The following is a 56,966-nucleotide window of genomic DNA, read 5'->3' on the forward strand; positions in this document are numbered from 1 at the left end:
GAGATCACCGTCGAAACGAGCGACGGCGAGCGGATTCGCTGTGAGGACAACGTCTCGCTGTTGCCCCTGGCGGACGGCCGCTACCGGGGCGTCGCCGGCGTCGTTCGCGACATCACCGAGCGCAAGGCCCGCGAACGCGAACTCGAGCGCTACGAGACGATCCTCGAGACGCTGCCGGACGAGGTGTACTCGCTGGACGCCGCGGGTGTCATTACCGAGATCATCCCCCCGATCAACGACGACGTGTCGACGACGGGCCACCGACCCGAGGAACTGGTCGGCGAGCACGTCTCGGTCATCATGGACGCGGACGATATCGACACCGCCGAGTCGGAAATCCGGGCGCTGTTGCACGATGACGACCGCGAGCATGCGTCGTTCGAAATGGAGACGATCGCGAAAGACGGCGAGCGCCACCCCAACGAGAATCACATCGCGGCCCTGCCGCCGGACGAGGACGGCCGCTTCCGGGGCACCGTCGGCGTCCTGCGCAACATCGCCGACCGGAAAGCCCGCGAGCGCGAACTCAAAGCGCAGAACGAACGCCTCGACCGGTTCGCCGGCATCGTCTCCCACGACCTCCGGAACCCGCTGAACGTCGCGCAGGGCCACCTCGAGCGGGTCCGCGAGGCCGGCGACTGCGACGACGGCGATCTCGAAGCCATCGCGTGGGCCCACGATCGGATGGCGGTCCTGATCGAGAACCTCCTGACGATCGCACGCGAGCGCGATCCCGACCCGGACACCGAACCGGTCGATCTCGCGGCACTCACCGCGGACTGCTGGCGACACGTCGAAACGGACGACGCCACCGTCGCGATCGAAACGGACGCCGTCGTTCGGGCCGACCGCGCCCGCCTCGCCCAACTCCTCGAGAACCTCGTCAGCAACGCCGTCGAGCACGGCTCGACGGACGCCGCCGACCACGACACCGCCGCGATCACGCTCACCGTCGGCGACCTCGACGGGGCGGCCGACGGGTTCTTCGTCGCCGACGACGGCCCCGGCATCCCGGCCGCCGAGCGCGACAAGATATTCGAAAGCGGCTACTCGAGCGACGGAGCCGGGACCGGACTCGGGCTCGCGATCGTCGAGCGGATCGCCGACGCCCACGGCTGGACGGTGACGGTTACCGAGGGCGACGACGGCGGGGCGCGGTTCGAACTGACCGGCGTCGAGCTGGTCGACCGGCCGGGACCCGGCGACGAGGAGTAATCCTTTTGCGGGACCCCTACACACGTCCGGGTATGAGCAGCAACTGGCCGGTCGATCCCGACGGCGAGGAGGGCAGCGAGGGGATGCGCAAGTTCGACATGCGGATCATCGCGGACAAAGTCGACGAGGAGGAGGACTTCCCGATGGACCGCGACGAGTTCGTCGCGGAGTACGGCGACTACCCGATCCGGATCAACTACGAGACGGTCGTCCCGATGAGCGATATCTTCGAGTACGTCGAACCCGCGGAGTTCGAGACGCTGCTCGACATGCACAAGGCCGTCGGCGCTGCCATGCGTGCGGGTGACTTCTGGACGTACCACCCGAAGGGCAGCGACCCCGAGAAGAAACACGCCTGAGCGCTCCATCACGAATCTGGATTACGTATCGCTTATACGACGCCGTTCGAAATGAACGTCCACAGTGACTAACACGCAGGTAACGCTCGTTCAGATCGACAACTACGGACCCTGGACCGTGACGCCGGAACCGCGTCGGGAGGCCGACCTCCAGACCATGCAATCCCGGCTGTTCGCCGAAATCTCGCAGTTCGTCGGCAACCGCGGCGGCTACGCCTTCTTCACGCGCTTCGACAACATGATCGCGGTGACGAACGGCTGCTCGCTCGAGGACCACGCGCTGTTACAGGAGTCGATCGGCAACCGGTATCCCGTCACGCTCAGTCTCGGCGTCGCGACGGGGACCAGCCCCGTCCAGGCGCTGGCCGACGCCACGGCCCGCCTGCAGGACGCCGGCAGCGCACAGGACGAGACCCGCCGCGAGTGTCTCGAAGGGCGAGGCATCGAAGACGGCTACCGGGCCGACGACGACGTCCAGATCGCCCACTTCGACGTGGTCAACGCGACCGGCAACTACACGGACGAACTCAACGCCTTCGACACCTTCATCGAGATCGAGCAGGGGTACGCCGAACTCATGCGCCACATGCGCTACACCCACGACAGTCTCTCCTTTTTCGTCGGCGGCGACAACGTCATCGTCGTCTGTCCCGATCTCGAGGCCGCCGACTACGAGGAGGCCACTGCCCACGTCGAGGACGCCGTCGATGTCGAGATGCAGGTCGGCGTCGGTCGCGGGGCGAGCGCCCACGAGGCCGGCTTCGCGGCGAAACACGCCCTCGAGACCTGTCGGGCCGACGGCACTCGTGTCGAACTCGAGTGGGAGATGGCCTGAAAACGGTGAATTAGGGAACTTCGCTGCCGGCTTGCTTAAGTGTGACGGGAGTAGCTTTTAGCCCGTTCGTGGGCATCGTTCAGCTATGGAATCGGAACTGTCCGTCAGGGATGTCCTGACGTCCGACTACGTCGGCGTCAGCGAGTCCGACACCGTTCGTGAGGTCGTTCGACTCATGCGCGAGGAACGGACGAGTTGTGCGCTCGTCGTCCGGGGCGCGGAGCCGGTCGGCATCGTGACCGAGTGGGACGTGCTCGGACTCGTCGCCGACGACCGCGATCCGTCGACGACGACCGTCGGCGACGCGATGACGACGCCGGTCATCACGGTCGGTCCCGATCGATCGCTCACCGACGTTGCGACCACGATGGCCCGCCAGAACATCCGCAACGTCGTCGTCGAAGCCGCCGACGGCATCGTCGGTCTGGTCACCCAGCGCGACGTCATCGCCGCCGCTGGCTCGTTCCAGGCGACGATGACGCCCTCCCGCTCGAGCGAGCCGCCGGTCGATCGCGACCGCGACGCCGCCGACCCCGCAGCGGCCCGGACGACCGAAGGGGACGATACCCAACTGCTCCCCAACGGTGGCGACGAGTACACCACGCAGGGCATCTGCGAGGCCTGCGGCTCGCTCGCCGACGCACTCTGGGATGCCAACGGCCAACTCGTCTGTACGGACTGTCGGACGGTGTGATCGGCCGTCGGTCCCGTCTCGGCAGGCGTCGTGTCAGCGGCTCCCGATCCGTATCTCTCCGATAGAAAGACCTTTCGGGTGTCGCGGTGGACAGGTCGATAATGATCGCGACCCTCGACGACCTGGACGTCGAAGGGACTACCGTCGGTGTTCGCGTCGACGTCAATAGTCCGATCGACGACGATGACACGCTCGCGGACGATGCCCGACTGCGCGCACACGTCGATACCCTGTCGGAACTGCTCGAACGCGGCGGTCAGGTCGCCGTCCTCGCCCATCAAGGTCGGCCCGGCGGCGACGACTTCGTCTCGCTTGCCTCCCACGCCGACCGCCTCTCGACACTGCTCGACCAGCCCGTCGACTACGTCGATGCGACCTTCTCCGAGGCCGCCCGCGAGGCCGTCAGGGACCTCTCGAACGGCGGGTGCGTCGTCCTCGAGAACACGCGCTTCTACAGCGAGGAGTACATGGAGTTCGACCCCGAACGAGCCGCCCGAACCCACCTCGTCGAGGGGCTCGAGCCCGTCCTTGACGCCTACGTCAACGACGCCTTCGCCGCGGCCCACCGCTCACAGCCCTCCCTCGTCGGGCTCCCGTCCGTCCTCCCCAGCTACGCCGGCCGCGTGATGGAATCCGAACTCGACGTGTTGGGCTCGATCGAGGAGACCGACACCCCCCGCGTCTACGTCCTCGGCGGCGCGAAGGTCTCCGACTCGATCGACGTCGCCTGGTCCGTCCTCGAGAAGGGGCTGGCCGATCACGTCCTCACCGCGGGCGTCGTCGGCAACGTCTTTCTCATCGCCGACGGCGTCGATCTCGGCGACGCCAGTTCCGATTTCATCTACGACCAGGGCTACTGGGACGAGATCGATCGCGCCGCCGATCTGCTCGACGCGTACGGCGACCGGATCGCACTCCCGCGGGACGTCGCCGTCGCCCGGGACGACGACCGCCACGAACTCGGCGTCAACGCCTTGCCCCCCGGCGACGGCGAGGCTGCAATGGACATCGGCAACTCGACGCTTGACTACTACCGGCGGATACTCTCGGATGCGGAGACCGTCATCCTCAACGGCCCCGCCGGCGTCTTCGAGGACGAGCGCTTCCAGACGGGCACCCAGGAACTCTACGGTGTCGCGACCGATATCCCGACGAGCATCGTCGGCGGCGGCGATACGGCCGCTGCCCTGCGAACGCTCGGTGTCGAGGGCTTTTCCCACGTCAGTACCGGCGGCGGTGCTGCGTTGCGGATGCTCACCGCCGAATCGCTTCCCGCCGTGACGGCACTCGAGAATGCACCCCAACGACCCGCAGCCGACGATTGAGCTCGCGTCTCGCGACGACATCGCCCCCCTCACGGACCGCTGGGTCCGCCTCGCGCGCGATCAGCGCCAGTACGGGTCGGCGATCCGCGCCGACGCGAACCGCGAGCCCATGCGGGAGACGCTCGGGGCCTATCAGGTCAGCGACGGCCTGTTCGTCGCCCGTCTCGAGGGCTCAATCGTCGGATTCGCCACGGTCTCGGTCGAACGCGGCTCCCTCGAACTCGACGAGACCCGAGGCATGCTGTCGAATATCTACGTCGACCCCCCCTATCGGGATCGCGGCATCGGCACGGCGCTGCTCGAGGCCGCCGAGGCGTCGCTGGCCGACCGCGGCGTCGACACGATGCTGCTCGAGGTGATGGCAGCCAACGAGTCCGCCCGGCGGTTTTACCGTCACAAGGGGTACGACGCACGCCGGGTGACCATGAGCCGGTCGCTCGAGAACCGGGCGGAAAACGATACACATTCAAAGGAGGACGGCTAACCAACGGCCTGCGCCAGGGGAGCATGGGCGGTTCATGCACTCGACTTGTAATCGAGACTTCGTGGGTTCAAATCCCACCCCTGGCTTGAATCCTTAGGTTCAAAGCTTCTACCTGCAGGTATCTGCAACTCCCAACGTTCTGGAGAGAGCAGTAATTCAGCATGAGCACCGCGGCCGATGGGTCCGGCCCTTCTGCGGAGCACTCGGCGAGACCGAGGACGGCGAGTCCGTCATCGCCCAGTCGAAACACGGTGAGCGAACGGTCTGTGCCAGCTGGACCGCGGATGACGAGGGGAGTTGCGTTGTCCGACGACACGTCACAGGTTTGGGAACGCAACTGATTCACCGAACCGAATCCCTCTCGGAGCCGATCCTGACAGCCCGTCTCCCCGGCCGTAGCTGAGCGAGGAAGCGCCGGTAGCTGCAAAAAGGAGTGAATGCCCCGGGTTCGTGGCCGAATTAGACCTTCTCAACCCCGTGTTCAGACTCCCAGCCGGCTCCCTTGCCGAAATCGAGTTCGACGAACTGCTCGCCCGACGACTCGTAGATGCTGAGCACTTCCGTTTCCCACCCACGGCACGCGTGGGGCCCGGTCCGACTCCAGTCTCCGTTCGGCGGATCCTCCATCAGCTGATAGCAGTCGTCACAGTCACTACAGGGACTGTACTTGACCGTATCGCCGACGGAGAGATGGGTCGCCGAAGCGCTTCCGGCTGCCATCGCGACGCCACCGACGCTGGCGAGTCCGATACCGGTTTTTCGAAGGACGCTACGTCGATCAATACCTGAACCATTACCTGACATATCTACATCTGATACACATCGACAATAGTAATAAATCTTTACTAGAATTAGCTTTACCTTATATATATTCTCAACTTATTAAAGGTAGTAAAGTCCACGGTATAGGACCATCTCTCTCGAGTCGCCCCCTCGAAGTGGTGACGCGCCGGCGCGGAGCCACCGGATTGAAACGACCGGTCATCGAACGGTCACATACTGACAGCGCCGATGACAGACTCCGACCAGCCGCCACCACCGGACCGCTTGCCCGCTCTGCTCGACGACGAAGACCACAACAAGGTGCTTGCGGGCCTCGAGCGGATCGACGCGGCAGACGCTGAGGCTCGCAAGCGAGCGTTGCGGGCGGTTCGGACGGATGCCGAAGAGCGTCCAGGCGCGTTCGACGGACTCGCTGCCCCGCTCGCGACGTTCCTTATCGATGATGACCGCGCGGTCAGATTGACCTGCGCCAAACTGTTCGTCGCCCTCGCAGCGTCGGACCCGAGTGTCGCCCTGGCTGCTATCGATCCGCTTGCGGAGCGACTGGCGGACGACGAGGAGTTTTACTATGTCCGAGCACGGTGTGCCGAAGCACTCGGCTACGTCGCGCTCGAGTTCCCCGCGGCGGTCAGCGACCCGGAGATACTGGCGGACCTTCGCATCGGACTGTCGTTCGACGACCCGGCAGTGAAAACGAAACTCGCGAAGGCGCTGGCGTGCGTGGCGCTCGGAGACTCGAGTCGGCTCCGCCATCGGGTCCCGTCGCTGGCCAAGCAGCTCGATGACGACACTGAACTCGTCCGGTATCATCTCTGTACGGCGCTTGTCGCGGTCGGGTGTGAGCATCCTGAGCGGATGTCCGAAGCGGCGAGTGATCTGCGAGAGCGATTGGACGACGAAAGCCCCTACGTCAGGGGCCGAGCAGCGGAAGGCCTCGCGTTGAGCAGACGGTCGGACGCATCGAGTGAGCCGAGCCTCGACCTCGGCAGGGTCGTCTCCGAGGATGACGATCCGCCGGCGTTCCTCACCGACCGTGTGCGGTTCCTCCGAGCGTCGCTGGCGGACGACGAGGAGTCCGAGGGGACACGAACCGGTCTCGGGACTGTCGAGTCGATCCGGGATGGGCTGGACGACGTCGTCGAGGCGATCACGTCGCCCGACGGTGCCGAATGTCAGCACTGCGGGCTCGATTTGCCCGAGGGCGGTCCGCCGATGTGTCCGCGCTGTGGCGCGCCACACTGACTGATTTCGGCTGGCCGACTATTCGGAATCGTTTTGTGGTTTTAGGCTAGCCTAAACACATGGAGAACGACGCCACTGAGCACGAGGCACCGACGCGACGTGAGTACGTGAAGTACGGCGGCACAGTCGTTGGCGGAGGGTTGCTTGCGGGGTGTGCGGGTCTGTCCGACTCCGATTCGACGCCGGAGGGTGGGAGTTATTCCGTGACGATGGCACCCATGGGTGAGGTTACGTTCGACGAAATCCCACAGGACATCTTCACGATACTGGGCCATCACGCGGACATGTTGCTAGCACTCGGGCGGGGCGATGACATCAACGCGATGCACGCCCCTGAATATCACCAGTCGCTGTACCGGAAATTCCTGCAGCGCCTCGACGGGGTTTCGGTCGACTGGGAGGGACTGTACTCCTCGTGGCCGCCGACGGAGGAGAAGCTGTACGAACTGGACAGCGACGTTCATATCGCCGACCCTGCGAAGATCGCGACGGCCAGTGGATGGGATGACAGCGACATCAGCAAGATCGATGAAAACGTCGGACCGTGGTTCGGGAACACCCTCAGCGGGACCCATCGGGAACCGCCGGCGGGCTGGGCCGACGACTACGAATACTACACGTTGTGGGATATTTTCGGCAAGCTCGCGCAGGTGTTTCAGGAGACCGACCGGTACGAAGCGCTCGCCTCGGTCCACGAGTCGATGCTGGCGACTATCGAATCGAACCTTCCGCCGGAGAGCGACCGGCCGAGCGCGGCGCTGGTCACGTTCTCGTCGGACGAAAAGAAGGCGTGGGGCTACAAAATGAACTACCCAGGCTACTACGCCGCACACACTCGGCCGATGGGCGTCACCGACGCGCTGGCCGACGCCACTGGGGACGGGTACGGCGAGGACGGCCGGAACGTCACGCTCGACTCCGAACTCCTCCTCGAAGCGGACCCGGACGTGTTGCTCGTCCTCGGTCCGATGACGGCGTACTACGACCTCGACGAGATCCGGACGAATCTGGAGGACGACGCCGCCACAAGCGATCTCACGGCCGTGGACGAAGGCACCGTCTACGCACAGGGGGCGCGTCGACAGGGACCGATCCTCAACCTCTTCCAGACGGAAATGACCGCAAAGCAGTTGTATCCCGACCAGTTCGGCGAGTGGCCCGGCTACGTCGACGGCGAACCGTACCCGGAGATCCCCGAGGACGAACGGTTGTTCGATCGTCAGCGAGTCGCGAACATCATCACCGGTGACATCTGAGCGACGATCGTCGACTGTCCGAGGTCACCCCACGCCGGTCGGGAGACCGATCGTCGACCCAGCGATAGTACACCTGACACGGTTCGCGCGCTGAGCGCACAGCGGTCGTGCGATCAGCGCTGCAGTGACGTCCAGTGGCTCCGATAGCTCAAACGACTGTTTGACCGTGCCCAAATCATATATCACGTGTCCGAGAGTGTTCGATATGGATCGGCGGACACTCCTCGTGGCGGGCGGGGTCTCCTTTACCACCCTTGCGGGTGGCTGTCTCAGCGACTCGAGCACCCCGAATCGGAGCACCGACGACCCCGACAACGGAACTGAGAGACCGCACTCGTCGTCTCCGGATGCCGGGATTTCGGTGACCGATATCGTCGTGCGAAAGGCCGTCACGTACGAATCTATGATGGGGTCGGGTGGTGTCTATGCCGAAGACGGGACACAGTATCTCGTCGCCTCGGTGCAGGCCGATGAAGATCTCCAGGCATCGGACTTCACGTTCGAGACGGCTGGGGAGTCCTGGGCACCGGGACTTCCCGAGGGGAGGGGCGGGACGAACTTCGCGGTTGCGGGCCACGGGGGCGGATCGGTCGGTCGACACAGCGGTGGCGAAGGCTCGTATCTCGCGTTCACGGTCCCGGCACCGCTCTCGGCATCGAACCCACGTATTCGATACGCGGACGCCGACACCACGTGGCCGCTTACCGCAGCAGGCCGGGAGCGGTTAGCTGCGCCCGCTCCCAGTTTCGAACTGCTGTCGCTGACCGTCGCGGAGACGGTGTCCCGGGGAGAGCCGCTTCCGGTGTCGCTGACCGTGACGAACACCTCGGAAACCGACGGCCGGTTTCTCGCAGCCCTGTATTGGCCGACGAAACGCATCGCGGACGACGACGAAGCGACAATCCTCGAGCGCGAGGTGTCCGCCGCCGACGACGCGACGTTCTCCCTCGACCTCGATACGGAGTACACGACCGAGACACCGGACTCGGTGCCGCTGTCGATTCGGGGGTATGTTACCGCCGACCGGGAGGTCGCGGTTCGCGAGCGGTCCGCACAGAACTAAGCTCGTCGGCTGTACCTGTCGTCCAACCGACCGTCAACTCGCGTCCATCGAGACCGCGGCGCGCTCGAGGTCGCGTCAACGCGTCGGACGGGAGCCGGGTATCGGCTCGCCGCGTGGGCCCCTGATACGCATGTGCGGCGATTGGCCGAGGCCGAGCCACCGCCCCGTCGGGCGCTGTCTCACTGAGTGGCCGCCGACCCGGCCGGTATCGGGGTGACGAACTGCGTCCGATCTCGTTAGGGAACGGACTGTTCGAAACAGCTACATGACTCCGGGACGTATCCGACGGTAGGACGTTCGTCCCGCCCCCGGCGGAATAAAAGGCACCCCGTAGCGGTTGCCGCCGAAAGCGACTGGCAATACGCACACGACCGAGCCCGGGACGGCCGAGGACACGGCTGTCGTGGGTGATGTCCGAGCCAAAGCCGGTCGCTGACAGGTGGTTTCCGCCGGTGTGTCACGAGACGAAGCCCCCTGGGGGCTACGCGCGATCTCGAGGCCTGGCGACGAAGCCCTGCGCTTAAGCCGGTCGAAGAGGTCGCGCGGATGCGTTCGAACGCGGACCCCCGTCTGCTCAAGGGTGCCGGTATCGACTTCTCCGTCCGAACGGGCCGATTCCCGGACGCCGATCGCTCGCACGAGCAGCACCGAGACCGATTCACTCGCGAGCGTGCGTGTCGGTCCTCGCTCTCCGAAGCGACGCCGACACGCGATGTCGCTGGAGACTCCACTCCGCCGGCCGGACGGCCAGCCACAGCTACCGGCCGTCGGTCGCCCGGTTTGTCCAGCCACAGTTGAGACACGGACTGAGCCGGAGCGGTTCGCCACACCGCTGACAGTGGCCGTTCGGATACTGTCTCCCGGTCTCATCCCCGTTAGTCATTCGAACACTCCATGCGCTGCTATCGGAGCTGATACATATAAAATATCGGTCCAGAACGCCTCATTTAGGCGTTCGGCTGGGTCGGTATTTCGACAGCGGCCGGTCGATGATTCACCGATCGGACGGATGGTGACAGCGCGACGGACTCGAGGTCGGGGACGAGAGGTCGTCGGCAGCAGCCGGAACGAGTAAGACTGCTCCCGAATGCGCGAGAAGCCGCCGGCTCGAGGCTGAGTAGATGGTCGCCGACAAGCGAGGCGAACGCGGATCGGCCGAGCCCTTCACCAGAACCCGAGCAGGTTCCCCGTGACGACGACGGCGAACAGCAGCAACGCGAGCGCCACGAGCACGACCGACTCGGGCGAACCGGACGAGTGGAAAACGCGCGTGAGTCGTCTCGGTCCCATCCTCTCCCCGCTGACGATCAATCGCTCACCCTCCTTGCTTGCCATGCGATATCATGGGTTGTCTTTCACTAAAAGTTGTTTGTAGCGCGCCTGTCATTCCGGACTGAGCACCGGACGAGGTGACTATCAGGACACACCAAATCGCACTGTCAGCGGAGTCGAACGAGGGATTCGTATCGAGCGTCGATGGATGCGGGTAGTCTCGATGTGGGCAGTTTTATCATCGTGCACCGCTCCCGTGTAACTGTCCGCGGGGTCCCTCGAAACCACCACCTACCGCCCCCGTGGGCGACGCTTTCCGGGGAGTGGACGGCGTGTTCTCCGTGACCGACGACGCGACGGACCGTCGGGGCTCGACGCCTCCGAACCGGGGTGTACCGATCGATATCGAAGCCACGACACGGTGACGATCCGTTTGGGTGATCACTCGAGCGCCGGCGGCCCCTATTCGGTTTCCGGCCCCTTCGCAACGCGGGCCTCGCTCGTCAGGGCGTCGACGTGGGCGTGGAGCGATCCCGAATCGGTCTCGAGCGGGACGATCCAGGAGGCACTGGTCCGATGTGGCGTCTCGCGAACGGTCACGTCGTCGTACCCCTCCCGTTCCGCCGTCGTTCGGGCGATCCGTGCGGCCTCGTCCGCGTCTTGGATCCGGATTTCGTCGTTCAGACGAACGGTTACGACCGGCACGTCCGCCATCCGGACGATCCGTTCGGTGACACTCCCGACCAGGACCCGATCGAGACCGGTCCGACCCTGGGTCCCCATGACGATCATGTCGATGTCGTGGTCGGCGGTGTACTCGAGGATCTCCTCGTGGGGGACGCCCCGTTCGACGGCCGCCACAGCGTCGACCCCTTCCCGCGTCGCTTCGGCCGCGACGCGCTCGACTGCCCGCTCGGCGGCCGGAATCGCTTCGTCGGTCTGCAGCGTGCCGAGTGGTCCCTCCGGAACGATCGACAGCGCGTGGACCGTCGCGTCGAAGCGATCCGCGATCGTCAACCCGTGCGTGATCGACCGACGAGTGCCGTCGCTCCCGTCCGTTGGAACGAGGATGTCCTGATACATGCTACGGCGGAACTAGGTGGCACGGTCGTAAATACCCTCGAGTCGGAGCCGAGCCGTTGCAAGCGGTGCCATCACTCTGTGAGGTCGAGACGCTATCGGACCGATTATCGCTGGAAGGGAAAGTGGCCGTGTTCTCCGAACGATGTAAATCTTTTTTACGTCACGCGAAAACGTGTGACACGGACTATGACAAATCTTGTCACTCACGTCGCGGACGCCGTCGCGGAACACGGCGACAACACCGCGATCGGGTTCCAGGGGGCCGAGACGAGTTACGAGGAGTTCTGGGGGCAAACCGGGGCCTTCGCGACCGCGCTTGAGGAACGGGGGCTCGGCCAGGACGACCGGGTCGCGCTCTATCTGCCGAACGTGCCGCCCTTCCTGATCGCGTTCCACGGGACGCTTCGGGCCGGTGGGGTCGTCGTCCCGATGAACCCCCAGTACAAGGCCCGTGAGATCGGCCACCTACTGGAGGACAGCGGGGCGAACGTCGTCGTCGCACTAGCCGATCTCGTCCCGTTCGTGACGGCGGTACAAGACGAGACGAGCGTCGACCACATCGTGAGCGTCGGCGGCGACGCCGAGGGTGCGAGCACGCTCGCGGAGTTCCTCGAGCCCGGGGAGCCGGAGATCGCCGAGCGTGCTGACGACGAGGACGCGGTCCAGCCGTATACGTCGGGGACGACCGGTCAACCGAAGGGGGTCCAGCTCACGCACGGCAACCTCGCGTCGAACGCGAACGCGGCGTCGGAACTCGTTCCGGGCGGCATCCGACCGGACGACAAACAGCTGGGGGCCCTCCCGCTGTTCCACATCTACGGGATGACCGTCGTGATGAACACGGCGCTGTTCAACGGTGCCGCGTACTACCCGCTGCCCGAATGGGACGCCCAGGAGGCCGTGTCGCTGATCGAGGACGAGGAACTGACGATCATGCACGGGGTCCCGGCCATGTACAACGACGTCATCAATCAGCCGAACGCCGAGACGTTCGACCTGTCGTCGGTACGGCTCTGTGGCGTCGGCGGCTCGGGCATTCCGGTCGAGGTGCTACGCCAGTTCGAGGCCCTCTACGAACCGACGATCTACGAGGGGTACGGGCTCACGGAGACCAGTCCGATCACGCACTTCAACAGCCCGATCGAGGGTCGCCGCGTCGGCAGCATCGGGAAGCCCGTTCCCGATGTCGACTCGAGGGTCGTCGACGACGACTTCGGTGCGGTTCCACCGGTCGATGAGGGCCCGATCGACGAGGACGAAGCCGACCTCCACGAGATCACCGGCGAGATCGTCGTCGCCGGGCCGAACGTGATGAAAGGCTACTACGGCCTGCCCGACGCCAACGAGGCGGCGTTCACCGAGGCGGACGGGCGACGCTGGTTCCACACCGGCGACATCGGCTACCACGACGAGGACGGCTTCTTCTACGTCGTCGATCGCGAGAAACACATGATCGTCACGGGCGGGTACAACGTCTATCCGCGCGAGGTCGAGGAATTACTCTTCGAGCACGAGGACGTCGCTGACGCCGCCGTCGTCGGGATTCCGGACGACCGCCGCGGCGAGACCGTCAAGGCCTTTATCGTCCGTACGCCCGACGGCGATGTCACGGCAAAAGAGATCACCGACTACTGCCTGACCAACCTCGCGGAGTACAAACACCCGCGTGAGGTTGACTTCGTCGACGAACTCCCCCGGACGACGACCGGGAAGGTCCAGAAGTTCAAACTCCGCGAGCAGGAGGGGGACGCATAATGGCGCTCGGCGACGACGTCCTCCTCGAGATCGATTCCGAGGGGGGTGCGACGATCACGCTCAACCAGCCCGAGCGGCGCAACGCGCTCTCGACAGATATCAGCGACGGCATCTCGGCGGCGCTCGCGGAAATTGAAGCGAGCGACGCCCGCTGTGTCGTTCTCGAGGGGGCGGGCGGCGCGTTCTCGGCCGGCGGCGATATCGAATCGATGGTCGAGGGCATCGAAAACGACGTCCCCGCCGACGAGCGGGTCCGCGCACTCCAGCGGTCGACGAACGATCTGATACGGACGCTGATCGACTTCCCGGTGCCGACGGTCGCGTTGATCGACGGCCCCGCGGTGGGGGCCGGCGCGAACCTCGCGCTGGCCTGTGACATGCAACTCGCCAGCGAGGACGCCGTCTTCGGCTTCGTCTTCCGGCAGGTCGGCCTGAGCGTCGACGCGGGGACCTCCTATCTGCTCCCCCGGGTCGTCGGGGAGAACGTCGCGAAGGAACTCGTCCTCACCGGCGATATCGTCGACGCCGACCGGGCGAAGGAACTCGGCCTCGTCAACCACGTCTACGGACGCGACGAACTCGAGGACCGGGTCGACGAGTTCGTCGACACGATCGTCTCCGGCCCGCCGATCGCGCTTCGCCACGCCAACCGACTCATCGGCGAGGGCCTGGAGAAATCCCTCGAGCAAGCCCTGACCGACGAGGCGACGGCACAGGGCATCGTCTTCGAGACCGCCGACCACGAGGAGGGCGTCGACGCCTTCTTCGAGGACCGCGAGCCCGAGTACAAGGGCCGGTAATCGACCGCGTTCCTGTCGATGGTTCGGTTCTCCCGTGTCGCGTGGTCGTGGGCAGCGAACGATTGCTCTTGACCGTCCTGCCGCTCGGTCTCACGGGCTCGATCGGTCTCCTGCTTCGTTGTGCCGTCGAACACATCGCCTTCGGTCGGCCTGAAACGAGTCCCGAGAGGGTGACCGGCCTAGTCGACCTGCCGGGACTCGGTTCAGATCGGGACCACCGTCGACACCCGCGCGTTCTCCTTGAGTTTGAGTCCGCCGTCGGTCACCGACAGCGGGATCAACGGCAGGTGGTCTCGGACCTGCATCGAGGGATGCGAGCCGCCGCGAGCCAGCAGTTCGTTGCGCGGCTGGAGGTGGACCGGCTCCGTGAGGTCGGTCAGGAACTCGTTGTGTTGGATGACGTACTGACCGCCCTCGAGGTGCCACCAGCCGAACTCGTCGTGGGGTGACTCGAGTTCCGTCGGGACGGGCTCGAGGTCGGCGTCCGTGAGTTCGTCGCCGCCGAAGTCGAGACGGCCGGAGGCGGCCACCTCGTAGACGGCGCTGACCGTCAGATCGACGCCATGGTCCGTGACCTGTACCGGTTCGTACACCAGGTTGTCGATCGACTCGGCGAGGGGTTGGTCGGTGGACATCTCGAGCGAGATGACGGCTCCGAGCGTGAAAATAGTACTGTCGGTGAGGGGCCGACGGCACTCGGTCACCGAGCCGCCGACGAGCCGCTCCCGATCGGGACCGCCGGCGCGTCGGACACCCCGAACCCTATGTGCTGGCGACCGTAGCCTCGAGTATGACCGACGTTCTCGCAGACGGGATCGCTCGCTTCGTTCGCGCGGTCGGCCCGGACCCCGACGAGACGCTGAGCGAGATGGACGAGTACGCCGCCGCCGCGGGATTCCCCCACGTCGGCCCCGAGGTCGGGGCCTTCCTTCGCTTCGTCGCCCGCCTGAACGACGCCGAGCGCGTCTTCGAGTTCGGGTCGGGCTATGGCTACTCGGCCTACTGGTTCGCCGATGCGCTCCCCGACGACGGCGAGCTCGTCCTCACGGAGGTCGACGACGACGAGCTCGAACTCGCTCGCGAGTACATGACCGCGGGCGGCTACGACGACATCGCGCGGTACGAACTCGGCGACGCGATGGCGACGATCGACCGCTACGACGGCCCGTTCGACGTCGTGCTGATCGACCATCAGAAGAGTTCCTACGCCGACGCGTTCGAGGCCGTTCGGTCGGACGTGCCCGTTGGCGGCGTCGTCGTCGCCGACAACGCGATCACGGCCGGCGCCATCGAGTTCGATGCCCTCCTCGAGTGGGCCGAGGGCGGCACCCCGACGGACACCACCGAACACACGCAGGGCATCATCGACTACCTCGAGACGGTACGGGCCGATCCGGCCTTCGAGACGATCGTCGTGCCGCTGGGCGAGGGCATCGCGGTGAGTTATCGCGTCGAGTAGTCGGTCGTCTCACCGTCGAACACCTGTTCGTCGAGTTCCTCGGCCGGCGTCGAGGCCCCGTACTCCCGGAAGCCGAGGAAAATCGTCGTCCCGGCGGCGGCAAGCAGCGTCGCCCACGTGATCGCAGCGAGTCCGATGACCGTCACCCGCGCGGGCCCCGGCACGCTCGAGCCGACGGTCTCGAGGCCGATGGCATGAGCGCCGGAGACTCCGAGAAACGAGAGCCACAGTCCCAACGCGGTGGCCGCGAGGCGTTTCCGCGTGACCGCGCGAGCGTAGCGAGCGAGACACGCGACGCCACCGACGGCGACTCCCGTCGCTCCGATGGTGAGAGCGACGTGGTCGACGGCGACGGTCGCGACGCCGGCGACGGCGAAACAGCCGAGCGCGGCAGCCAACGAGGATCGGTCCGAGCCGTGTCTTGTCGAGATCACGTCGTGCACCGCTTTGCCGGGTTGAGTCGGTGGGCGAATATATAGCTGTTGGCTGACTGCGGGCCGCTCGCATCGCCCGCTCGAGTCGGGGCTCGAACCCGGGACCGGATCGGGGATCGATGGGGCCGCTGGCCGGCCGCACCGACGACCGACGGCGGTCAGTCCGTCGCCGTGTCGGCGGCCGGGAGGGTAAACGAGAACGTCGAGCCCTCGCCGGGCGTGGAGTCGACCCACATCTCGCCGCCGTGGCGCTCGATGATCCGGTGACAGAGCGCGAGCCCGATGCCCGTACCCGCGTGTTCCTCGTGGCTGTGAAGGCGCTGGAACACCTGGAAGATCCGGTCTTGCTCCTCGGCGTCGATCCCGATCCCCTCGTCGTGGACCGAAATCTCCCACTTCCATCCGGTCCGCTCGGCGCTGACGTGCACCCGCGGCGGCTCGTCCCCGCTGTACTCGATCGCGTTCGAGAGCAGGTTCTGGAGCACTTGTCGGAGTTGGCTCGCATCGCCCGCGACGCGAGGCAGGGGGTCCGTCGTGATCTCGGCGTCCCGTTCGTCGATACGGACCTGGAGGTCCTCGCGAACGTCCGCCAGCACCGCATCGAGAGCGACCGGTTCCAACGGCTCGCCCTTCGTCTCCACCCGAGAGTACTGGAGGAGGCCGTCGATCATCTCACGCATGCGTTCGGCTCCGTCGACGGCGTAGTCGATGAACTCCCGGCCGTCCGCGTCGAGATCGTCGGCATAGCGCCCCTCGATCAACTGGAGGTAGCTGGTGATCATTCGCAGGGGCTCCTGTAAGTCATGCGAGGCGGCGTAGGCGAACTGTTCCAGACGCTCGTTCGACTCCTCGAGTTTGCGCCGGGAGGCCGTTCGTTCGGTGATATCCTGGATGACCAGCATTCCGGCGGTCACCTCGTCACCGGTCCGGACGGGAAGGGTGGTGGCACGGAGGTCCCGACCGCGATAGGTCACCTCGAAGGTGCGCTCGTTGCCGTCGAGAGCGGCCCGGAAATGCGGTTCGACCTCGGCGAGTAGCTCGTCGGAATAGCGCTCGTGGATCGTCTGGCCGAGCGCGCCCTCGCGATCGAGCCCGATCTCGCCGAGGAGTTGACCGCCGGCGGCGGTGTACCGCAGTTCGTCGTCGAAGAGGGCGACGACGCCGTTCGGGAAGTTCTCGGCGAGGGTGCGGTAGCGCTGTTCGCTCGCCTCGAGCCGGCGCTGTCGTTCCTGTCGCTCCGTGACATCCCGAACGACGCCGATCCGTTCGGGACCAGCGTCCGCGGTCGCGATCGACGTCACTGTCGCCTCCACCGGGACCTGGGTGCCGGATTTCGTCTCGACCGACGCCTCGATGGTCGGATCATCGCTCTCGGCGGCGATTCGCTGGGCGAGGGTCATCACCTGTTCGTCGGCGACGAGCGAGGCGTGGCTGCCGAGTAACTCGTCGCGATCGTACCCGGTGAGGTCGGCGTACGCCTCGTTGACCATCGAAAACCGGTCGTTTTCGTCGAGGACGTAAATCCCGTCTTCGATGGTCTCGATGATCCGTTCGTACTGCTCGAGGTGACGCTCGCGTCGTTTCCGGTCCGTGATGTCCTGGAAGTACACCGATAGTCCCGTCTCGGAGGGGTAGGTCCTGATCTCCATCCAGATGTCGAGCGAGTCGGAGTACCGCTGCCACGAGACGGGTTGCTGTGTCTCCATGGCCGTCTGATAGCGCTCGAGGAGATCGGACCTCGCGCCGCCGGGGAACGTCTCCCAGATGTTCTCGCCGACCAGGGCCGCCGGATCGTACCCCAGCAGTTCCCCGGCGCGGTCGTTGACGTGCGTAAACCGCCAGTCGTCGTCGAGCGCGTAGAACGCGTCCGAGACGCGCCCGAGGATCTCGCTCAGTTCGGTCTCGAGTTCGTGCTTACGACGCTGGAGGCGGCGCTCGTGCTCTTTGAGTGCGGTAATATCCTCGCCGGCCGAAATAACTCGCTCGAGGTCCCCGTCGGTCCCGAACACGGGGACGGCGGTGACGGAGAACCACAGCGAATCGCCCGTTGGCCCCTCGATCATGAGTTCCTCGTCGAAGACCGGCTCGCCGGTCTCCCTGACGCGCGCCGACGGGCCGCGGTCGGGGACGACCGGGTCGCCGTCGGCGTCGACGACGGTCCCTTCGGCGAGCAGTTCCGTCTCCCCAAGCGGCCCACGGTCGCCGAGTCCGAGCGCCGTCTGTGCGTGTCGGTTCGCCAATACGGTCTCGCCGTCGGCGTCCTCGACCGAAATGGCGACCGGCGTGGTCCGGAGGATCGTTTCGGTCTGGGACCGCTCGCGCTCGAGGGACCGCTCGTGGCTGATCCGATCGACGGTCGCCTCGAGACTCGACGCGGCGACTTTCACGAGCGACCGGTCGCCCTCGTCGAACGCGTCGGCGGTTTCGGACCCGATGACGACGACGCCGTGGTCCCCGATCGGGAGTCCGATCGCGCTCCGAATCGGCACCGCGGGGTCGTCGACCTCGACGGGCACGTCGTCGACCACCGGTTCGCCGGAGTCGAAGACGCGCCGGGCGATCTCCGCTCCCGCCGCGAACGTCGGGCGTTCGTCGAACGGGGTCGTTTCGGGCTCCGACCAGGCGACCGGCTCGAGGGTCGTCCCCGAAGCGTCGGAGAGGAACACACCGTTGAAATCCGGATCCAGGATCTCGGAGAGATGATGGCAGGCCTGTTCGGCGACGGCCTCGCGCGTCCCGGTCCCCAGCCACTCGCGGACGGCCTCGGTTAGCTGTCTGAGCTGGGCGGCCCGCCGGTGCTGTTCGGTCACGTCGTAGTAGAGTTCGACCCTGCCGCCCGCGTACGGACCCGATGAGATCGGTTTGCTCCGGTGCTCGAGCCAGCGCTCCTCGCGGCCGTCGCCGGGTGTAATTCGACACTCGAAGCGCTCGGTGTTGCCGTTGTCGTCGTAGGTCGCCTCGAGGACATCGGCGAACGCGTCGGGATCGCCGACCCGGTCGCGGATCGTTTCGTCGATCACGGTCGCCTTGTCACGGCCGACCACGTCCGCCGCGTCGAGCCCGAAGTATCGCTCGGTAGCCGCGTTGATCCACGCGACGTCGAACGCCTCGTCGAGCACGAAGACGCCGACGTCGGCCTCCTCGAGCACTGTCGTGATCGATTCGAACGGCTGCGGTCGGATCGATTCGGCGTCCGACGCCGCTCGAGGCCCGTCGTCGGGTTCGGTGACGACGCCGATCGAGCCCCGACGGCCGTCGCTGCCGGGGACCGTTCCGAGCCGTAGTTCGCAGGGAATCGCGGTGCCGTCGGCCGTCCGGACCGAGCCCTCGCGTTCGGTCACGCCGGTCGCGGACGCCGCCTCGAACGATTCACCGCCGGAGTCACCGAGGAGGACCGTGACGTGCTCGCCGGAGAGCGCGTCGCGGGTATGGCCCGTCAACTCCAGGAGCGTGTCGTCGACGCCGACGATGCGATCGGCCGCGTCGAGCTGGAACACCCCGCCCGCAACCGTCTCGACGACCGTCCGGTACCACTGCTGTGCCGCCGGCTCGTCACCGTCGCCCCAGGGGGCCGACACCGCCGGCTCCGCCTGTTCGGTCATTGAACGTAGGAGGCCGCTCGAACGGATAAGTCCAGCGCCGATTCCGCACTCGCGTGTGGCTACTCGTCGCCGCCGTCGGCGAGGACGCGCTCCTCGGGCGTCTGGCGGCCCGGGTGGATGCCGTACCAGGCGAACCCGTAGAGGACCGTCATCGACACCGCACAGAGGACGGTCGCGCCGGCGATCGACTCGAGCGCGAGGGAGACGGCCGGACCGGCGAACGCGTCGCCGACGGCGGCCGCCGATTCGCCGTCAGGGGCCGTCGCGAGCGCGTAGGGGAGGAAGGTCACGAACGCGAGCAGCCACCATCGCTTCGCGGTGCGTCGAAGCCGTGCCGTCCCATGCTCTCTGGCGGTGCTCGTGACGCCGGCGATGCCGAGGGCGATCAACACGAACGCCGGCAGCGTTCGAAGCGGGGAGTCAAAGAGGAGATTAACCGCGACACCGGTCGCGACGATCGCGACGAAACCGGTGAGGAGCGGACGCGAAGGATTGGACCCTGTACGAGGCATGCTGCCGTCGGGTAGCAACCTATTGTACAAAACTCTCGCGGACCGTCGACGGCCGGCGTCGCGCGTCTCGAGTGCCGGCCAGCATCGCGCCACAACAAAGGACGTATTACCGATGCCCGCAACTCGAACGTGAGAACGAATGAGGGAACGCGATCGACCTGTCCCCGTGGCGGCCCTCCGACGACGGGTCTCGGCCGCGGCTGATCGAGCGACTCACATCGCATCGGCAGTGCCTGGCGGCGGGACGGCGCGGCGACTGGGACGGCTCTGGCAGCGCCACGTTCGAGACCGGCCCGACCAGTATCAGGCGTCGATCACTTTCCCGACCGCGCCCGACCGGCCGACGGTCGGCGAGATCCACGACTGGATCGAAGCCCTCGAGTACGCGTTCGACGGCCGTCTCGACGTCTACGCCAGACGGGGGAGCGTCGCGGTCGAGACGGATCCGGTCTCGGCCGCCCTGTTCGACGAAGACGAGTTCGGCGCGATCTGCAAGCGGATCGAGAAGGGGTACGACGGCTCGCACGCGGTCGCCCACCTCCAAAAGTGGCGGCGAAACGACGGACGACTCGTGCGGGCCCACGTGATCGTGCCGGTCAAGCCGCTCTTCCCGCGCGGCGACGCCGACGGGCCGGACGCGGAGCGAGCCGCGGCCGACTGAGCGGCGCGAGGCCGACATCATCCTCGCAGCGTCACGGGCGGCCGTGATCGCGACCAGATCCCGAGGTTAGTCGTCGTCGCTCGGTCCGGGGCCGGGCTCCGAGCCGGGGTCGCGGTCGGTGCTCGAATTCGTTCCGGGTCGGTCACTGCTCCGGGAGCGGCCGGTCGCCGACTCCCCCTCGCTGGGCGTGACGTTGCTCGTTCGGTTCATCCACCTGTCGATGTTTTCGGCGACGTAGTCCTTGCCACCCCAGCCGAACGCGACGCCAGCGCCGATAGCGATGGCCGCACCGAGACCCCACGCGATCGCTCGGGCGAACACGTAGAGGATGCCGACATCGATCCCCATCGTGTCGAGCCCGATGACGATCGCCGTGAAGTAGAGGAACATCCGCGCGCCGTTGGCGAACCAGCTCGTGTAAGCGGTCTCGGTCGCCGCGCGGGTCCGCTCGATGGTATCGCCGATGAAGTCGGCGACGACGAACCCGAAGGTAATCACGAGCAGCCCCGCGACGAACGCCGGCAGGTACGAGACCGCCGTCGAGACCCACTGCGACAGCGTCGCGATCGCGAGCGCGTTCGCGGCCGCGAGGATCGCGAGACCGTAGACGAACCACTTCGCCAGCGTCCCGAAGGCGTTCGAAACCGCCCGCTCGGTGCCGCCGAGTATGCGACCGAGCGGCGTCTCGAGGACCATCCGATCGAGTTCGATGCCGTCGGCGAGCCGTCGGACCACGCCCGCTGCGACGCGGCCGATGACCCACCCGATCGCCAGGATGATCAACGCGCCGATCAGCCGCGGGAGGAACGTGACCAGTTCCGCGACGGGATCTTGCAGCCAGTCGGGCACCTGTGCCTGGGCAGGATACGGTGGTACCATACACGACGCCGGTTGGTATCGTCCGTGCTTTGTAATTGAGTCCGTATCGACCAGTCATGAAACCAACCGTTCTCGACCGGCCAACGCGGGTCGATTGAAGTGTCCGTTACGGGGAATTGTGCGACGGCCGTACCGTGACCGCTCGAGACGGGTTCCGAACGGACCGACGAGCGGGCTCGGCCTCGAGACCGAGACGAGCCTCGAGCCGGCGGGCGATAAACCCGTATTGTGTCCGGATCCGAAACCGCGTCGGTGACGGCGGGGAATCGGGTTCGAATCGCCGCCGTCGCCGGCTCGCCGAACGTGTCCAGTTTCACTCATGGGACGCAGTGTGGTGTCGAACGCGGACAGGACGCGGTAGGTTCGACCGCTCGCGTTCGACGGAGGGGTGTGGAGCCGTGGTTCGCTCTCGACGGGATCACAGCGGGGCGAGAACGCGGAATCGTGTTCGAACCGTCGAACTTTCGCCCGGCCTCGGACACGCTGTCGAACCCCGTGCAGTGTGTCCGGTTGTCGACGGACCGCCGGTCGGGACCCCCGGATCAGTGTGATGGCTACTCGATCCGGTAAAACGGTATTACCGGGTAGCGTCTCGTCGGTCCGACGCCGGCCGGGACGAGCGGGTGCGACCGGTGTCGGCGCTGTCGCCGCGGTCGCGTATCGACTGTGCGCCGCGCGCGTCGGCACTACGCTATTGATGCTCCGCATACGAGGGATGGCCATGTATCTCGGCGACGAGGCATGGCCGGACCTCGAGACGTACTTCGAATCGGAATCGCTCGCGCTCGTGCCGCTCGGATCGACGGAACAGCACGGGCCACATCTGCCGGAGGCGACCGATCATCTGATCGCGGAGGCGTTCGCGCACGAGGCGGCCGACCGAACGGGCTTTCTCCGTACCCCGACGATCGACATCGGCGTCAGCGGTCACCACCGCCAGTTCCACGGGACGATGTGGGTCGACCCACCGGCGTTCAGGGAGTACGTGGCGTCGCTGACGCGGAACCTCACCGCTCACGGCATCGATCGGGTGATCTACGTGAACGCTCACGGCGGGAACGTGCCGCATCTCCGGGAGGTGGGGGCACAGCTCCGGCAGGACGAGGTCGCGTACGCCATCGAGTGGATGTGGAACGACTCGATTCCGACCCTCGTCGACGATCTCTTCGAGCAGAACGGCCCCCACGGCGGGCCGAAAGAGACCTCGATGATTCAGTATCTCGAACCGGACCTCGTCCACGACGACCGGCTCGAGGAGGCCAGGGAGACCGGAGTCCCGAGCGTCGAGGCGGCGGAGACGGTCAAACACGGCTCGCGGACGTTCTACGATGCGGCCGACAACACCGCCAACGGCGTCCTGGGCGATCAGACGGACGCCTCGGCCGAGAAAGGCGAGCGACTGTTCGAGGCCGCGAGCGATCAACTCGTCCGGCTCTGTGAGTGGCTCGCCGCCCAGCCGTTCGAGGCCCTACTGCCCGCGGATCACGTCTAGATCAGCGGGCCGACCCGCGCCGACGATGATGATAATCCTTAATAGATACTGCTGTTACCTTGTTATATGGCAGTCGTCAGCGTCTCGATGCCGGACGAACTCCTCGCGCGGCTCGACCAGTTCGCCGAGGAGCACGGCTATACCGGTCGGAGCGAAGTCGTCAGGGAAGCATCGCGGAACCTGCTCGGGGAGTTCGAGGACACCCGACTCGAGGAGCGGGACCTGATGGGGATCGTCACCGTGTTGTTCGACTACGAGACCACCAGCGTCGAGGAGCGGATGATGCACCTGCGCCACGAACACGAACACCTCGTCGCCTCGAACTTCCACAGCCACGTCGGCGATCACTACTGTATGGAACTGTTCGTCCTCGAAGGCGAACTCGAGGATATCTCGGCGTTCGTCGGCAAGATCAGGGCGACCAAGGACGCGTTGACAGTCGATTACTCCGTCATTCCGGTCGATAGTTTCGATCCGCTCGCACAGGGATAGCGCCGCCGTGTGACGGAGCCAGTGTCGCCCGCGTTCACTCCTCGAAGACACAGTGGCTGTCTCGCTTACCGATCCGTTCGATCGTCCCGCCGCTTCCCATCGGACAGCCGAACGCGCTACTCGTGTCGCTCCTTGACGACGCCGACGTTTAGCGTCCGCACCCGTACGATCGCGCCGCGCAACCGGCGTCCCCACGGCGACCCCTCGCGGGCCGCGAGTTCGCGGCGGAGCCGCTCGGTTTCGGCCTCGAGGTCGCGGTTCGTCGCTTCCAGATGCTCGACCCGGTCGTCGAGGGCGGCGACCCGATCCTCGAGTCGGTAGCGGCGCGCCCGCTCGGCGTCGCGATCGTTCCGGAGCTGATCGCGTTCGCGCTGGAGGGTGTCGAGTCGCGCCGCGAGTCGCTCGCGTTCGCGCCGATCCGCATCGACGAAGGGGTCGCGATCCGGGTCCGCAGGAATGCCCGCGAGCGTGTCGGATTCGATATCGATGTGTCCCGAGCGGGTGGCGTTGACGACGGCTCCGACGAGCAGTATGAGGCCGCCGAAGTACAACCAGGTCACCAGGAGGAGGATCGCACCGATCGGTCCCGCCGACTCCGAACTGCTCGAGAGGGCGACGTAGACCTGAAAGAGCGACTGTAGCGCCGCCCAGCCGATGGCGGCGACGAGGACCCCCGGCAGTACCTCGCGGACTGAAACGTCGACATCGGGGAAGAAGTAATACATCGGCAGGAAGGCGATCGTCAGCCCGACGACAAGCACCAGCGGGTTCACAAGTCCGACGACGAGATTGGTCGGGAAGAACGCGAAGACGATGCTGGTCGCCCCGGTCGCCGCGAGCGCGACCCCGATCGCCCCGAAGACGACGGCCCCGTCGCGGACCTGATCGACCAACGAGTTGTCCTCGGTCGACGCGTAGATTTCCGAGAACGCGGTGTCGAGTCCCCGAAAGATCTTCAACGACCCCCAAAAGAGGACGAGGAGGCCGATGATCGACGTTCCGGCGTTCCCGGTCGACCCCTCGATTCCGTCCTCGAGAACGATGCGGCCGCTCTCGGGGAGGAAGCCTTCGGTCGCCGACGACACCTGTTGGGCGAGCCCCTCGCCGCCGAGAACCGAGACGAGAAAGAAGACCAACACGAGCAGCGGAAGCAGCGAGATGAAGGCCTGATACGCGATGCCGGCTGCCATGAACGTCACGTTCTTCTCCTGTATCCCCGCCACCACCGCGTTCGCGAACGACGGCACACCACGGTCCGTGCGACCCATACGTACTGTCCGTTGCAGGTCCTGATAGCGCTCCGGCTTGCAACCACACGGCCCGTCAGTCGCTGTCAGACTCCCGTTCGAGCAGTGTAGTCGCCGCCTCACGGGTCGGGAGCGCCGCCATCGCGCCTGCGTCGGTCGTCGCCGTCGCCGCGACGGCGTTCGCGAACGCGACCACGGCTGCGAGTCCGCGGCCGTCCCGCAGGGCGGTGATCGCTCCGGCGACGAAGGCGTCACCGGCACCCGTCGTATCGACCGTCTCGACCGCAACGCCGGGCCGATCGACCGCGGCTGCGGGCCAGGGTGCATCGTCGGCCGCGACCGCGACGGCACCCTCCGCGCCGCGCGTGACGAAGACCGTGTGCGGCCCGCCGGCATCGATCGCCCGTCGAGCGCTTGCCAGTGGGGTCTCGCCGCCGACTCCGAGCGCCTCGAGTTCGGCGACCGTCGCGAAACAGACGTCGACGTGTGCGAGCGCATCGCCGACCACGCGCGCGAACGTCTCGTCGTCGGCCCACAGTTCGGGCCGGACGTTGGGATCGAACGAGACCGTACAGCCCGCGGCCGCGGCCCGCTCGAGCACGTCCAGCGTCGCCTCGCGCGCCGGCCCGCTCGACAGCGTCACGCCGCCGGCGTGGACCCATTCGCAGTCCGCGAGGGTCGCGTCGTCGATCCGGCCGGGTTCGAGGCGCGTGTCCGCGGTCCCGTCCCGGTAGAAGGTAAACTCGCGGTCGCCGGTCTCGTCATGGGTGACGAACGCGAGGGTCGTCTTCGCGTCGGCGTCGCGTTCGACGAATTCGTCCGGGACGCCGTACTCGGCGAGGGCACCCTCGAGAAAGCGGCCGAACGGATCGTCGCCGACGCGGGTCCAGAACAGCGGCGGGGTCTCGAGTCTGGCGAGCGCGACGGCGACGTTCGCGGGCGCACCGCCGGGGCGGCGCTCGAACCCGTCTACGGTTTCGAGCGGGCCCGATCGCTCGGGCACCCAGTCGATGAGCGTTTCGCCGACGACGAGCACGTCGCGAGACATGGTCGATCCTCCCCCGGCAACGACGGTAGTTCTATCGACGATCTCCCGCTCGAGAGCGGTACCGATCAGGACAGTGAATTTATATCTTCGAGGTTTCAACCAGCAAGTAACAGTATGAATGACGTTTCGAGGCGCGAACTCCTCGCGACTACGGGAGCGGGAACGAGCGGGATCGTGCTTACTGCAGGCTGTCTCGATCAACTGTCCGAGAACGGTACCGACGGGACCGAGGACACCGACGAATCGAACGCCACGGACGATGAGACCGCGACCGGCATGTCGCCACTCGAGCGCTGGGTTCCCGCATCGGGCAGCGAGAACCTGCGCTTTCACGTCCGGGACCTCGCTGCGATCCGTCGGTCCGCGGACGATCTCCGCGCGGCCGTCGCCGAGGACGTGCCACGGTTGCCGACAGGCGACAGTCGCGAGATCGTCGAGAAGGTAGCAGACGACGACTCGGCGGTCGCGTCCGTTTGCAGGTTCGGGTCCGAAGGCGTCGCCGGGAACGTCGTCGTCACCGGGACATTTGATCCCGGCGCGGTCGACGCCGAACGCGAGTCGTCGATCGGCGAGTTCGCGGTTCTCGAGCGCGACGGCGTCTCGGCCGCCGTCTCCGCGGAGACGTTCGTCGTGAGCTCTGCCGACAGCGCAGCCCTCGAGACGATCCTGTCGGCGGGCGTCGAGGGAACGGATCGCCGCGTCGACGAGCACGACCACTTCGCGCAGTTGCTCGAGCGCGTCGGTGTCGACGAACGCGCGGTTCTGTGGGGCGAATACGAGGGCGACGCGGCGGGGACCGGTAGGGCGTATTCGTGGTCGTTCGGGGCCGACACGTCGACTTACAGGGCGGTGGCCGTCTACGCCGACCCTGAGCGGACGGCTGACTTCGAGGCGGGGATGACGGACCAGTTCGACGACGTGACGGTCACGGTCGACGGCAATGTCGGCGTGGCGACGCGGACCGTTCCGACCGAAGAATACGAATACCGTAATCTGTTCGCCAACTCTGGACCGGCGGTGAGAGCTGGGGCGTCCATCGAAGTCGATCAGTCGTCGCGGACCGTCACGGTCACGTATACCGCTAGCAGTAACGCCGACCGAATCGAAGTGCGCGCGGACGGCGAGACACGGGAAACCCTGACCGATGTCGGACAGCAGGCGACGCTCGAGTACGATGCCGGCGCGTCGGGGACCGTTCAGGTCGTCGCCGTCAGTGGCGACACCGAGACACAAGTAGCCAGGAAGTCGGTCTCGTTTTGATCGTCACCGCTCGAGCGACGGCGCTGCACCGAGTCGGTCGGGTTAGAGGATGATGCTCTTTTCGCGCATCATCGCGTGGATCGAGGCATCGAGGCCCTCGCGGCCGATCCCCGAGTCCTTGTTGCCGCCGAACGGAACGTCGCCCAGCCCGTGGCTCGGCGCGCCGTTGATCCGGACCGCGCCGGCGTCGACGCGCTCGGCCAGTCGCATCGCGCGTTTGTAGTCGTTCGTGAAGACCGCCGCGTCGAGCGCGAGATCGGAGCCGTTCGCGATCTCGAGGGCTTCGGCTTCGTCCTCGAAGGTCGTGATCGCGGCGATGGGGCCGAACTGTTCTTCGTCGACGATGCGGGCGTTGCGGGGGACGTTCGCGAGCAGCGTCGGCTCGAAGAACTGATCGGCGAGTTCGTCCGGAACACCGTCGGGGGCGCGTCGTTCGCCGCCGCGGACGATCTCCGCGCCCTTCTCGACGGCGTCTTCGACGAGCGTCTCGACCCAGTCGGCCTGCTCTTCGCTGATCAGCGGGCCGAGGGCGGTGTCGTCCGCGAAGAGGTCCCCGACCTGCCAGGCATCCATCTGTCCGTCGATCAGGTCGACGAGGTCGTCGTGAATCGATTCGTGGGCGAGCACGCGCGAAATCGCCGAGCAGCGCTGCCCGGCGTACTTGAACGACCCCTTCGCGCAGTTAGCCGCGACATCGGTGAGGTCGGCGTCGTCGAAGACGATCGCCGGGGCGTTGCCGCCGAGTTCCATGTGCAGGTTGACCATCCCGCTCTCCCGGGCAACGTGTTTGCCCGCGCCCGAGGAGCCGGTCATCGCGATCGCGTTGACGCGGTCGTCGCCCGAAAGGACGTCGCCGATCTCGCTGGCGTCGCCGGGGACGAAGTTGAACGCGCCGTCCGGAATGCCGTCGACGTCGGCGATGACGTCGGCGAGGATCGCCGCCGAGATGGGAGTCTTGCTGGCGGGCTTGAGCAGGACGCTGTTCCCGGCCGCGAGCGCGGGTGCGACTTGCAGCGCCGTCGTCGCTAGCGGATAGTTGTACGGCGTGATACACAGCACCGCGCCGATCGGTTCGTGTTTGACGATCGCCTGCCAGCCCTCGTGGCCGTCGGTCGAGCCCTCGCGGTACTCGCCTTTGCTGACGATTGTGCGGGCTTCCTCGGCTGCTCGATCGAAGCGTTCGGCGGCCTGGCCGACCTCGCCGCGAGCCGAGGAGATCGGTTTGCCGGCTTCCCGGACGATGACCTCGGCGATCTCTTCTTCGCGTTCGCGGAGTCGATCGGCGATCGTCTCACACCACTCGGCCCGCTCGACGACGGTCGTCTGGCGTAATTCGGGTTTGATCTCGTGGGCGGCAGCCAGTGCAGTGCGGGCCTCCGTCGGCCCTGCGGCGGCGACGTGTGCGAACGTCCCCCCCTCGGCGAGGTCAGAGACCGACAACTCGCCTTCGGTCTCGAGCCACTCGCCGTCGACGTAGATCCGCTCCCGCCGCTGTGCGATTCTCGTTGCCATACTAGTCCCTTGGGTCCCCTCATTGAAAATGTTTACTCAGGCTCGAAAAAACAAAGAGAATAGTGACGGTGTCGTCCGACAACACGTTCTCTGTGGTTGATACCCAAAATGATGGACGAATAGCAGAACTATTCTTTAGGCATACCAAAGAAAAGTTCTCGCATGGGAAGGTTTTAAGTGGAATGCGCGCGTATCGATGGATAGGATGAGCACCCAACAGACCGTCCGCCAATCGGCAGACAGCGTCGAGGAGAACGCGCTTCGCCTCGAGCAGGACAAGGCCGAGCAGATCGTCGACGCGCTGAACACGGAACTGGCCAACTCGTACGTCCTCTACCACCAGCTGAAGAAACACCACTGGGTCGTCGAGGGTGCGGAGTTCCTGCCCCTCCACGAGTTCCTGGAAGAGGCGTACGAACACGTCGAGGAAGGCGCTGACGAAATCGCCGAGCGCGCCCAGGCGCTCGGCGGCGTCCCGGTCTCCGGGCCGTCGAACCAGGAAGAGCGCGCGACCGTCGAGTTCGAGGGCGAAGACGTCTACGACGTCCGCACGATGTTCGAAAACGACCTCGAGATCTACGGCGACATCATCGAGTCGATGCGCGACAGCATCGAACTCGCGGAGAACCTCGGCGACCACGCGACCGCCGAGATCCTGCGCGATATCCTCGTCGAACTCGAGGAGGACGGCCACCACTTCGAGCACTACCTCGAGGACGACACCCTGGTGCTCGAGGAAGCGACTCACTGAGCACGTCGGCGAGCGGGTCCAAAACGGGCCCGTCGACGATCCAAGACGGCAGACAGTTTTTTGCCGAGCACGCGCGACGGCGTCGTTCGTGGTCGGAACCGATCGTGCACTCGCGGCCTACGAGTCCCGACGTAGTTACCGCTCGAGGTCGACGGTGTGATCGGTCGCGATCCACCCGTCGCTGTTGTTTCGTTCAGTAAAGACGGTCTTTCCGGGGCGGGTCTCGTGACTGCTTACGACCGCCGTCGGCTCCTCGAGTTCCTCGTCGAGTTCGGGCTCTTCCCTACGGGCGGGTACGTCCATCAGGTGGAGTTAGGCGAGCCTAATTCTAAAAAGGTTTTGGTCGACCTAAGACTCCGCGAGGCGGAGATACCACTGGCCGGACAAATGCTGTTGGCGTCCCTCGATTTCCCGTGGTCGCGATCGTTTACGGAGCCGACCGCTGCGCCGTCCGGTTTGCCACCTTTCGCCGTCCCGGCGTGCGAGAGCGGCCCATACGAATATAGCATCTTTTTTCGGGGCTCAGTGACATCGTTCCAGTATGAGTTCACACGAGAACCGGTCACAGGGGGCACTAGGCCGACACGGTCGGAGCCTGATCGCGTCCCTGTTCGGTGTCGAGCGGGGCCACGTCGAATCCCTCAGCTGGTCGCTCGGTAACCGCGTGACCGCCGACGCGGACGCGAATCAGCTCTTCCGATTCGCCCATCAGCGGTCCGCCCGCTCGGTGACTGCCTTCGAGGTAACCGACTACACCTGCGTCCTCCGGCTTCGCACGCCGGTCGGCCGCGAGAAGTTCTACGGGATCGCGAACGCCGATATCGAGGCCCGGCCGGTTCCGGACGACTGGGTCAGAACGAACTGAGCCGACGACATCAGCCGCCGGACAGCTTCATTGGCCTCGATCGGGAAGCGGCGCATATGGAGTACGACATCGTTCAGGGCGACATTGCTGCACAGTCCGCCGACGCGCTCGTCAACGCGGCCAATACCAGCCTTCGGATGGGGGCCGGCGTCGCCGGCGCGCTCCGCCGCGGTGCGGGCGAGGGGATCGCCGCGGAGGCGATGGCAACGGGGCCGATCGACCTCGGGGCGGTCGCGGTCACCGACGCCTACGATCTCGAGGCCGACCACGTCATCCACGCCGCAGCGATGCCCCATGCCGGCGAGGCGACGGCGGACAGCATTCGAGACGCGACGCGACACATGCTCGAGCGGGCGGACGAACTCGGTTGCGAGTCGCTCGTCCTCCCGGCGCTTGGCTGTGGGATCGCCGGCTTCGACCTCGCGGCGGGGGCCGAGATCATCGGCGCGGAACTCGAGCGGTACGAGCCCGAGACGCTCTCAACCGTCCAGTTGATCGCCTACAGCGACGAGGAGTACGATGTCCTTCGAGCGGCGGCCGGGAACGCCGAGGAGGCGACGCTATCCGAGGAGCGCAATCCGGATCGGTGAACGGAACCGACGGCACGAGCGGTCGACCGACAGCGAGCGGTCGCCTCAGACGACGAGTTCCCACGTGTGACCACAGCGGCCGCACTCGAACGTTCGGTTGATCTCCGGGCCCAGCAGTTCCCCGTCGACCTCGGTTCCGGTGTCCCCCTTGCAGTTCGGACAGCGTCTCCCTTTCATGCTCGAGCCGTGGCTGCTACCGGGAGTTCCCGATGCGAACCCCCCACCGCTACCGGATGCTGTGCTCCAGGTTCGCATGTTGTTCTCGTTTCGTCACACGATCGCTGCAACTGCACCTCGGTGTCCACCTGCTCGCACGACGGCGTTGCGATGGCTGACCGATCGGTTCAGTAGCGACTCTCTGTCGGTCCAATCCGACCGGACCGACGGTCTCGGTCGCCGTGCGGTCGGCTCCGTCTCGAGAAAGCACGGAGCATCGCTCGGGGTCAGGACAGCGAGAGCCCGCGGATCTCGACCGTCTCGCCCGCCGTGACGTGTCCGATGACCTGCCCGTCGGTCGCCGCGGCCAACTCCTCGGCACGGTCCTCGGGCAGCGCGACGACGAACCCAGTCCCCATGTTGAACGTCCGGTGCATCTCCGCGTCGGTCACGCTCCCCTCCGCCTGGACGAACTCGAAGATCGGCTGGGCCGGCAGCGGGTCATCGATGACGTACTCGTGATCGCCCATCCGCAGCAGGTTCGTCCATCCGCCGCCCGTGACGTGAGCCGCCGCGTGGACCTCGTGGTCGCGCAGCGACTCGAGCAGGGCCGTGTAGATCCGGGTCGGTCGCAGCAGTTCCTCGCCGATCGTTTTCTCCGGGTCCAGCGGGAACTCGTCCGTATAGTCGTGGTTCCGCGTCACCGCCTCGCGAGCGAGGGTCAACCCGTTCGAGTGGATCCCGTTCGATGGGAACCCGACGAGCGCGTCGCCGACCCGCGCGTCGCCGTCGAAAATGTCGTCTTTTTCGGCGAGTCCGACACAGGTGCCCGCAAGGTCGAACCCCTTCACGACCTCGGGCATGACCGCCGTCTCGCCGCCGAGCATGGTGAGATCGGCCTGCTCGAGTCCCACCGCGAGCCCCTCCCCGATCTGGTTGGTCAGCTCCTCGTCGGGGTCGTCGATCGCGAGGTAATCGACGAAGGCGACGGGTTCGACGCCCGCCGCGACGAGATCGTTGACGTTCATCGCGATGCAGTCGATCCCGATCGTCGAGAAGTCCCCGGTCGCTTCGGCGACCAGCAGTTTCGTCCCGACGCCGTCGGTCGCCAGCGCGAGATACCGGTCGCCGATGTCGAGCAGCCCCGCGTACTCGGTCCGCAGATCGCTGCCGAACGCCTCGAGCAGCGCTGCCGTCGCGTCCTCGCTGGCGTCGATATCGACGCCGGTCTCGGCGTAGGTGAGTCCCTCCGCGTTGCCTCTCTCGTCGTCCGTGTCGGTCATACTCGAAGCACCTCCCGGCGCGAGCAAAAGGTCACCGGTCCGTCCGGGACGCCCGCGGGACCGAAATGAGCGACCGCAGCGGCCGGCGTTACCTGAACGGGCCGACGAACACGATCACGTACGCCGCGAGCAGCACCGTCGGGACGAAGACGATGGCGAAGACCCCCTTGTGCCACTCGAGGACGGACTTCCCGTCCAGCGGGCCGAAGGGGATCATGTTGAACGCGGCCAGAACGAGGTTGATCCAGATCCCCATCTGGCCGATCGTCCCGAACGGCTCGGGGACGATCACCAACGGGAGGAACAGCAGCGCTAACAGGAGGTTCGTCACCGGGCCCGCGAGCGCGATCAGGCCGTTCTCGCGTTGGGTTACCCGCCCGCGGTGGTAGACGGCTCCGGGTGCGGCAAAGAGGAAGCCGACGAGCGCCATCATAATCGCCAAGAAGAGCATTTGATAGTCGGCCCGGAACTCGGCGATCTGGCCGTGTTCGATCGCGACCACCTTGTGTGCGATTTCGTGGAGGAGGAAGCCGACGCCGACGGTGACGAAACTCAGCCCGACCATCGTCAGAAAGTTGCTGACGCTGTCGCCGCGATGGACTGGCACGATCAACAGTGCGAATGCAATGCTGAGCGTGATCCAAGCAATGGCGAGATCTCGGATCTCGGTGTTGCTGAATGTCAGTTTCCGATTAGAGTTTCGGTCCACGCGGTAGCTCATAGCAGCCCCCAGAGTAGCTCGAGGCTATTTCGTGCACCCTCCAGTAACTGCCCCATGAGTGCGTCGACACCGCCGATATCGGGTGCTAGAAACTTCAACACGACGAAGGGAAACAACCCCGTCGCGATCATGCTTCCGATGTTCGTCAGCGCAACGATCATGATGAGTCGGAACAGTGGAACGCTGAACATGTCCTCGACGGCCTCACCCAGCGGCCGCTCGGTGTCGCCGACGATTTCGTTCAGCGTCTGAATGTCTCGGACGTTGACCGGCCGATGTCTGAGTTCGACGTAGCCAGCGAACCACCCCGGCGCGAGCAGCGGATTGATACTCGTCAGCCAGGCGACCGCGCCACCGACGCCCGCGCTGGTCCAGCGCGCGCCGGCCAGCCGCGCCAGCGTGAACGCGAAGATCCCGTTGAACAGGAACCAGGCCGCGAACAGCTTCAGCAGGAACACGTTCCTGGCTCCCGCCATGATCAGCAGGAAGAAGAATCCGAAGAACCCGACCATCACCAGATAACCGACGATCTTCAGCGGCGAGAACCGGCGACTCGAGGCGGTTCCGGAGAGCGACTCGAGCGTCGGGATCTCCTCGGGCTGTTGCAAGTGGCGTTCGATCCCGGCTTTGTGGCCGGCACCGACGACGGCGAGCACGTCGTACCCCTGTTCACGGAGTTCGTGGAGGTTGTGCGCGATGTACGCGTCCCGTTCGTCGATCAGGGCGTTCGCACCGCCCGGGCTGAACTGGCGGAACTCCTCCATCATCGCGTCGACGACGTTGCCGTCGGTCATCTCCTCGATGTCGACCTCCTCGATCTCCTCGACGTCACCACCGAGCCCATCGAGTGCGAATCCAAGGACGGCACCGAGCGTAACACCGACGCCGAGGCCGGCCAGCGTTCCGGCCGTGCCCCGCACCGCATAGACGCCGGCGCTTTCGACGGTTGCAGCCGAGAACGGCCCGACGAAGGTTCCGGTTGCGATCAGCGTGAGACAGCCACCGATACCGAGTGCAATCCCCGCGAGGATCCGCGTCGAAAACCCGGAGAGATAGCCGCCGGTGTATCGGCCGGCGGACTCGAGGGAGGGGAAAAAGAGGAGGCCGACGAACGCGCCGCCGAGCGTACCGAGTGCGCCGCCGCCGATATACTGGAGGATCGTAGGATCGGTGAGCCCGACTAACAGGAGGTCGCCGACGCCGAGCAGCGGGGCGAGAAAGGCGGCGACGAGAAAGCCGAGCAACGTGCCGGTGACGGCACCCACGGTGAGCCCGAGCGTGCGGGGGTCGGTGATTCCGAGCGCGAGCCCGCCGACCATCTTCAGTTTCTCCAGGAACGATAGTCGGCTCCAGAATCGCTGGATCGTTACCTGAATGTCCCGATCGACCAGGGCAACGCCGCTGCCGTTCGTTTCGGCGGCCTCGATGGCGGCCCGCATGTCGGCACCGGGTTCGATGTCGAACTGATCGCCGAGCCGCGACTGGACGTACGATAGCATCCAGTAGGCCAGAAACTGGAAGACGGTGTTGCCGGAGAGGAGATCCCCCGCTTCGATGTCGTCCGGCGTCCCGCCCTGCATCTGGCGGTAACGCCCTTCGTCGAGTTCGACCGCAACGACGTCCGGGTCCTCTCGGGCGACCGTCTCGCGGACCTCGTCGACACTCGCCTGCGAGACGTGTGCCGTGCCGAGGACCTCGACGGAGCCGCCGTCGCCGTCGGGTGGTGCTGGCGGCTCCGGCACGTCGGCCTCGCCTGCATCGCTCATTATACCCCCCAACTCGGCGGCGACTTTTACCAGTATCGGACCGGGAAGGAATGTCAAATACCGAGACAGTATCGCCGTCGAGCCAGCGGGGCCGTCAGTCGACGCCGACCGGTGAAAGCAAGACTGATTGGTGCCGTCGGGTAAGACGGGTCAATGACGGCCCTACGGGAGACGGTTATCGAGAACCGCGAGATGGTCCAGCCGAACCACGCCAACATGCTCGACGTGGCCCACGGCGGCAACGTGATGAAGTGGATGGACGAAGTGGGCGCGATGAGCGCGATGCGGTTTGCCGGCGAGATGTGTGTCACCGCGCGGGTCAATCAGATGAACTTCGAGCGGCCGATCCCCGTCGGCGACACGGCGTACATCACCGCCTACGTGTACGATGCGGGCACCTCGAGCGTGAAAGTCCGTCTGATCGCCGAGCGGGAGAACCTCCAGACCCACGAGCGCGAGCGGACCACCGAATCGTATTTCGTCTACGTCGCGATCGACGAGGACAACACCCCGACGACGGTGCCCGAGTTGACCGTCGACACCGAGGAGGGTGAACGGCTTCGACGGGAGGCGCTCGCGGACGACCTGGGGCGGGCCGACTGATCGATTCGACGCAGGCGTCACAAGCATTACCATCGGAAACCGCGGACAACAGTGTGTCATCCGACGCGGATCGGCGTTTTCACTGCGGTGCTGTCGCCGCTGGCTGGCGTCCGGTTTCGGTCCTGTTTTTGTCTCGAGCCCCGCTATAGTGGCCGGTCCACGACTGGGATCGGCTCGAGTCCTGCCGAACGCCGCTAACACGATGTTATCCGGTTCGGATGAGAACTACTATACCGGTTCACGAAGTAGGGAGTACATAGACCGACAGATGTCCTCTCCGCAAGCGAAAGCCCGCGAACAACACGACGACGCCTGTCCCGTCATCGCCTCCCTCGAGCAGATCGGCTCCAAGTGGCGGCTGGCGGTACTCCACGAACTGCTGGACGGCGAACAGCGGTTTAACGAACTCAAGCGATCGACCGACGCGAACGCCCGCACCCTCTCGCGCGTGCTCGACGACCTCGGCGAGATGGGGTTCGTCGAACGCCGCATCGAGGAGGACGCTCCCATCGCGACCTACTACAGCCTCACCGACAAGGGCGAGTCCCTCGAGCCGGTCTTCGGCGAAATCGAGTGCTGGGCGGGAAGCTGGCTCGAAGAAAGCGCGCTCGAGGTCTGAGAGACGGCCATACCGCTCGGTGAACTACCGGGAATGGATCGGACAGCTCTGGTGAATCGCTGTACGGCGTGTAACGGCCGAGATGACTGCAGGGTGGGATCGTGGATATTACGTAATCAAAACTACTAGGAGTGGGCGGGAAACGTTGTACACTCGTGATGAAGGACAAACATTTGATCTTGATGTTGATGTCACTCCATTGAACGACAGATAGAAGTAGGATCGAAAACACCGTTTTATATGAATCGAAGAAGAACAATCAAAAAAATAAGTTCGATATCAGTATGCTCTCTTTTCGGTGGATGCGGTTATTTTGATCAGAGTTCCGTATCTATTGTAATAATGAATAGATCAGGCGAGGAGATCAGTCTGCAGATATCACTATCTCATGAAGGAGGAGAAGTTTATTCGAACAATTATAGTTTAGAACCCGGTAGTGAAATACGCGAAAATAGTATTGCCACTGGAAGACGTTATACTGTAACTGCAACTGTAAATGAGTCCGAGTGGTACACGCATACATTAGAAATGCAAGGATGTGAGGAACAGCTGCTTACAGTCAGTATTCTCAGAGATAAATCCGTAGATTTCGGGAATAACGTCTGTAGTTGATTTGGTTTTGGTGAATCGCTGGACGGCGGAGATCTTCGGTGAGAAACTACGCTGCTTGAGGCGTCATACTGGGATGATTTGACTGTGACGTAGAAGATTTCGGCAGTGACGAAGCAGATAGACGCTCTCACAATGCCTCAGAACACTATAGTAAGCGTTAGAAATAATTGCCCACTTTTGGAATCGAAAAGTTGGTCTAGAGCGGTATCGATCGCGGTGGTTAGTTGCTCAAGCGAGTCAAAGAATCGGTTGCTGAGAGCGTTTTGGAGTTGTCGCCAGCACTCTTCGACCGGATTGAGTTGCGGCGAATACGACGGTAACGTGACGAAGGCGAGGTCGTCACGGGCCGCCAGGTCCGTGACGGCCGACGCCTGGAAATACGGCGCACCATCTAGCACGACGATCAAGTCTTCTCTGAATTCGTTGCATAACGCGAGAATGAAATGTTTCGTGTGATCGGCGGTAACGTACTCGGTGAATCGTGAAAAGAAGCACCCGCCGTCTTCGGTGATCGCGCCGAGCAGACACGTCCAGTCGCGTTGACCGGAGAGTTCGACGCTCGACCGCGTGCCGCGTGGTTTCCGCGCGGCACGCGACCGAGCGGGACGGATTTCTTGGTTTGGTCGATGCAGACTATTTTGACGTCCATCTCCGATCGCTTTTTTGATCTCGTCGTAGAATCCCTCTTGGTCGGATTCTTCGGCTTTGGCGGCTCTACGGCGTTGTTTTTGATAGCTTAGTCCAGCTTCTTTGAGCAACCGCCGACAACTCGGGTAGGAGTACTCGACATCGTAGATATCTTCAAGAAACTCCTGGACGAGCGCCGGCGTCCACGCCGGCGCGTCAATCCCGACCTCTTCGGGCGGTTGGTGAACGGTTTGCTCGAATTCTTTTTGCTGCGATTCTGAGAGTTTTCGTTTTCTTCCGGATCTATGAGCATCAGATACAGCTTGCTCAAGCGGTTCGTCCGTATCAAGTCGCATCAGCCAGCTGTAGATTGTTCTTCGACAGAAATCTCGTCGAGATGGTCCATTAACTACAGCAACAATCTCTGAGCGGAAGATTCTAACGGTTACTATAGAACCCGGAGCTGTATGGCGATTCACCAGAGCCGATCGGACGGAATTTCTCACTGCAGAACAGGGAAGTACCCGACCAGCGGCCGTGCCGGAGCGAGCGTAGAGCGTGCGGTTCCCGTTAGCTCTCGGTCTCGAGTTCGACCAACTCGAGCGACCGATCGAGGTGACAGACCTCGTGTGGCGGCTCGCCGATGATCTCGGCGATGCGGTACTCCTCGTCGAACGAGACGCCGTCGGGCTCGCAGTACTCGTGGCTCGGGCACTCGACGTAGGGGCAGGGGCCGGGGAGGCTCGTCTTGCTGCCGGCGAAGGCACCCTTCGACGTGATGTTCGCGCGCGTCGCGGCTGGCTCGACTTCGACGGCGCGGACCCCGCCGGCGTGCATGGCACACTCGAGGGTTTGGGCGTTCTCCCGGACGGACGTGACGCGGTACTTCGTGCCCGGTTGGAGGTTGAGACACTGGCTGCGATAGGGACAGCCGGTACAGGCGTCGGCTTCCCCTTCGTAGACGAACTCGGTTCCTGGCTCGGCCAGCCGGGAGCCGATGAGCGTAACAGTCGACATGGGACGTGGTAGTCGCCACTGGCGGTTAAGCGTCACGTCCCGTCGAGCGCCGGAAGATCGAGTGCGGATCAGCAGGCGATGCGGGTGGACCGATTCAGCCGTCGGTCCCGTCGCCGGTGAGCTCGTCCAGTCGCTCGAAGTACGTCTCCCGGGGGACCTGGTACAGGTCTCGATAGTCGATCTCGCCGGCGTCGAACTGCCGGGCGAGTGCGATCGTTCGCTCGAGGGCGTCGTCCCGGGTCGGGTATCGCAGCGTCTCGTTCAGCGAAACGTCCGGCTCGAGGTAGAGCGTCACGAACCAGTCCGCGGAATCGACCGTATCGGCGGGGTTGACGCCGGGTCGGCGGGTTCGCTTGCCGTGGGTGAGATACAGCGTCGGCAGACAGGGAGCGGGGAAGTCCGCGGCGTTGAACACGTCCGGTCGGTACGCGAGGACGAGCCGTCCCTGCTCGCCCTGACTCCAGACGGTCCATGCGTCCGGGAGCCGCGAGCGGTCACCCACGCCATCCGCATTCGTATCCGACATGGCTGGCGGTAGGTCCCCTCACCGTAAATCCCCGTCGCCACTGGTGTGGTCGGATGGCCGCTCGGTTCCGCTGGTCCGACGGCGGTGATGCCCGTTCGATGGGGCGCGCGCGAGCCGACGTGGACGCTGCAGGCCGATAATTTATATCAAATGAGGCCGAATATGCGGTGTGATACCGAACATCAACACAGCGTGCTGGCAATATTCTCCCGGAATAAAGTCCTGACAAATACCTTTTGGGGCTAAGGTTAAGTAGCTGGATTACTCACTCATTAAATACTATCGGTATCCGTTTGCCGGGCCGATCCACTCCGCGTCCGTCCCCGGCGCAGCGTTGCCCGATCCGCTGACGAGGCATCGCGCAACGCCGAGTGGTGATAGATGACATATGACACGGCAAATCGCCGCCGCCCACGAACGGGTTACGCTCCCCGAGCCCCCCCTCGAGGAGTCCGACGAACACGACGCGCTCACGTCGGGTGAACGCGAGGCGACGGATTCCGACGGTTCGGCCACGCGATGCCACGGCTGGTCGAACGACGTCTACGCAGTCCGCGGATCACGGACGACTGCACAGCAACCGGGGGAACCCCGCAACTGGCAATGATACCATGACCGGTGACATCGAAACACTCGAGCAGCTCAGTACGGATTACAAGGAATCGATGCCCGCGGACCTTCGGGAAACCAAGTCCTTCGACTGGTACCTGGAGGTGGTCTACGAGGACCCGAAGGTGGCCCGTAACGCCCACCAGCGCGTCGCGGACATGTTCGACTACTACGGCACGACCTACGACGAGACCGAAGGGATGGTCGAGTACCAACTCGCCAGCGAGGACCCGCTGGGTGACGGCGAGAACACCTTCTACGGGAAGGTCATCCACCAGTCGATCCACGAGTTCGTCAACAAGGTCAAGTCGGGTGCCCGCCGGCTGGGCCCAGAACGGCGAATCAAGCTGCTGCTCGGGCCGGTCGGCTCCGGCAAGTCCCATTTCGACAAGCAGGTCCGCAAGTACTTCGAGGACTACACGCTGCGGGACGACGGCCGGATGTACACCTTCCGGTGGACGAACCTCTGTGATGTCATCCAGGACCAGGACCCGGCCGACGACTCCGTCCGCTCCCCGATGAACCAGGACCCGCTCGTGCTCTTGCCCGTAGAGCAGCGCCAGCGGGTCATCGACGATCTCAACGAGAACCTCGACGCGCCTTACACCATCCAGAACGAGCAGGCGCTCGATCCGGAAAGCGAGTTCTACATGGACAAGCTGCTGGCCTACTACGAGGACGACCTCCAGCAGGTCTTAGAGAACCACGTCGAGATCGTCCGGTTCGTCGCCGACGAGAACAAGCGACAGGGCCTCGAGACCTTCGAGCCGAAGGACAAGAAGAACCAGGACGAGACCGAACTCACCGGCGACGTCAACTACTCGAAGATCGCCATCTACGGTGAGAGCGATCCGCGTGCGTTCGACTACTCGGGGGCCTTCTGTAACGCGAACCGCGGCATCTTCTCCGGCGAGGAACTGCTCAAACTCCAGCGGGAGTTCCTCTACGACTTCCTCCATGCGACCCAGGAGCAGACGATCAAGCCCAAGAACAACCCCCGGATCGACATCGACCAGGTGATCGTCGGCCGGACGAACATGCCCGAGTACAAGGACAAGAAAGGCGACGAGAAGATGGAAGCGTTCAATGACCGCACCAAGCGGATCGACTTCCCCTACGTTCTTTCCTACGAGGACGAGGCCAGCATCTACGAGAAGATGCTGCAAAACGCCGACGTCCCCGACATCAACGTCGAGCCCCACACCCTGGAGATGGCTGGACTGTTCGGCGTTCTCACGCGTATCGAGGAGCCGGACACCGAGACCGTCGGGCTCCTCTCGAAGGCCAAGGCCTACAACGGCGAGATCGACGAGGGTGACGACATCGACACGAAGAAGCTCCGCGAGGAGGCCGAACTCAAGGCCGAGATCGGCGAGGGCATGGTCGGAATCTCACCGCGCTTTATCGGCGACGAGATCGCCGAGGCGATTATGGACTCCAAACACCGCCAGCGCGGGTTCCTCTCGCCGCTGACGGTGTTCAACTTCTTCGAGGAGAACTTGGAACACCACGGCTCGATTCCGGAGGACAACTTCGAGACCTACTACCGCTACCTCGAGACGGTCCGCGAGGAATACAAGGAGCGGGCCATCGAGGACGTCCGCCACGCCCTCGCGTACGATATCGACGAGATCCAGCGCCAGGGCGAGAAGTACATGGACCACGTGATGGCCTACATCGACGACGACACGATCGAAGACGAACTCACGGGTCGCGAACAGGAGCCCGACGAGACGTTCCTCCGGTCGGTCGAGGAGAAACTCGACATTCCCGAGGACCGCAAGGAGGACTTCCGACAGGAAGTCTCCAACTGGGTCTCCCGCCGCGCCCGCGAGGGCGAGGCGTTCAACCCCCAGGACAACGAGCGCCTGCGCCGCGCCCTCGAGCGCAAGCTTTGGGAGGACAAGAAACACAACATCAACTTCTCCGCGCTGGTCAGCGCTAACGAGTTCGACGACGACGAGCGCTCCGCGTGGATCGACGCGCTGATCGAACAGGGCTACTCCGAGGGCGGTGCCAAGGAGGTGCTCGAGTTCGCCGGAGCGGAGGTCGCCAAAGCGGAGATGGACGACTAACATGAGCGAACACGAGGCCGACTAACATGACCGGACACGACTACGTCACCGAGGCCGACCGCGCGCTCGAGGAAACCTACGAGGAGCCGATGTCCCTCGCGGCGTACGTCGATCGGATCTTCGAGAACCCGTCGATCGCCTCCCACGCCTCGAAGTACCTGCTCGAGGCGATCGAGGCCGCGGGTACGCGTACGGTCGTCGAGGAGGGCGAGGAAAAGGAGCGCTACCGCTTCTTCGACGACCCGTACAACGACGGCGAGCACGCGATCCTCGGGAATACCGAGGTGCTCAACAGGTTCGTCGACGACCTGCGGTCGATCGCTGCGGGCCGGGCGAAAGACGAGAAGATCATCTGGTTCGAGGGCCCGACCGCGACCGGCAAGTCCGAACTCAAACGCTGTCTGGTCAACGGCCTGCGCGAGTACTCGAAGACGCCCGATGGCCGTCGCTACACCGTCGAGTGGAACATCTCGACCGCCGAGGGCGGCGAGCGGGGGCTGAGCTACGGCGACGACGCAAGCGCCACCGACGAGCAGGACTGGTACGAGAGTCCCGTCCAGGCCCACCCGCTGTCGGTGTTTCCCACGGAGGTGCGGGACGATCTCCTCGAGCAACTCAACGCCGACCTCGACGACCACGTGCCGATCCAGGTCGACGCACAGCTCGATCCGTTCTCCCGGGAGGCGTACGACTTCTTGGAGGAGCGCTACCGCCGGGCGGGCGAGGAGGAACTGTTCTCGGCGATCACGGACGAGAGCCACCTCCGCGTGAAAAATTACGTCGTCGACACGGGACAGGGTGTCGGGATCCTCCATTCGGAGGACGACGGCCCGCCCAAAGAACGGCTCGTCGGCTCGTGGATGCACGGCATGCTTCAGGAACTCGACTCGCGGGGCCGGAAGAACCCGCAGGCGTTCAGCTACGACGGCGTGCTCTCGCAGGGCAACGGTGTGCTGACGATCGTCGAGGACGCGGCCCAACACGCCGATCTCCTCCAGAAGCTGTTGAACGTCCCCGACGAGCAGTCGGTGAAGCTGGACAAAGGGATCGGGATGGACGTCGATTCACAGCTGCTGATCATCTCGAACCCCGACCTCGAGGCCCAGCTCAACCAGCACGCCGATCGGAACGGGATGGACCCGCTGAAGGCGCTCAAGCGGCGGCTGGACAAACACCGCTTTGGCTATCTGACGAATCTGAGCCTCGAGACGGAACTCATTCGCCGCGAGTTGACCAACGAGATGGCGGTCTGGGAGGCCGAGAGCTACGACGAACTCGCCGATCGGATTCGGGCCCCGGTGACGGTGACGGTCAAGGACCGCGACGGCGAGACGCGGGGACAGGAGTTCGCGCCGCACGCGATCGAGGCGGCCGCGCTGTACGCGGTCGTCACGCGACTGGACGAAGAACACCTCCCGAACGGGCTCGATCTGGTCGATAAGGCCTTGATCTACGATCAGGGCTACCTCCAGGAGGGCGACAGCCGCCGCGAAAAGGACGAGTTCGACTTCGACGGGGACGGCAACGACGGCGATCACGGCATCCCGGTCACGTACACCCGGGACACGCTCGCGGAACTGCTCCAGACCGACCGGGATCGCCACCACGCCGAGCTGTCGGTCGAGGACATCGTCATGCCCCGCGACGTGTTAAACGCCATGGTCGAGGGGCTGATCGACGCGCCGGTCTTCTCGACGGGTGAGCGCTCGGAGTTCGAGAACCGCGTCGTGCCCGTGAAAAACTACATCTACGACCAACAGGAGAGCGATGTCATCGAGGCCATCATGCACGACAAACGCGTCGACGAGGAGACCGTCGCCGAGTACGTCGAACACGTCTACGCCTGGGAGACCGAGGAGCCGCTGTACAACGACCGCGGGGAGCGCGTCGAGCCCGATCCGCTGACGATGAAGCTGTTCGAGATCGAGCACCTCGGCCGGTTCTCCGAGAGCGGGTACGACGGGAACCAGCCCCGCGAGAGCGTCCGGAACTTCCGCCGCGAGAAGGTCATCACGTCGCTGAACCGCCACGCCTGGGAGCACCGCGATGAGGACTTCGCCGTCGAAGACGTCGATCTCACCGCGATCCCGGTGATCAAGACCGTCCTCGAGAGCCACGACTGGGACGACGTCGAGCGGACCTTCGAGGACTTCGACCCGCGCCAGTGGAGCGACCCGCCAAGCGGGACCGAGACGGCCACCGTCAAGGAGAGTACGATCGACACGATGGTCGATCTCTTCGGCTACTCGCCGGCGTCGGCCGAACTGACCAGCAGACACGTTATGGGACAGGTGAGCTACAGATGGGACTGAGAGACGACCTCGAGCGGTTCCGAGAGGTGGGCGAACAGCGTCGCGAAGATCTGGCCGACTTCATCCAGTACGGCGACCTGGGCCAGAGCCGGCCGGGCGAGATCAAGATCCCGGTCAAGATCGTCTCGCTGCCGGAGTTCGAGTACGACCAACGCGATCAGGGTGGCGTCGGGCAGGGCGAGGACGGCACGCCTGATACCGGCCAGCCGGTCGGCCAGCCACAACCACAGCCGGGTGACGACGACGGCGAGGACGGCGAGCCGGGCGAGGACGGCGGCGATCACGAGTACTACGAGATGGACCCCGAGGAGTTCGCCGCGGAGCTCGACGAGGAGCTCGGGCTCGATCTCGACCCCAAGGGGAAGAAAGTAATCGAGGAGAAGGAGGGCCCATTCACCGATCTCACACGGACCGGCCCGAACAGCACGCTCGACTTCGAGCGGATGTTCAAGGAGGGATTAAAGCGCAAACTCGCGATGGACTTCGACGAGGAGTTCCTGCGGGAACTCTGCAAGGTCGAGGGGGTTTCGCCCCGCGAGGTCTTCGAGTGGGCTCGCGGCGAGAACCTGCCGGTGTCGATGGCCTGGATCGAAGAGGCCTACAAGGACATCCCGGACGAGGAACGCGGTACGTGGGACTCGATTCAGGATGTCGAAGACAACGTCGAGCGCGAGAGCGTCCAGCAGAAGATCCGTCGCGAGGGGATCCAGCACGTCCCCTTCCGCCGCGAGGACGAGCGCTACCGTCACCCCGAGATCATCGAGGAGAAAGAGAAGAACGTCGTCGTCGTCAACATCCGCGACGTGTCCGGATCGATGCGCGAGAAGAAACGCGAACTCGTCGAGCGGACGTTCACCCCGCTGGACTGGTACCTGCAGGGCAAGTACGACAACGCCGAGTTCGTCTACATCGCCCACGACGCCGACGCCTGGGAGGTCGACCGCGACGAGTTCTTCGGAATCCGCAGCGGCGGCGGCACCAAGATCTCGAGCGCGTACGAACTCGCCGCGGAGTTGCTCGAGGACTACCCCTGGGCCGACTGGAACCGGTACGTCTTCGCCGCGGGCGACTCGGAAAACTCCTCGAACGACACCGAGGAGCGCGTGGTTCCGATGATGGAGCAGATCCCCGCGAACCTCCACGCCTACGTGGAGACCCAGCCAAGCGGCAACGCGATCAACGCCACCCACGCCGAGGAACTCGAGCGCCACTTCGGCACCGACGCCGACGACATCGCGGTGGCGTACGTCAACGACGAATCGGACGTGACGGACGCGATCTACGAGATCCTCTCGACGGAGGGTACTGCAAATGAGTAATTCGGACAGATTCCGCAAACAGGCGATCGCCAGCGACCTCGAGGAGCCGGTCGACGAGGCCCGGAACCTTGCCGAGAAACTCGGCCTCGAGCCCTATCCGGTGAAGTACTGGATCATCGATTACGACGAGATGAACGAACTCATCGCCTACGGCGGGTTCCAGAGCCGGTACCCCCACTGGCGGTGGGGAATGCAGTACGACAAGCAACAAAAGCAGGGCCAGTACGCGGGGGGGAAGGCCTTCGAGATCGTCAACAACGATAATCCCGCGCACGCGTTCCTTCAGGAGTCCAACACGGTCGCCGACCAGAAGGCGGTCATCACCCACGTCGAGGCCCACTCGGACTTCTTCGCCAACAACGACTGGTTCGGCCTGTTCACCAGCGGGCGCGCGGACGAGGACCAGGTCAACGCCGCGGCCATGCTCGAGCGTCACGCGCGGGCGATTGACGAGTATATGTCCGATCCCGAGATCGACCGCGCCGAGGTCGAGAAGTGGATCGACCACTGTCTCTCGCTCGAGGACAACATCGATCAGCATCAGGTGTTCAGCCGTCGGCTCGATGTCGATGGACCCGCGATCGAGGGAATCGACGAGGACCTTGCCGAGAAGTTGGACGAACTCGAACTCTCCGACGAGATCAAAGGCGAGGTCTTCACCGAGGAGTGGGTCGAGCAACTCGAGGACGAAGAGCTGACTGGGACCTTCCCCGAGGAGCCACAGAAGGACCTGCTGGCCTTCGTTCGTGAACACGGCAAACAGTACGACGACGAGGCCGGCCGCGGCGTCGAGATGGAAGAGTGGCAACGCGACATCCTCGACATGATGCGGGCGGAAGCCTACTACTTCGCCGCCCAGAAGATGACGAAGGTGATGAACGAGGGCTGGGCCGCCTACTGGGAGTCGACGATGATGACCGACGAAGCCTTCGCCGGCGACGACGAGTTCGTTAACTACGCCGACCACATGGCGAAGGTACTGGCGTCGGGCGGGCTCAATCCCTACAGCCTCGGGATGGAACTCTGGGAGTACGTCGAGAACACGACCAACCGGCGGGAGGTCCTCGAGGCACTGCTGCGCGTCGAGGGCATCTCGTGGCGCAACCTCGTCGATGTCGTCGACTTCGACGATGTCCTCGAGCGACTCGAGCCGCCGGCGGCGATCGAGACGATCACTCCCGAGACGCTCGACGAACTCGAAGAGGTCTCCGACGAGTGGGTCGACCGCGAGGCCGTCGAGAAGGCCCGCGCGGGCGAGATCGACGTTTCGAGCTACCCCTGGAAGGTACTGACCGAGACGGGGTTGGCGCGTCGCCACTACTCGCTGGTCAAGCGCCAGCACCGCGGGTTCCTCGGCCGGGTCAACCAGAACGAACTCGAGCGGATCGGTCGGTACCTGTTCGACGACGCCCGCTATGCGTCGGTCGAGGAAGCCCTCGACGATGTCGACTTCACGGCGGGCTGGAACCGGATGTTCGACGTCCGGGAGAGTCACAACGACGTGACATTCCTCGACGAGTTCCTGACCCAGGAGTTCATCACGGAGAACAACTACTTCACCTACGAACACTCCCAGGCGACGGGGCAGTTCCACGTCGCCAGCGACGCGGCCGAGGACGTCAAAAAGAAGCTGCTGTTGCAGTTCACTAACTTCGGGAAGCCGACCATCGCGGTCTACGACGGCAACTACAACAACGCCAACGAACTACTGCTTGGCCACCAGTACAACGGCGTCATGCTCGATCTCGAGCAGGCCACGGAGACGCTCAAGCGGATCTTCGAACTGTGGGGGCGGCCGGTGAACCTGCTGACGATCGTCAAGGAGGTTGACGAACACGACATCGAGGTCGCCAAGCGCCGCAATCGCGAGCCCGAACCCGAAGAGCAGGGCAAAGTGATCCGGTACAACGGCCAAACGGTGACGACCGAAGACGTGCCCTGGGAGGAGGTCGAACACCTCGCTGCCGACGACATCGATTACGACACGAAGCCAGACGAATGGCTCGCGTAAGGGCGCTTGCGACCCGGATTCTGCCTCCTCCGAGCGCATCGGTCCGGGGGCCGTTGGCCAGAACCCTTACATCATCGTTCGCCAATGCAGGGACACGATGGATGGGGATGGGGGTGAGGCCGTCGAGCCTCGGGGCCGGGGGGCCACCGGGGTCGATCTGCCAGCAGTACTGACACGACTCGACGACCAGGACCCGGCGGAGCAACGGGCCGCTGTCCGCCGGATTCGAACCACGATCGACGACCAGGGACAGGCGGCGGCGTGTGCCCCGACGGTACCGAAGTTACGGTCGCTGCTCGAGCGACCGGAGCTGGGGTTTCGCGACGAGATCGCCGCCTGTCTCGCGGAGCTGGCGGCCGACGCACCGACGGATGTCGCGCCGTCGACCGGCACGATCGTAACGGTCGCCCGTGAAAACGCCGACCAGCCGGTGGCGCGGGAACTCCTCCGGTGTCTCGCCGCCGTCGCGGCCGAGCGGCCGGACGTCCTGGTCGAGCATCTTGAGGCGATCGCCGACGTGCTGGATCGCCGACGCGGGTACGACCGCCACGGGTTGCAGGCGATCGCCCGCGTCTCGACGGCGGAACCGACGGCGATCGAACCGGTCGCGCCGATCCTCGTCGACGCGCTGGCCGCGAACCCGATCGAAAACGGGCCGCCGGTGTGTCGAGCGCTCGGTCGGCTGGCGCGGTCCGATGGGGAACTGTCCACCCTCGAGTTCGTGACGCACGTCGCGAGTCTCGTCGACCACGACGACGGAGCGCTGCGACACGACGCGATCGGCTGTCTCGGCGATGTCGTCCACTGTGATCCCGACGCGGTCGAACCGGTCTGTGCCGATCTCGCGGCGGCGCTTTCCTTTTCAGACCCGGAGACGCGGGCTATCGCGGCGGTCACGGTGGCCCGCATCGCCGCCGAGACCAGTGACGCGGTCGCCCCGGTTCGCGAGGAGTTGCGCGAACTCCTCGCGGACGACCACGCGACCGTCCGGGCGAACGCCTGCGTTGCGCTCGGGTATGGACGCGTCGACGCGGCCGTGTCGCGACTGCGGGAACTCGCGACCGATGACCCGGCACCGAACGTCCGCGATCGCGCGTCGTGGGCCCTGAGACGCCTTTCCGACGGCCGATAACGGTCGCCACGAACCGTAACGCAGTCGATGCTCGCGGCCGTTGCTCCGACCATGAACGTCAGCGTCGAGACCGAGTCCCGGTTGACGACCGTCGACGTAACCGACCGCATCGCCGCAGCCGTTCCGGACCACCTCGAGTCGGGCACCTGTACGGCCTTCGTTCAGCACACGACGGCCGGACTCGTCGTCCAAGAGGACGAGCCGCGGCTCCGGGGTGATCTCGAGTCGTTCCTGGGTGATCTGGTCCCCGACGAAGGACATGCACACGACGAGTTAGACGGCAATGCGGACGCCCATCTGCGAGCGGCGCTGCTCGGTCCGGACGTGACGATCCCGATCGTAGACGGGGAGCTAGCGCTGGGGACCTGGCAGTCGGTGTTGCTTGTCGAGTGTGATGGACCGCGAACCCGGACCGTGACCGTGACGACCGTCGGCGACACCAGTAGCGACTGAACGTCACTGAGCCACTGAACGCCCATTGCACACGAGACTCACACGACGGCCGTTCGAGGGGTGTGTCACTCGTCTCAGCTGGTCTTCTAAATAGCGGTGGCCCTGTCTCGACGCCGCGCGATCACACGGCGATCGGCCGATCCGCCGAGACGCAGTCGACGCCTCGGCATCCGAGCAGAATCGCCACCGATCGCCGCTCGACTGTCCACGCGTGGACCTCGAGTCCGACGCGCTTCGCCCGCGGGACGAGCCCGGTCGCCAGACAGCGCCAGCGGTTCGCACCGAGTACGTCACAGTCGAGTTCGACCGCGGTCGTGACCGGCCGCTCGAGGTGGCGACTCACGAGCACCCCGATGGACTGGTCCGGGTCGCACTCGCGGATCGCCCGCAGTTCGGAGACCAGAAAGGACGTCACGATAACACGATTGTCGACGGCGGCCTCCTCGAGCGCCGTAAGAACGTCCGCGGCGATGCCGGACGTCTTGAGTTCGAGCGTGACCTCGACGGACGGCGGCAGGGCCGCGAGCATGTCCGCGAGGGTCGGAATCCGCTCGTCGGACCCGAGCACCGAGTAGTCGGTGAGTTCCGCGAGCGGGGTCTCCGCGACGCTGCCCGACCCGTCGGTGATGCGGTCGATCGTTTCGTCGTGGACGACGACGAGTTCGCCGGAGCCACAGCGTCGAACGTCGAACTCGACGGCGTCGGCGTGCTCGGCGGCGGCCCGGATGGCACCGATCGTGTTCTCGGGGGCGGTCGCGGCGAAGCCGCGATGCGCGATGAGTCGCATTCACCGGCGTAACGGGAGCCGCGGGCTTCAGTGGCGCGTTCGGTCGCAGGACCTGAACCCGTCGCTCCGGGACCGACCAAACCACTTAGCAAGCAACGTTACAAGAGTTCCCCGACTAGAGGGGGATGATTACTGGATTGGACTCCCTACTCATTCACTCGGTCGGCGTGATCCGCCGATGAGCCGCCGAGACGATGCGCCTGTCGACGTCCTGCTCGTCGAGGACGAGGCCGAAGCCGTTCGGCGCATCGGCGAGGCATTCGACGAGGTCGACGCCGAAACGTCGGTTCGGGTCGCCACCGACGGCGACGAAGCGCTGACGGTGCTGACCGAACGCGGCGACGAGCCACCCTCGGTTCCGGATCTCGTGTTGCTTGATCTGGACGTGCCGCGGCTGAGTGGTCTCGGGCTTCTCGAGGCGATCACGAATGAGCCGAAGCTCGCGCGGCTGCCCGTGCTCGTGTTGACGCAATCGGCGGCCGTCGAGGACGTTCGAGCGAGCTACGAGCTTGCGGCCAACGCCTCTCTCACGAAACCGTCCGAGCCCGAGGCCTACGCCGAGCTGATCGAGGCGATCGCGGACTTCTGGTTCGGGCGGGCTGCCCTGCCGACGAACGACTCGTAGTGCCGGGTCGAACGTTATGGGGCGTCTTCGCCCCGTCCTTTGATACGAACGGCCGGCACACGTACGGTATGGGAGTCACGACCGACTTCGATGTCGATTTCGACGGCACCGTTGCGGTGATCACCGGTGCGAGCGGCGCGCTCGGTAGTGCGACCGTCGACCGCTTCCGCGCGGCGGGGGCGACCGTCTGTGCCGTCGATGTCGTTCCACCGGCCGACGCGGACAGTTCGCTCGAGGCGGACCCCGCCGACGAACCCGACCTCGCGTTCTACGAGGCCGACCTGACCGACGAGGACGACGTCGCGGCCCTGATGGATGCCGTCGTCGACGACCACGGGCGGATCGACCACCTGCTGAACATCGCCGGGACGTGGCGCGGCGGCGACCACATCGAGGACACCGACCTCGCGGAGTTCGAGTTGCTCGTCGACGTCAACCTGAAAACGGCCTTCCTCGCGTCCAAACACGCCCTGCCACACCTCCAGGAGGCGGCGGGCTCGATCGTCAGTATCAGCGCCCGGTCCTCGCTCGAGGGCGGCGCGGGCGACGGCCCCTACCGGATCACGAAGGCCGGCATCCGACTGCTGACGGAGACGCTGGCCGAGGAGAACCGCGGGACCGTCCGTGCGAACTGCGTCATGCCGAGCGTGATCGATACGCCGATGAACCGCGAGCTGATGCCCGACGCGGACCACGACTCGTGGGTCGCTCCGAGCGATATCGCGGACGTGCTGGCGTTCCTCTGTAGCGACGGCGCGGCGGTGACAAGCGGTGCTGCGGTACCGGTGTACGGCGAAGCCTGACCGTCGTCGGGAGCGGCGAAAAAAGTCGCCGTTCGAAAGGGCGGTCGTCTCCGTTAGAGGTTCGTGTTGAGCCAGTCGGCGAACCCGCCAGTCAGGAACCCGTAGTAACCCCACACGTTCAACACCACCAGGCCGACCAGCGCGACGACGACCGGGATCCGGATGAACCAGAGCCATGCGACTCCCAGCGAGCCGATGTCTTTGATTCCCTTCTCGATCTCCTCGAGCGCGAGGTCAGGAACGTACCACCCCACGAAGATCGAGAGTAAGAGCCCGCCGAGCATGAGCAGGATGCTGTTCGCGAAGCCATCGTAAAGATCGATGAAGATGAGGTCGAGCGCGGCCGGCGTCCCGAAGAGGAATATCGCCACGCCCAGTGTGGCAGTTGCGGGAACGCGATCGATGTCCCATTCGTCGATCAGATAGGAGACGACGACCTCCATAATACTGATCGCGCTCGAGAGTGCAGCGATGGCGACGGTCCCGAAGAAAATCGCGCCGAGGAGGCCGCCCAGCGGAAGTTCGGCGAACGCCGCGGCGAGACTGACAAAGATGAGCGACGGACCGGACGCACCGGGATCGATCCCCGCTGCAAAGAGGATCGGGAACGCGATCAGTCCCGCGGTAAAGGCGATGAAGGTGTCGAGGATGGCAATGATACTGGCGTCCGACGCGAGGTTTCGATCCTCCCCGAGGTAGGATGCGTATGTCATCATCACACCCATCCCGAGCGAGAGCGTGAAGAACGCCTGTGCGGCTGCTGCCGGAAGAATCGTCGTCCACTCGCTCATGATCGTACTGAGTTCCGGCGAGAGGTAATACGCGTACGCGTCGGCTGCCCCCTCGAGCGTGAACACGTAAGCGGCGAGTCCGAGTGAAATGATGATGATAGCGGGCACCATCACTTTGACCGAGAGTTCGATCCCGCGCTCGATGCCAAGCGCGACGATGACGATCACTCCGAGCATGAAAAGCGCGTGCAAGGCGACGGCATCAAGCCCGGACGCGACTGCGCCGAACTGTTCAGGCGCGGCATCGGCAGTATATCCTCCCTGAAGCCCGATGAGGACGTACCGAACCGTCCAGCCCGCGACGACGCTGTAGTACGACAGGATGACGAAACCGGCCGTGACGAAGACCCAGCCGATCTTCGTCCACGCGCCTCTCCCGATTTGCTTGAGTGCCCCTACGGGGTTCCGTTCCGTATTCCGGCCAACGACGAATTCGGCGAGGATGACCGGAAAGCCGACCATGACGACCAACAGGAGATAGATGAACAGGAAGGCAGCGCCCCCTTGCTCCCCCACTTGATACGGAAACCTCCATATGTTACCAAGCCCCACTGCACTCCCCACTGCAGCAAGGATGAACCCTGTTCGTGTGGCCCATGATTCGCGTTGTGCCATACCAGCTTTTATAAAAATGCCCCTATTTAACTCTTTGTGGACGACCGGGTATTTGCCAGCTGATGAGTCATTAATCGTGAAGGAGTTACGGAATCCTTTTCCAGTTGGTCCTCGCACAACGGCGTATGAATCGTGTAGGGGTGTTCCCGGAATGACGATGGAAGACCGCATCGACGAACTCGAGGACCTCCGCGAAGAGGCGCGGCAGGGTGGCGGCGAGGCCCGCATCGAGAAGCAACACGACAAGGGGAAGATGACCGCTCGCGAGCGGATCGACTACTTCCTCGATGACGGCACCTTCACCGAGTTCGATCAGCTCCGGACTCACCAGACGAGCCAGTTCGGGATGGAGGAACAGAAGATTCCCGGCGACGGCGTCGTCACGGGGTACGGCGAGGTCAACGGGCGAACGACCTTCGTCTTCGCTCACGACTTCACCGTCTTCGGCGGCTCGCTCGGCGAGGTCTTCGCCGAGAAGGTCTGTAAGGTCATGGATATGGCGATGGAGGTCGGCGCGCCCGTCATCGGACTCAACGACTCCGCCGGGGCCCGCATTCAGGAAGGCGTCAAGAGTCTCGCGGGCTACACCGAGATTTTCCGCCGCAACCAGGAAGCCAGCGGCGTCGTCCCCCAGATCTCCGCGACGATGGGGCCGTGTGCCGGGGGTGCCGTCTACTCCCCGGCGATCACCGACTTCATCTTCATGGTCAAGGACACGAGCCACATGTACATCACCGGCCCCGGTGTCACCAAGACCGTCACCGGGGAGGAAGTGTCCCACGAGGAACTCGGCGGCGCGATGACCCACGCCAACAAGACCGGCGTCGCCCAGTTCGCCTGCGAGAGCGAAGAGCAGGCACTCGACGATATCAAGCGACTCCTCTCCTATCTCCCACAGAACAACGTCGAAGATCCCCCACGCGTCGACCCCTGGGACGATCCCGACCGCCGTGACGACGCGCTCACCGAGATCGTCCCCCCGAGCCCGCAGAAGCCCTACGATATGACCGACGTCATCGATAGCGTCGTCGACGAGGGGTCGTTCTTCGAAGTCGCCGACAACTTCGCCCAGAACATCGTCGTCGGCTTCGGCCGACTCGACGGGCGCTCGGTCGGCCTCGTCGCCAACCAGCCACGGGTCAACGCCGGCACGCTGACCGTCGACGCCTCGATGAAGGCCTCGCGGTTCGTCCGGTTCTGTGACTCCTTTAACATCCCGATCGTTACGTTCGTCGACGTCCCCGGGTACATGCCCGGCACTGACCAGGAACACCGCGGGATCATCCGTCACGGCGCGAAACTGCTCTACGCCTACGCCGAGGCGACCGTTCCCCTGCTGACGGTCATCACCCGCAAGGCCTACGGCGGTGCCTACTGCGTCATGGCCTCGAAGAACCTCGGCGCGGACGTCAACTACGCCTGGCCGACCGCCGAAATCGCCGTCATGGGCCCGCAGGGCGCGGTCAATATCCTCTACCGCGAGGAACTCGCGGAGGCCGACAACCCCGACGAACTCCGTGATGAACTCATCGAGGAGTACCGCGAGGAGTTCGCCAACCCCTACACCGCGACGGACAAGGGCTTCCTCGACGACGTCATCGTCCCGACCGAAACCCGGCCACGACTGATCCGCGATCTCGAGATGCTCGAGACCAAACGCGAACAGAACCCGGACAAGAAACACGGCAACATCCCGCTGTAGTCAGATGACCTCACGACAGCCCATCGCCGACGAGACTGTGACCAACGACGAGTCGGCGGACCTCGAAGGGGTCCTGCCCGGCGACGTTTCGATCGACCTGCCGGACGACGCGGACGACGAGGAGGCCGCAGCGATCGCGGCCGCCGTCGGCGCGCACCTCCACGATCACGCGCTCGCAGCCGCCGCAGCGGCCGCTCAGGACGAGGAGACGTGGGACGACGAGCGCTGGGCCTTTGCGGGTCGGGTTCGCGCACAGCAACACCGGACCGTTCGCGTGCCCCGCGGCGCGCCGACCGACCCGTGGTCGGCCGCGGGACGGACGAAGCAGTTCTAACCCGCCGCGGACCGTTTCGCTGGTTCCGCGAGAAAGAACGTGAACCCGACCGGCGTGGCGGCGCTACTCCGAATCCGATCCCAGTTCCGGCTCCGGTTCGTCGTCGGATTCGGACATGGTGATCGGCTCTTCGGCCTCCATGCCCACGTCCTGCCCCTCCTTGATCGCGCGGGCTTGCTCTTCCATCGCTTCGACGTCCATCTCGGCTTGCTCGTCGATCTCACCGATGATGTCGGCGATGTCGTCCAGGCCGATCAGTTCGCGCGTCTCGTCGTCGAACTCGAGGCTCTTGAGGTCCGTGCCGTTGCCTTTCACGTCGCTGCCCGAGAGGTGCTTGCCGTAGCGGCCGACCAGCGAGGTGAGTTCCTGGGGCATGACGAACGTCGTCGACTCGCCCTGGCCGATGTCNGCCCGAGAGGTGCTTGCCGTAGCGGCCGACCAGCGAGGTGAGTTCCTGGGGCATGACGAACGTCGTCGACTCGCCCTGGCCGATGTCGGCCAGCGTCTCCATTCCCTTGTCGATGACCGCGCGTTCGCCCATCGATTCCGCGGAGCGCGCCCGCAGGACGGTCGAGATCGCGTCACCCTGTGACTCGAGGATCTGGCTCTGCTTTTCACCCTGGGCGCGGATGATGTTCGACTGCTTGTCCCCTTCGGCTTTCTCGACGGCGCTGCGGCGTTCACCCTGCGCCTCGAGGATCATGGCGCGGCGGCGGCGCTCGGCGGAGGTCTGTTCCTCCATCGCCCCCTTGACGCCCGCGGAGGGCGTGACCTCGCGGACCTCGACCGACTCCACTCGAATGCCCCACTCGTCGGTGGGTTCGTCGAGTTCCTGGCGGATGCGCTCGTTGATCATCTCCCGACGGGAGAGGGTGTCGTCGAGTTCCATGTCGCCGATGACGGCCCGCAGCGTCGTCTGGGCCAGGTTCGAGACGGCGCGTTGGTAGTCGTCGACCTCGAGGAAGGCGCGTTTGGCGTTCATGACCCGGATGTAGACGACGGCGTCGGCCGTGACGGGGGAGTTGTCCCGCGTGATGGCCTCCTGCTGGGGCACGTCGAGCGTCTGCGTTCGCATGTCGAACGTGTAGATCCGGGAGACGTACGGCGGGACGATGTTCAGCCCCGGCTCGAGCAGTTTGCGGTACTCGCCGAAGACGGTCAGGGCGGCTCTGTCGTAGGCGTCGACGATCTCGACCATCTGCCAGACCGTGACTACGACGAGGAAGAGTCCGATCAGGCCGACGAGCAGGAGCGGGTCCTCGAGCACCGACTGTGTCTGTAGCGGGCCGAGTACGTTCTCGTACATCATGTGGATGAGGGTCTCAGATCGGATAACGCTTGCCCATAACACGCATGGGTAGTGATCGCATTCGGTTCGGAGCGGGACCGACACCGACGGCGATCGACGGCGTCGGGGGTGTGATCTGGCAAAAACTGACGCGAGATCGGACCCGTTGCGAAAAAGTAAGGTAGGGCCCTCACGACGGTATCTACAACAATGTTCAGGAAGGTTCTCGTGGCGAACCGCGGGGAAATCGCCGTCCGCGTGATGCGAGCGTGCGAAGAGTTGAACGTCGGGACCGTCGCGATCTACTCCGAGGCCGACAAGGACTCGGGCCACGTCCGCTACGCGGACGAAGCGTACAACGTGGGACCGGCGCGTGCGGCCGACTCCTATCTCGATCACGACGCAGTCATCGAGGCCGCGCGGAAGGCCGACGCCGACGCCATCCACCCCGGCTACGGCTTCCTCGCCGAGAACGCAGAGTTCGCCGGCAAGGTCGAGGACGCCGAGGGGATCACCTGGATCGGCCCGTCCAGCGACGCCATGGAATCGCTCGGCGAGAAGACCAAGGCCCGGACGATCATGGACGAGGCCGATGTCCCGATCGTTCCAGGAACGACCGATCCCGTTACCGAGCCCGAGGCGGTCAAGGAATTCGGCGAGCGACACGGCTACCCGATCGCGATCAAAGCGGAAGGCGGCGGCGGCGGCCGCGGAATGAAAGTCGTCTGGGACGAAAGCGAGGTCGAGAACCAACTCGAGAGCGCCAAGCGCGAGGGTGAGGCCTACTTTGACAACGACTCGGTCTACCTCGAGCGGTACTTAGAGCAGCCCCGCCACATCGAGGTCCAGATCCTCGCGGACGAACACGGGAACGTCCGCCACCTCGGCGAGCGCGACTGTTCGCTCCAGCGCCGCCACCAGAAGGTCATCGAGGAAGGCCCCTCCGCGGCCCTGACGGACGCCCTCCGCGAGAAGATCGGCGAGGCCGCCCGTCGGGGCGTTGCTGCCGCCGATTACACCAATGCCGGCACCGTCGAGTTCCTCGTCGAGGAGGAGCCCGGCCGGGACGGCCCGCTGGGGCCGGACGCGAACTTCTTCTTCCTCGAGGTCAACACGCGGATTCAGGTCGAACACACGGTTACCGAGGAGATCACCGGACTGGACATCGTCAAACGCCAGATCGAGATCGCGGCCGGCGAGGCAGTCGACT

At 64.9% G+C, this 56,966-nt stretch carries 53 protein-coding genes, 1 tRNA gene and 2 pseudogenes (2 of these 56 running past the window's edge); 34 read left to right on the forward strand and 22 right to left on the reverse strand.

What is annotated here, in order from left to right:
* The 7 genes from C486_RS18505 to C486_RS18535 all read left to right on the forward strand — a co-directional run.
* Positions 1-1,215, forward strand: the 3' portion of a protein-coding gene (locus C486_RS18505; protein ID WP_008458947.1) for a PAS domain S-box protein. The gene continues 1,011 nt to the left of window position 1, outside the view; the window shows 1,215 of its 2,226 coding nt (coding positions 1,012-2,226); the start codon falls outside the window, past its left edge; its stop codon occupies positions 1,213-1,215.
* 32 nt (positions 1,216-1,247) lie between these two features.
* Positions 1,248-1,574 carry a DUF5785 family protein gene (locus C486_RS18510; protein ID WP_008458948.1) on the forward strand — a complete coding sequence of 109 codons (327 nt, stop codon included), beginning with the start codon at positions 1,248-1,250 and terminating at the stop codon, positions 1,572-1,574.
* Between the two features lie 64 nt (positions 1,575-1,638).
* Positions 1,639-2,409: a GTP cyclohydrolase III gene (locus C486_RS18515; RefSeq protein WP_008458950.1), complete on the forward strand. Its 771-nt coding sequence runs from the start codon at positions 1,639-1,641 to the stop codon at positions 2,407-2,409.
* An 85-nt stretch (positions 2,410-2,494) separates the two neighbouring features.
* A complete protein-coding gene (locus tag C486_RS18520) occupies positions 2,495-3,103 on the forward strand; it encodes a CBS domain-containing protein (RefSeq protein WP_008458952.1) in 609 nt (202 codons plus the stop codon).
* A 101-nt stretch (positions 3,104-3,204) separates the two neighbouring features.
* Positions 3,205-4,428: a phosphoglycerate kinase gene (locus C486_RS18525; protein ID WP_008458954.1), complete on the forward strand. Its 1,224-nt coding sequence runs from the start codon at positions 3,205-3,207 to the stop codon at positions 4,426-4,428.
* Positions 4,397-4,912, forward strand: coding sequence for a GNAT family N-acetyltransferase (locus C486_RS18530; protein WP_008458956.1), 516 nt, complete (start codon positions 4,397-4,399; stop codon positions 4,910-4,912). Before C486_RS18525 ends, C486_RS18530 begins: the two co-directional genes overlap by 32 nt.
* A 12-nt stretch (positions 4,913-4,924) precedes the next feature.
* Positions 4,925-4,998 (forward strand) — tRNA-Thr (locus tag C486_RS18535).
* 373 nt (positions 4,999-5,371) lie between these two features.
* Here the strand turns inward: C486_RS18535 and C486_RS18540 are convergent.
* Positions 5,372-5,716: a hypothetical protein gene (locus tag C486_RS18540; protein WP_014865118.1), complete on the reverse strand. Its 345-nt coding sequence runs from the start codon at positions 5,714-5,716 to the stop codon at positions 5,372-5,374.
* Between the two features lie 207 nt (positions 5,717-5,923).
* Between C486_RS18540 and C486_RS18545 the strand changes: the two genes are divergently transcribed.
* From C486_RS18545 to C486_RS18555, 3 genes are all read left to right on the forward strand, one after another.
* The gene (locus C486_RS18545; protein WP_008458960.1) at positions 5,924-6,937 is read left to right on the forward strand and encodes a HEAT repeat domain-containing protein; all 1,014 of its coding nucleotides are present in this window, start codon (positions 5,924-5,926) and stop codon (positions 6,935-6,937) included.
* Between the two features lie 59 nt (positions 6,938-6,996).
* Positions 6,997-8,193 carry an ABC transporter substrate-binding protein gene (locus C486_RS18550; RefSeq protein WP_193787484.1) on the forward strand — a complete coding sequence of 399 codons (1,197 nt, stop codon included), beginning with the start codon at positions 6,997-6,999 and terminating at the stop codon, positions 8,191-8,193.
* Positions 8,194-8,398: 205 nt separating this feature from the next.
* Positions 8,399-9,256, forward strand: a complete 858-nt coding sequence (locus tag C486_RS18555; protein WP_008458964.1) for a hypothetical protein — start codon at positions 8,399-8,401, stop codon at positions 9,254-9,256.
* Positions 9,257-10,420: 1,164 nt separating this feature from the next.
* Here the strand turns inward: C486_RS18555 and C486_RS21445 are convergent.
* Together C486_RS21445 and C486_RS18560 are read right to left on the reverse strand one after the other, a co-directional pair.
* Positions 10,421-10,591, reverse strand: a complete 171-nt coding sequence (locus tag C486_RS21445; RefSeq protein WP_014865124.1) for a hypothetical protein — start codon at positions 10,589-10,591, stop codon at positions 10,421-10,423.
* 399 nt (positions 10,592-10,990) lie between these two features.
* Positions 10,991-11,611: a universal stress protein gene (locus tag C486_RS18560; protein WP_008458970.1), complete on the reverse strand. Its 621-nt coding sequence runs from the start codon at positions 11,609-11,611 to the stop codon at positions 10,991-10,993.
* Positions 11,612-11,797: 186 nt separating this feature from the next.
* On the opposite strand from C486_RS18560, the gene C486_RS18565 reads away from it, so the two are divergent.
* Both C486_RS18565 and C486_RS18570 read left to right on the forward strand, forming a co-directional pair.
* A complete protein-coding gene (locus tag C486_RS18565) occupies positions 11,798-13,366 on the forward strand; it encodes a long-chain-fatty-acid--CoA ligase (protein WP_008458972.1) in 1,569 nt (522 codons plus the stop codon).
* Positions 13,366-14,166 carry an enoyl-CoA hydratase/isomerase family protein gene (locus C486_RS18570; RefSeq protein WP_008458973.1) on the forward strand — a complete coding sequence of 267 codons (801 nt, stop codon included), beginning with the start codon at positions 13,366-13,368 and terminating at the stop codon, positions 14,164-14,166. The genes C486_RS18565 and C486_RS18570 overlap by 1 nt, the downstream gene beginning before the upstream one ends.
* Positions 14,167-14,369: 203 nt before the next feature.
* Here the strand turns inward: C486_RS18570 and C486_RS18575 are convergent, their stop codons facing one another.
* Positions 14,370-14,801 (reverse strand): dCTP deaminase, encoded by a 432-nt coding sequence (locus C486_RS18575; protein ID WP_049910714.1) that lies wholly within the window; start codon positions 14,799-14,801, stop codon positions 14,370-14,372.
* 155 nt (positions 14,802-14,956) lie between these two features.
* Here C486_RS18575 and C486_RS18580 point away from each other — a divergent pair, with 155 nt between their 5' ends.
* Positions 14,957-15,625, forward strand: a complete 669-nt coding sequence (locus C486_RS18580; protein ID WP_008458977.1) for an O-methyltransferase — start codon at positions 14,957-14,959, stop codon at positions 15,623-15,625.
* On the opposite strand, the gene C486_RS18585 is transcribed toward C486_RS18580, so the two are convergent.
* From C486_RS18585 to C486_RS18595, 3 genes are all read right to left on the reverse strand, one after another.
* Entirely contained in the window at positions 15,610-16,068 is a 459-nt protein-coding gene (locus tag C486_RS18585; RefSeq protein WP_008458979.1) for a hypothetical protein, read from the reverse strand. The genes C486_RS18580 and C486_RS18585 overlap by 16 nt on opposite strands.
* 149 nt (positions 16,069-16,217) lie before the next feature.
* A complete protein-coding gene (locus C486_RS18590; protein ID WP_008458981.1) occupies positions 16,218-19,661 on the reverse strand; it encodes a PAS domain S-box protein in 3,444 nt (1,147 codons plus the stop codon).
* A gap of 59 nt (positions 19,662-19,720) precedes the next feature.
* Positions 19,721-20,173, reverse strand: coding sequence for a hypothetical protein (locus C486_RS18595; protein WP_008458983.1), 453 nt, complete (start codon positions 20,171-20,173; stop codon positions 19,721-19,723).
* Between the two features lie 139 nt (positions 20,174-20,312).
* Here C486_RS18595 and C486_RS18600 point away from each other — a divergent pair, with 139 nt between their 5' ends.
* Positions 20,313-20,834, forward strand: a complete 522-nt coding sequence (locus C486_RS18600; protein WP_049888360.1) for a hypothetical protein — start codon at positions 20,313-20,315, stop codon at positions 20,832-20,834.
* A 66-nt stretch (positions 20,835-20,900) separates the two neighbouring features.
* On the opposite strand, the gene C486_RS18605 is transcribed toward C486_RS18600, so the two are convergent.
* Positions 20,901-21,713 carry a mechanosensitive ion channel family protein gene (locus C486_RS18605; RefSeq protein WP_008458987.1) on the reverse strand — a complete coding sequence of 271 codons (813 nt, stop codon included), beginning with the start codon at positions 21,711-21,713 and terminating at the stop codon, positions 20,901-20,903.
* 721 nt (positions 21,714-22,434) lie between these two features.
* On the opposite strand from C486_RS18605, the gene C486_RS18615 reads away from it, so the two are divergent.
* Both C486_RS18615 and C486_RS18620 read left to right on the forward strand, forming a co-directional pair.
* Positions 22,435-23,205, forward strand: coding sequence for a creatininase family protein (locus tag C486_RS18615; protein ID WP_008458991.1), 771 nt, complete (start codon positions 22,435-22,437; stop codon positions 23,203-23,205).
* A gap of 66 nt (positions 23,206-23,271) precedes the next feature.
* Positions 23,272-23,697 (forward strand): CopG family ribbon-helix-helix protein, encoded by a 426-nt coding sequence (locus C486_RS18620; RefSeq protein WP_006186726.1) that lies wholly within the window; start codon positions 23,272-23,274, stop codon positions 23,695-23,697.
* 116 nt (positions 23,698-23,813) lie between these two features.
* Here the strand turns inward: C486_RS18620 and C486_RS18625 are convergent, their stop codons facing one another.
* Entirely contained in the window at positions 23,814-24,965 is a 1,152-nt protein-coding gene (locus C486_RS18625) for a YhjD/YihY/BrkB family envelope integrity protein (RefSeq protein WP_008458993.1), read from the reverse strand.
* Positions 24,966-25,020: 55 nt separating this feature from the next.
* A complete protein-coding gene (locus C486_RS18630) occupies positions 25,021-25,992 on the reverse strand; it encodes a carbohydrate kinase family protein (protein WP_008458995.1) in 972 nt (323 codons plus the stop codon).
* Positions 25,993-26,106: 114 nt separating this feature from the next.
* Here C486_RS18630 and C486_RS18635 point away from each other — a divergent pair, with 114 nt between their 5' ends.
* Entirely contained in the window at positions 26,107-27,252 is a 1,146-nt protein-coding gene (locus C486_RS18635) for a hypothetical protein (RefSeq protein ID WP_008458998.1), read from the forward strand.
* Positions 27,253-27,294: 42 nt separating this feature from the next.
* On the opposite strand, the gene C486_RS18640 is transcribed toward C486_RS18635, so the two are convergent.
* Positions 27,295-28,764 (reverse strand): aldehyde dehydrogenase family protein, encoded by a 1,470-nt coding sequence (locus C486_RS18640; protein WP_008459000.1) that lies wholly within the window; start codon positions 28,762-28,764, stop codon positions 27,295-27,297.
* Between the two features lie 205 nt (positions 28,765-28,969).
* Between C486_RS18640 and dpsA the strand changes: the two genes are divergently transcribed.
* Entirely contained in the window at positions 28,970-29,515 is a 546-nt protein-coding gene (gene dpsA, locus C486_RS18645) for a DNA starvation/stationary phase protection protein DpsA (protein ID WP_008459001.1), read from the forward strand.
* Between the two features lie 135 nt (positions 29,516-29,650).
* Here dpsA and C486_RS21845 read toward each other — a convergent pair whose 3' ends face one another.
* Positions 29,651-29,818 carry a hypothetical protein gene (locus C486_RS21845; RefSeq protein ID WP_008459003.1) on the reverse strand — a complete coding sequence of 56 codons (168 nt, stop codon included), beginning with the start codon at positions 29,816-29,818 and terminating at the stop codon, positions 29,651-29,653.
* Between the two features lie 238 nt (positions 29,819-30,056).
* Here C486_RS21845 and C486_RS18650 point away from each other — a divergent pair, with 238 nt between their 5' ends.
* A complete protein-coding gene (locus C486_RS18650) occupies positions 30,057-30,380 on the forward strand; it encodes a hypothetical protein (protein ID WP_008459004.1) in 324 nt (107 codons plus the stop codon).
* A gap of 56 nt (positions 30,381-30,436) precedes the next feature.
* Positions 30,437-30,970: a macro domain-containing protein gene (locus C486_RS18655; RefSeq protein WP_008459007.1), complete on the forward strand. Its 534-nt coding sequence runs from the start codon at positions 30,437-30,439 to the stop codon at positions 30,968-30,970.
* A gap of 45 nt (positions 30,971-31,015) precedes the next feature.
* Here C486_RS18655 and C486_RS22635 read toward each other — a convergent pair whose 3' ends face one another.
* The 4 genes from C486_RS22635 to C486_RS18670 form a co-directional block, all read right to left on the reverse strand.
* Entirely contained in the window at positions 31,016-31,147 is a 132-nt protein-coding gene (locus C486_RS22635; protein WP_275039798.1) for a hypothetical protein, read from the reverse strand.
* Positions 31,148-31,413: 266 nt separating this feature from the next.
* Positions 31,414-32,409, reverse strand: a complete 996-nt coding sequence (gene purM, locus C486_RS18660) for a phosphoribosylformylglycinamidine cyclo-ligase (RefSeq protein WP_008459008.1) — start codon at positions 32,407-32,409, stop codon at positions 31,414-31,416.
* Between the two features lie 88 nt (positions 32,410-32,497).
* Complete coding sequence (locus C486_RS18665; RefSeq protein ID WP_008459010.1) at positions 32,498-33,130, reverse strand: metalloprotease; 633 nt, start codon at positions 33,128-33,130, stop codon at positions 32,498-32,500.
* A complete protein-coding gene (locus C486_RS18670; protein ID WP_008459012.1) occupies positions 33,127-34,896 on the reverse strand; it encodes a TraB/GumN family protein in 1,770 nt (589 codons plus the stop codon). The genes C486_RS18665 and C486_RS18670 overlap by 4 nt, the downstream gene beginning before the upstream one ends.
* Positions 34,897-35,049: 153 nt before the next feature.
* Here C486_RS18670 and C486_RS18675 point away from each other — a divergent pair, with 153 nt between their 5' ends.
* Both C486_RS18675 and C486_RS18680 read left to right on the forward strand, forming a co-directional pair.
* The gene (locus C486_RS18675; RefSeq protein WP_006186713.1) at positions 35,050-35,499 is read left to right on the forward strand and encodes an acyl-CoA thioesterase; all 450 of its coding nucleotides are present in this window, start codon (positions 35,050-35,052) and stop codon (positions 35,497-35,499) included.
* 268 nt (positions 35,500-35,767) lie between these two features.
* Positions 35,768-36,118: a winged helix-turn-helix transcriptional regulator gene (locus tag C486_RS18680; RefSeq protein WP_008459014.1), complete on the forward strand. Its 351-nt coding sequence runs from the start codon at positions 35,768-35,770 to the stop codon at positions 36,116-36,118.
* Positions 36,119-36,887: 769 nt separating this feature from the next.
* Here the strand turns inward: C486_RS18680 and C486_RS20670 are convergent.
* The 3 genes and pseudogenes from C486_RS20670 to C486_RS18695 form a co-directional block, all read right to left on the reverse strand.
* A pseudogene (locus C486_RS20670) lies at positions 36,888-37,746 on the reverse strand (IS630 family transposase); the annotation flags it as partial.
* Between the two features lie 181 nt (positions 37,747-37,927).
* Positions 37,928-38,374, reverse strand: a complete 447-nt coding sequence (locus C486_RS18690; protein WP_008459019.1) for a UPF0179 family protein — start codon at positions 38,372-38,374, stop codon at positions 37,928-37,930.
* Positions 38,375-38,468: 94 nt separating this feature from the next.
* The gene (locus C486_RS18695) at positions 38,469-38,900 is read right to left on the reverse strand and encodes a DUF5820 family protein (protein ID WP_008459021.1); all 432 of its coding nucleotides are present in this window, start codon (positions 38,898-38,900) and stop codon (positions 38,469-38,471) included.
* 388 nt (positions 38,901-39,288) lie between these two features.
* Here C486_RS18695 and C486_RS18700 point away from each other — a divergent pair, with 388 nt between their 5' ends.
* The 7 genes from C486_RS18700 to C486_RS18730 all read left to right on the forward strand — a co-directional run bounded on the left by C486_RS18700 (position 39,289) and on the right by C486_RS18730 (position 48,811).
* Entirely contained in the window at positions 39,289-39,507 is a 219-nt protein-coding gene (locus C486_RS18700; protein WP_008459023.1) for a hypothetical protein, read from the forward strand.
* Positions 39,508-39,511: 4 nt separating this feature from the next.
* Positions 39,512-41,584: a PrkA family serine protein kinase gene (locus C486_RS18705; protein WP_008459026.1), complete on the forward strand. Its 2,073-nt coding sequence runs from the start codon at positions 39,512-39,514 to the stop codon at positions 41,582-41,584.
* A 26-nt stretch (positions 41,585-41,610) separates the two neighbouring features.
* Entirely contained in the window at positions 41,611-43,896 is a 2,286-nt protein-coding gene (locus tag C486_RS18710; protein ID WP_008459028.1) for a PrkA family serine protein kinase, read from the forward strand.
* Positions 43,887-45,215: a YeaH/YhbH family protein gene (locus C486_RS18715; RefSeq protein WP_008459030.1), complete on the forward strand. Its 1,329-nt coding sequence runs from the start codon at positions 43,887-43,889 to the stop codon at positions 45,213-45,215. Before C486_RS18710 ends, C486_RS18715 begins: the two co-directional genes overlap by 10 nt.
* The gene (locus C486_RS18720; RefSeq protein WP_008459032.1) at positions 45,208-47,226 is read left to right on the forward strand and encodes a SpoVR family protein; all 2,019 of its coding nucleotides are present in this window, start codon (positions 45,208-45,210) and stop codon (positions 47,224-47,226) included. Before C486_RS18715 ends, C486_RS18720 begins: the two co-directional genes overlap by 8 nt.
* 97 nt (positions 47,227-47,323) lie before the next feature.
* Positions 47,324-48,358 (forward strand): HEAT repeat domain-containing protein, encoded by a 1,035-nt coding sequence (locus tag C486_RS18725; RefSeq protein WP_008459036.1) that lies wholly within the window; start codon positions 47,324-47,326, stop codon positions 48,356-48,358.
* 27 nt (positions 48,359-48,385) lie between these two features.
* Positions 48,386-48,811, forward strand: a complete 426-nt coding sequence (locus C486_RS18730; protein WP_008459038.1) for a secondary thiamine-phosphate synthase enzyme YjbQ — start codon at positions 48,386-48,388, stop codon at positions 48,809-48,811.
* 121 nt (positions 48,812-48,932) lie between these two features.
* Here the strand turns inward: C486_RS18730 and C486_RS18735 are convergent, their stop codons facing one another.
* Positions 48,933-49,598 (reverse strand): glycerophosphodiester phosphodiesterase, encoded by a 666-nt coding sequence (locus C486_RS18735; protein ID WP_008459040.1) that lies wholly within the window; start codon positions 49,596-49,598, stop codon positions 48,933-48,935.
* 178 nt (positions 49,599-49,776) lie between these two features.
* Between C486_RS18735 and C486_RS18740 the strand changes: the two genes are divergently transcribed.
* Both C486_RS18740 and C486_RS18745 read left to right on the forward strand, forming a co-directional pair.
* On the forward strand, positions 49,777-50,223 hold the full coding sequence (locus C486_RS18740) for a response regulator (RefSeq protein ID WP_008459041.1): 447 nt from the start codon (positions 49,777-49,779) through the stop codon (positions 50,221-50,223).
* A 68-nt stretch (positions 50,224-50,291) separates the two neighbouring features.
* Positions 50,292-51,026, forward strand: a complete 735-nt coding sequence (locus C486_RS18745) for an SDR family oxidoreductase (protein WP_008459043.1) — start codon at positions 50,292-50,294, stop codon at positions 51,024-51,026.
* 53 nt (positions 51,027-51,079) lie between these two features.
* Here the strand turns inward: C486_RS18745 and C486_RS18750 are convergent, their stop codons facing one another.
* Positions 51,080-52,432 carry a sodium-dependent transporter gene (locus C486_RS18750; RefSeq protein WP_083866063.1) on the reverse strand — a complete coding sequence of 451 codons (1,353 nt, stop codon included), beginning with the start codon at positions 52,430-52,432 and terminating at the stop codon, positions 51,080-51,082.
* Between the two features lie 157 nt (positions 52,433-52,589).
* Here C486_RS18750 and C486_RS18755 point away from each other — a divergent pair, with 157 nt between their 5' ends.
* Both C486_RS18755 and C486_RS18760 read left to right on the forward strand, forming a co-directional pair.
* Positions 52,590-54,134, forward strand: a complete 1,545-nt coding sequence (locus tag C486_RS18755) for an acyl-CoA carboxylase subunit beta (protein ID WP_008459047.1) — start codon at positions 52,590-52,592, stop codon at positions 54,132-54,134.
* 4 nt (positions 54,135-54,138) lie between these two features.
* Positions 54,139-54,468, forward strand: a complete 330-nt coding sequence (locus C486_RS18760) for a hypothetical protein (RefSeq protein WP_008459050.1) — start codon at positions 54,139-54,141, stop codon at positions 54,466-54,468.
* A gap of 63 nt (positions 54,469-54,531) precedes the next feature.
* Here C486_RS18760 and C486_RS18765 read toward each other — a convergent pair.
* Positions 54,532-55,774, reverse strand: a pseudogene (locus tag C486_RS18765) (SPFH domain-containing protein).
* A gap of 192 nt (positions 55,775-55,966) precedes the next feature.
* On the opposite strand from C486_RS18765, the gene C486_RS18770 reads away from it, so the two are divergent.
* Positions 55,967-56,966 carry the 5' portion of an acetyl-CoA carboxylase biotin carboxylase subunit gene (locus C486_RS18770; protein WP_008459052.1) on the forward strand. The gene runs 836 nt beyond the window's last position, so 1,000 of the gene's 1,836 nt are visible here — the first part of the coding sequence; it begins with the start codon at positions 55,967-55,969; the stop codon falls past the right edge of the window.

Origin of the sequence: Natrinema gari JCM 14663 (genome assembly GCF_000337175.1) — an archaeon.
Classification (GTDB): domain Archaea; phylum Halobacteriota; class Halobacteria; order Halobacteriales; family Natrialbaceae; genus Natrinema; species Natrinema gari.

Bases quoted from the DNA above. Each gene is read 5' to 3' on its own strand.
- C486_RS18550 (WP_193787484.1), top strand. From the start codon at position 6,997: ATGGAGAACGACGCCACTGAGCACGAGGCACCGACGCGACGTGAGTAC.
- C486_RS18670 (WP_008459012.1), bottom strand. From the start codon at position 34,896: ATGAGCGATGCAGGCGAGGCCGACGTGCCGGAGCCGCCAGCACCACCC.
- C486_RS18545 (WP_008458960.1), top strand. From the start codon at position 5,924: ATGACAGACTCCGACCAGCCGCCACCACCGGACCGCTTGCCCGCTCTG.
- C486_RS18625 (WP_008458993.1), bottom strand. From the start codon at position 24,965: ATGGGTCGCACGGACCGTGGTGTGCCGTCGTTCGCGAACGCGGTGGTG.
- C486_RS18720 (WP_008459032.1), top strand. From the start codon at position 45,208: ATGAGTAATTCGGACAGATTCCGCAAACAGGCGATCGCCAGCGACCTC.
- C486_RS18760 (WP_008459050.1), top strand. From the start codon at position 54,139: ATGACCTCACGACAGCCCATCGCCGACGAGACTGTGACCAACGACGAG.
- C486_RS21845 (WP_008459003.1), bottom strand. From the start codon at position 29,818: ATGGACGTACCCGCCCGTAGGGAAGAGCCCGAACTCGACGAGGAACTC.
- C486_RS18665 (WP_008459010.1), bottom strand. From the start codon at position 33,130: ATGAGCTACCGCGTGGACCGAAACTCTAATCGGAAACTGACATTCAGC.
- C486_RS18695 (WP_008459021.1), bottom strand. From the start codon at position 38,900: ATGTCGGATACGAATGCGGATGGCGTGGGTGACCGCTCGCGGCTCCCG.
- C486_RS18740 (WP_008459041.1), top strand. From the start codon at position 49,777: ATGAGCCGCCGAGACGATGCGCCTGTCGACGTCCTGCTCGTCGAGGAC.
- C486_RS18555 (WP_008458964.1), top strand. From the start codon at position 8,399: ATGGATCGGCGGACACTCCTCGTGGCGGGCGGGGTCTCCTTTACCACC.
- C486_RS18565 (WP_008458972.1), top strand. From the start codon at position 11,798: ATGACAAATCTTGTCACTCACGTCGCGGACGCCGTCGCGGAACACGGC.
- C486_RS18525 (WP_008458954.1), top strand. From the start codon at position 3,205: ATGATCGCGACCCTCGACGACCTGGACGTCGAAGGGACTACCGTCGGT.
- C486_RS18540 (WP_014865118.1), bottom strand. From the start codon at position 5,716: ATGTCAGGTAATGGTTCAGGTATTGATCGACGTAGCGTCCTTCGAAAA.
- C486_RS21445 (WP_014865124.1), bottom strand. From the start codon at position 10,591: ATGGCAAGCAAGGAGGGTGAGCGATTGATCGTCAGCGGGGAGAGGATG.
- dpsA (WP_008459001.1), top strand. From the start codon at position 28,970: ATGAGCACCCAACAGACCGTCCGCCAATCGGCAGACAGCGTCGAGGAG.
- C486_RS18755 (WP_008459047.1), top strand. From the start codon at position 52,590: ATGGAAGACCGCATCGACGAACTCGAGGACCTCCGCGAAGAGGCGCGG.
- C486_RS18700 (WP_008459023.1), top strand. From the start codon at position 39,289: ATGACACGGCAAATCGCCGCCGCCCACGAACGGGTTACGCTCCCCGAG.
- C486_RS18725 (WP_008459036.1), top strand. From the start codon at position 47,324: ATGGATGGGGATGGGGGTGAGGCCGTCGAGCCTCGGGGCCGGGGGGCC.
- C486_RS18735 (WP_008459040.1), bottom strand. From the start codon at position 49,598: ATGCGACTCATCGCGCATCGCGGCTTCGCCGCGACCGCCCCCGAGAAC.
- C486_RS18630 (WP_008458995.1), bottom strand. From the start codon at position 25,992: ATGTCTCGCGACGTGCTCGTCGTCGGCGAAACGCTCATCGACTGGGTG.
- C486_RS18690 (WP_008459019.1), bottom strand. From the start codon at position 38,374: ATGTCGACTGTTACGCTCATCGGCTCCCGGCTGGCCGAGCCAGGAACC.
- C486_RS18680 (WP_008459014.1), top strand. From the start codon at position 35,768: ATGTCCTCTCCGCAAGCGAAAGCCCGCGAACAACACGACGACGCCTGT.
- C486_RS18600 (WP_049888360.1), top strand. From the start codon at position 20,313: ATGAGGGAACGCGATCGACCTGTCCCCGTGGCGGCCCTCCGACGACGG.
- C486_RS18635 (WP_008458998.1), top strand. From the start codon at position 26,107: ATGAATGACGTTTCGAGGCGCGAACTCCTCGCGACTACGGGAGCGGGA.
- C486_RS18750 (WP_083866063.1), bottom strand. From the start codon at position 52,432: ATGGCACAACGCGAATCATGGGCCACACGAACAGGGTTCATCCTTGCT.
- C486_RS18510 (WP_008458948.1), top strand. From the start codon at position 1,248: ATGAGCAGCAACTGGCCGGTCGATCCCGACGGCGAGGAGGGCAGCGAG.
- C486_RS18640 (WP_008459000.1), bottom strand. From the start codon at position 28,764: ATGGCAACGAGAATCGCACAGCGGCGGGAGCGGATCTACGTCGACGGC.
- C486_RS18595 (WP_008458983.1), bottom strand. From the start codon at position 20,173: ATGCCTCGTACAGGGTCCAATCCTTCGCGTCCGCTCCTCACCGGTTTC.
- C486_RS18615 (WP_008458991.1), top strand. From the start codon at position 22,435: ATGTATCTCGGCGACGAGGCATGGCCGGACCTCGAGACGTACTTCGAA.
- C486_RS18570 (WP_008458973.1), top strand. From the start codon at position 13,366: ATGGCGCTCGGCGACGACGTCCTCCTCGAGATCGATTCCGAGGGGGGT.
- C486_RS18590 (WP_008458981.1), bottom strand. From the start codon at position 19,661: ATGACCGAACAGGCGGAGCCGGCGGTGTCGGCCCCCTGGGGCGACGGT.
- C486_RS22635 (WP_275039798.1), bottom strand. From the start codon at position 31,147: ATGAAAGGGAGACGCTGTCCGAACTGCAAGGGGGACACCGGAACCGAG.
- C486_RS18715 (WP_008459030.1), top strand. From the start codon at position 43,887: ATGGGACTGAGAGACGACCTCGAGCGGTTCCGAGAGGTGGGCGAACAG.
- C486_RS18745 (WP_008459043.1), top strand. From the start codon at position 50,292: ATGGGAGTCACGACCGACTTCGATGTCGATTTCGACGGCACCGTTGCG.
- C486_RS18605 (WP_008458987.1), bottom strand. From the start codon at position 21,713: ATGGTACCACCGTATCCTGCCCAGGCACAGGTGCCCGACTGGCTGCAA.
- C486_RS18655 (WP_008459007.1), top strand. From the start codon at position 30,437: ATGGAGTACGACATCGTTCAGGGCGACATTGCTGCACAGTCCGCCGAC.
- C486_RS18730 (WP_008459038.1), top strand. From the start codon at position 48,386: ATGCTCGCGGCCGTTGCTCCGACCATGAACGTCAGCGTCGAGACCGAG.
- C486_RS18710 (WP_008459028.1), top strand. From the start codon at position 41,611: ATGACCGGACACGACTACGTCACCGAGGCCGACCGCGCGCTCGAGGAA.
- C486_RS18560 (WP_008458970.1), bottom strand. From the start codon at position 11,611: ATGTATCAGGACATCCTCGTTCCAACGGACGGGAGCGACGGCACTCGT.
- purM (WP_008459008.1), bottom strand. From the start codon at position 32,409: ATGACCGACACGGACGACGAGAGAGGCAACGCGGAGGGACTCACCTAC.
- C486_RS18650 (WP_008459004.1), top strand. From the start codon at position 30,057: ATGAGTTCACACGAGAACCGGTCACAGGGGGCACTAGGCCGACACGGT.
- C486_RS18705 (WP_008459026.1), top strand. From the start codon at position 39,512: ATGACCGGTGACATCGAAACACTCGAGCAGCTCAGTACGGATTACAAG.
- C486_RS18620 (WP_006186726.1), top strand. From the start codon at position 23,272: ATGGCAGTCGTCAGCGTCTCGATGCCGGACGAACTCCTCGCGCGGCTC.
- C486_RS18575 (WP_049910714.1), bottom strand. From the start codon at position 14,801: ATGTCCACCGACCAACCCCTCGCCGAGTCGATCGACAACCTGGTGTAC.
- C486_RS18675 (WP_006186713.1), top strand. From the start codon at position 35,050: ATGACGGCCCTACGGGAGACGGTTATCGAGAACCGCGAGATGGTCCAG.
- C486_RS18530 (WP_008458956.1), top strand. From the start codon at position 4,397: ATGCACCCCAACGACCCGCAGCCGACGATTGAGCTCGCGTCTCGCGAC.
- C486_RS18580 (WP_008458977.1), top strand. From the start codon at position 14,957: ATGACCGACGTTCTCGCAGACGGGATCGCTCGCTTCGTTCGCGCGGTC.
- C486_RS18520 (WP_008458952.1), top strand. From the start codon at position 2,495: ATGGAATCGGAACTGTCCGTCAGGGATGTCCTGACGTCCGACTACGTC.